The organism is Streptosporangium longisporum (assembly GCF_039534895.1).
GTDB classification, from domain to species: domain Bacteria; phylum Actinomycetota; class Actinomycetes; order Streptosporangiales; family Streptosporangiaceae; genus Streptosporangium; species Streptosporangium longisporum.
The window spans coordinates 401,166-458,170 of record NZ_BAAAWD010000007.1; the positions used below are offsets into that span (position 1 = coordinate 401,166).

At 73.1% G+C, this 57,005-nt stretch carries 49 protein-coding genes and 1 pseudogene (2 of these 50 cut by a window edge); 24 read left to right on the top strand and 26 right to left on the bottom strand.

Going from position 1 to position 57,005, the window contains the following annotated elements; translation table 11 throughout:
- The 5 genes in view from ABD832_RS14720 to ABD832_RS14740 are tightly spaced (at most 48 nt apart) and all read left to right on the top strand, a layout consistent with a single transcriptional unit that may run on beyond the window.
- Positions 1-56, top strand: the end of a protein-coding gene (locus ABD832_RS14720) for an aminotransferase class III-fold pyridoxal phosphate-dependent enzyme (protein ID WP_344894453.1). It extends 1,207 nt beyond the left edge of the window; the window shows 56 of its 1,263 coding nt (coding positions 1,208-1,263); its start codon lies off the left edge, out of view; the stop codon is at positions 54-56.
- Positions 49-1,104, top strand: coding sequence for a Gfo/Idh/MocA family protein (locus ABD832_RS14725; RefSeq protein ID WP_344894456.1), 1,056 nt, complete (start codon positions 49-51; stop codon positions 1,102-1,104). Before ABD832_RS14720 ends, ABD832_RS14725 begins: the two co-directional genes overlap by 8 nt.
- 37 nt (positions 1,105-1,141) lie before the next feature.
- A complete protein-coding gene (locus tag ABD832_RS14730; protein ID WP_344894459.1) occupies positions 1,142-2,902 on the top strand; it encodes an ABC transporter ATP-binding protein in 1,761 nt (586 codons plus the stop codon).
- Positions 2,903-2,950: 48 nt separating this feature from the next.
- Positions 2,951-4,729, top strand: coding sequence for an ABC transporter ATP-binding protein (locus tag ABD832_RS14735; RefSeq protein WP_344894462.1), 1,779 nt, complete (start codon positions 2,951-2,953; stop codon positions 4,727-4,729).
- 18 nt (positions 4,730-4,747) lie between these two features.
- Complete coding sequence (locus ABD832_RS14740; RefSeq protein ID WP_344894465.1) at positions 4,748-5,248, top strand: NUDIX hydrolase; 501 nt, start codon at positions 4,748-4,750, stop codon at positions 5,246-5,248.
- 102 nt (positions 5,249-5,350) lie between these two features.
- Here the strand turns inward: ABD832_RS14740 and ABD832_RS14745 are convergent, their stop codons facing one another.
- Positions 5,351-6,406, bottom strand: a complete 1,056-nt coding sequence (locus ABD832_RS14745) for a hypothetical protein (RefSeq protein ID WP_344894468.1) — start codon at positions 6,404-6,406, stop codon at positions 5,351-5,353.
- Between the two features lie 140 nt (positions 6,407-6,546).
- On the opposite strand from ABD832_RS14745, the gene ABD832_RS14750 reads away from it, so the two are divergent.
- Together ABD832_RS14750 and ABD832_RS14755 are read left to right on the top strand one after the other, a co-directional pair.
- Positions 6,547-7,728, top strand: coding sequence for a sensor histidine kinase (locus tag ABD832_RS14750; RefSeq protein ID WP_344894471.1), 1,182 nt, complete (start codon positions 6,547-6,549; stop codon positions 7,726-7,728).
- On the top strand, positions 7,725-8,360 hold the full coding sequence (locus ABD832_RS14755; RefSeq protein WP_344894474.1) for a response regulator: 636 nt from the start codon (positions 7,725-7,727) through the stop codon (positions 8,358-8,360). Before ABD832_RS14750 ends, ABD832_RS14755 begins: the two co-directional genes overlap by 4 nt.
- Here ABD832_RS14755 and ABD832_RS14760 read toward each other — a convergent pair.
- The 11 genes from ABD832_RS14760 to hisG form a co-directional block, all read right to left on the bottom strand.
- A complete protein-coding gene (locus tag ABD832_RS14760) occupies positions 8,347-9,315 on the bottom strand; it encodes a nucleoside hydrolase (RefSeq protein WP_344894477.1) in 969 nt (322 codons plus the stop codon). The two genes, ABD832_RS14755 and ABD832_RS14760, sit on opposite strands and share 14 nt — an antisense overlap.
- 43 nt (positions 9,316-9,358) lie before the next feature.
- On the bottom strand, positions 9,359-10,084 hold the full coding sequence (locus ABD832_RS14765; protein WP_344894480.1) for a GntR family transcriptional regulator: 726 nt from the start codon (positions 10,082-10,084) through the stop codon (positions 9,359-9,361).
- Positions 10,081-11,022 (bottom strand): PfkB family carbohydrate kinase, encoded by a 942-nt coding sequence (locus ABD832_RS14770; protein ID WP_344894483.1) that lies wholly within the window; start codon positions 11,020-11,022, stop codon positions 10,081-10,083. Before ABD832_RS14770 ends, ABD832_RS14765 begins: the two co-directional genes overlap by 4 nt.
- The gene (locus ABD832_RS14775; RefSeq protein ID WP_344894485.1) at positions 11,019-11,930 is read right to left on the bottom strand and encodes a 6-phosphogluconolactonase; all 912 of its coding nucleotides are present in this window, start codon (positions 11,928-11,930) and stop codon (positions 11,019-11,021) included. Before ABD832_RS14775 ends, ABD832_RS14770 begins: the two co-directional genes overlap by 4 nt.
- Before the next feature lie 144 nt (positions 11,931-12,074).
- Positions 12,075-14,378 carry a N,N-dimethylformamidase beta subunit family domain-containing protein gene (locus ABD832_RS14780; protein ID WP_344894488.1) on the bottom strand — a complete coding sequence of 768 codons (2,304 nt, stop codon included), beginning with the start codon at positions 14,376-14,378 and terminating at the stop codon, positions 12,075-12,077.
- Positions 14,379-14,382: 4 nt separating this feature from the next.
- Positions 14,383-15,711 (bottom strand): ABC transporter permease, encoded by a 1,329-nt coding sequence (locus tag ABD832_RS14785; RefSeq protein WP_344894490.1) that lies wholly within the window; start codon positions 15,709-15,711, stop codon positions 14,383-14,385.
- The gene (locus ABD832_RS14790; protein ID WP_344894493.1) at positions 15,708-16,841 is read right to left on the bottom strand and encodes an ABC transporter permease; all 1,134 of its coding nucleotides are present in this window, start codon (positions 16,839-16,841) and stop codon (positions 15,708-15,710) included. The genes ABD832_RS14785 and ABD832_RS14790 overlap by 4 nt, the downstream gene beginning before the upstream one ends.
- On the bottom strand, positions 16,838-18,430 hold the full coding sequence (locus ABD832_RS14795; protein WP_344894496.1) for an ABC transporter ATP-binding protein: 1,593 nt from the start codon (positions 18,428-18,430) through the stop codon (positions 16,838-16,840). Before ABD832_RS14795 ends, ABD832_RS14790 begins: the two co-directional genes overlap by 4 nt.
- 52 nt (positions 18,431-18,482) lie before the next feature.
- The gene (locus tag ABD832_RS14800; RefSeq protein WP_344894499.1) at positions 18,483-19,532 is read right to left on the bottom strand and encodes a BMP family lipoprotein; all 1,050 of its coding nucleotides are present in this window, start codon (positions 19,530-19,532) and stop codon (positions 18,483-18,485) included.
- Between the two features lie 259 nt (positions 19,533-19,791).
- Positions 19,792-20,583: an HAD family hydrolase gene (locus ABD832_RS14805; protein WP_344894501.1), complete on the bottom strand. Its 792-nt coding sequence runs from the start codon at positions 20,581-20,583 to the stop codon at positions 19,792-19,794.
- A 223-nt stretch (positions 20,584-20,806) separates the two neighbouring features.
- Positions 20,807-21,778, bottom strand: a complete 972-nt coding sequence (hisG, locus tag ABD832_RS14810; protein ID WP_344894504.1) for an ATP phosphoribosyltransferase — start codon at positions 21,776-21,778, stop codon at positions 20,807-20,809.
- 882 nt (positions 21,779-22,660) lie between these two features.
- Between hisG and ABD832_RS14815 the strand changes: the two genes are divergently transcribed.
- The 4 genes from ABD832_RS14815 to ABD832_RS14830 all read left to right on the top strand — a co-directional run bounded on the left by ABD832_RS14815 (position 22,661) and on the right by ABD832_RS14830 (position 26,537).
- Positions 22,661-23,320: a helix-turn-helix transcriptional regulator gene (locus ABD832_RS14815; RefSeq protein WP_344894507.1), complete on the top strand. Its 660-nt coding sequence runs from the start codon at positions 22,661-22,663 to the stop codon at positions 23,318-23,320.
- A gap of 274 nt (positions 23,321-23,594) precedes the next feature.
- Positions 23,595-24,467, top strand: a complete 873-nt coding sequence (locus ABD832_RS14820; RefSeq protein WP_344894511.1) for an isopenicillin N synthase family oxygenase — start codon at positions 23,595-23,597, stop codon at positions 24,465-24,467.
- 289 nt (positions 24,468-24,756) lie between these two features.
- Positions 24,757-25,731, top strand: coding sequence for an SDR family oxidoreductase (locus ABD832_RS14825; protein WP_344894514.1), 975 nt, complete (start codon positions 24,757-24,759; stop codon positions 25,729-25,731).
- Positions 25,732-25,820: 89 nt separating this feature from the next.
- Positions 25,821-26,537, top strand: coding sequence for an alpha/beta fold hydrolase (locus ABD832_RS14830; protein ID WP_344894517.1), 717 nt, complete (start codon positions 25,821-25,823; stop codon positions 26,535-26,537).
- 7 nt (positions 26,538-26,544) lie between these two features.
- Here the strand turns inward: ABD832_RS14830 and ABD832_RS14835 are convergent, their stop codons facing one another.
- The 7 genes and pseudogenes from ABD832_RS14835 to ABD832_RS14865 all read right to left on the bottom strand — a co-directional run bounded on the left by ABD832_RS14835 (position 26,545) and on the right by ABD832_RS14865 (position 34,626).
- Positions 26,545-27,585 carry a sigma-70 family RNA polymerase sigma factor gene (locus ABD832_RS14835; RefSeq protein ID WP_344894519.1) on the bottom strand — a complete coding sequence of 347 codons (1,041 nt, stop codon included), beginning with the start codon at positions 27,583-27,585 and terminating at the stop codon, positions 26,545-26,547.
- Between the two features lie 134 nt (positions 27,586-27,719).
- A complete protein-coding gene (locus ABD832_RS14840) occupies positions 27,720-28,553 on the bottom strand; it encodes a carbohydrate ABC transporter permease (protein WP_344894522.1) in 834 nt (277 codons plus the stop codon).
- A complete protein-coding gene (locus ABD832_RS14845) occupies positions 28,550-29,470 on the bottom strand; it encodes a carbohydrate ABC transporter permease (RefSeq protein WP_344894525.1) in 921 nt (306 codons plus the stop codon). The genes ABD832_RS14840 and ABD832_RS14845 overlap by 4 nt, the downstream gene beginning before the upstream one ends.
- Positions 29,467-30,807: an extracellular solute-binding protein gene (locus ABD832_RS14850; RefSeq protein WP_344894528.1), complete on the bottom strand. Its 1,341-nt coding sequence runs from the start codon at positions 30,805-30,807 to the stop codon at positions 29,467-29,469. The genes ABD832_RS14845 and ABD832_RS14850 overlap by 4 nt, the downstream gene beginning before the upstream one ends.
- Before the next feature lie 188 nt (positions 30,808-30,995).
- Positions 30,996-32,504, bottom strand: coding sequence for an arabinosylfuranosidase ArfA (arfA, locus tag ABD832_RS14855; protein ID WP_344894531.1), 1,509 nt, complete (start codon positions 32,502-32,504; stop codon positions 30,996-30,998).
- A gap of 395 nt (positions 32,505-32,899) precedes the next feature.
- Positions 32,900-33,635: pseudogene (gene erm / locus ABD832_RS14860) on the bottom strand (ErmE/ErmH/ErmO/ErmR family 23S rRNA (adenine(2058)-N(6))-methyltransferase).
- A 316-nt stretch (positions 33,636-33,951) separates the two neighbouring features.
- Positions 33,952-34,626 (bottom strand): GAP family protein, encoded by a 675-nt coding sequence (locus ABD832_RS14865; RefSeq protein WP_344894536.1) that lies wholly within the window; start codon positions 34,624-34,626, stop codon positions 33,952-33,954.
- Between the two features lie 310 nt (positions 34,627-34,936).
- Between ABD832_RS14865 and ABD832_RS14870 the strand changes: the two genes are divergently transcribed.
- Positions 34,937-35,749, top strand: coding sequence for an aldo/keto reductase (locus ABD832_RS14870; RefSeq protein WP_344894539.1), 813 nt, complete (start codon positions 34,937-34,939; stop codon positions 35,747-35,749).
- Positions 35,750-35,785: 36 nt separating this feature from the next.
- Here ABD832_RS14870 and ABD832_RS14875 read toward each other — a convergent pair whose 3' ends face one another.
- Complete coding sequence (locus tag ABD832_RS14875; RefSeq protein ID WP_344894541.1) at positions 35,786-37,087, bottom strand: GH1 family beta-glucosidase; 1,302 nt, start codon at positions 37,085-37,087, stop codon at positions 35,786-35,788.
- An 88-nt stretch (positions 37,088-37,175) separates the two neighbouring features.
- On the opposite strand from ABD832_RS14875, the gene ABD832_RS14880 reads away from it, so the two are divergent.
- Positions 37,176-37,832, top strand: coding sequence for a TetR/AcrR family transcriptional regulator (locus ABD832_RS14880; protein ID WP_344894544.1), 657 nt, complete (start codon positions 37,176-37,178; stop codon positions 37,830-37,832).
- A 30-nt stretch (positions 37,833-37,862) separates the two neighbouring features.
- Here the strand turns inward: ABD832_RS14880 and ABD832_RS14885 are convergent, their stop codons facing one another.
- Positions 37,863-38,801 carry an aldo/keto reductase gene (locus ABD832_RS14885; protein WP_344894547.1) on the bottom strand — a complete coding sequence of 313 codons (939 nt, stop codon included), beginning with the start codon at positions 38,799-38,801 and terminating at the stop codon, positions 37,863-37,865.
- A 267-nt stretch (positions 38,802-39,068) separates the two neighbouring features.
- Here ABD832_RS14885 and ABD832_RS14890 point away from each other — a divergent pair, with 267 nt between their 5' ends.
- Positions 39,069-39,431: a MerR family transcriptional regulator gene (locus tag ABD832_RS14890; protein ID WP_344894550.1), complete on the top strand. Its 363-nt coding sequence runs from the start codon at positions 39,069-39,071 to the stop codon at positions 39,429-39,431.
- Here ABD832_RS14890 and ABD832_RS14895 read toward each other — a convergent pair.
- Both ABD832_RS14895 and ABD832_RS14900 read right to left on the bottom strand, forming a co-directional pair.
- Positions 39,410-39,751, bottom strand: coding sequence for a transcriptional regulator (locus ABD832_RS14895; RefSeq protein WP_344894553.1), 342 nt, complete (start codon positions 39,749-39,751; stop codon positions 39,410-39,412). The genes ABD832_RS14890 and ABD832_RS14895 overlap by 22 nt on opposite strands.
- Complete coding sequence (locus ABD832_RS14900; protein WP_344894556.1) at positions 39,748-40,167, bottom strand: hypothetical protein; 420 nt, start codon at positions 40,165-40,167, stop codon at positions 39,748-39,750. The genes ABD832_RS14895 and ABD832_RS14900 overlap by 4 nt, the downstream gene beginning before the upstream one ends.
- Before the next feature lie 196 nt (positions 40,168-40,363).
- On the opposite strand from ABD832_RS14900, the gene ABD832_RS14905 reads away from it, so the two are divergent.
- Positions 40,364-41,830, top strand: coding sequence for a penicillin-binding transpeptidase domain-containing protein (locus tag ABD832_RS14905; RefSeq protein ID WP_344894559.1), 1,467 nt, complete (start codon positions 40,364-40,366; stop codon positions 41,828-41,830).
- Here ABD832_RS14905 and ABD832_RS14910 read toward each other — a convergent pair.
- The gene (locus ABD832_RS14910; protein ID WP_344894562.1) at positions 41,818-43,881 is read right to left on the bottom strand and encodes an ATP-binding cassette domain-containing protein; all 2,064 of its coding nucleotides are present in this window, start codon (positions 43,879-43,881) and stop codon (positions 41,818-41,820) included. The genes ABD832_RS14905 and ABD832_RS14910 overlap by 13 nt on opposite strands.
- A gap of 179 nt (positions 43,882-44,060) precedes the next feature.
- Here ABD832_RS14910 and ABD832_RS14915 point away from each other — a divergent pair, with 179 nt between their 5' ends.
- The 5 genes from ABD832_RS14915 to ABD832_RS14935 all read left to right on the top strand — a co-directional run bounded on the left by ABD832_RS14915 (position 44,061) and on the right by ABD832_RS14935 (position 51,415).
- The gene (locus ABD832_RS14915; RefSeq protein WP_344894565.1) at positions 44,061-46,538 is read left to right on the top strand and encodes a tetratricopeptide repeat protein; all 2,478 of its coding nucleotides are present in this window, start codon (positions 44,061-44,063) and stop codon (positions 46,536-46,538) included.
- A gap of 468 nt (positions 46,539-47,006) precedes the next feature.
- Entirely contained in the window at positions 47,007-47,783 is a 777-nt protein-coding gene (locus ABD832_RS14920) for an AMP-binding protein (protein ID WP_344894568.1), read from the top strand.
- A 352-nt stretch (positions 47,784-48,135) separates the two neighbouring features.
- On the top strand, positions 48,136-49,422 hold the full coding sequence (locus ABD832_RS14925; protein WP_344894571.1) for an ABC transporter substrate-binding protein: 1,287 nt from the start codon (positions 48,136-48,138) through the stop codon (positions 49,420-49,422).
- Between the two features lie 138 nt (positions 49,423-49,560).
- On the top strand, positions 49,561-50,439 hold the full coding sequence (locus ABD832_RS14930) for a carbohydrate ABC transporter permease (protein ID WP_344894574.1): 879 nt from the start codon (positions 49,561-49,563) through the stop codon (positions 50,437-50,439).
- 46 nt (positions 50,440-50,485) lie between these two features.
- Positions 50,486-51,415 carry a carbohydrate ABC transporter permease gene (locus tag ABD832_RS14935; RefSeq protein ID WP_344894577.1) on the top strand — a complete coding sequence of 310 codons (930 nt, stop codon included), beginning with the start codon at positions 50,486-50,488 and terminating at the stop codon, positions 51,413-51,415.
- 140 nt (positions 51,416-51,555) lie between these two features.
- Here the strand turns inward: ABD832_RS14935 and ABD832_RS14940 are convergent, their stop codons facing one another.
- On the bottom strand, positions 51,556-52,539 hold the full coding sequence (locus ABD832_RS14940) for an ArsR/SmtB family transcription factor (RefSeq protein ID WP_344894580.1): 984 nt from the start codon (positions 52,537-52,539) through the stop codon (positions 51,556-51,558).
- 65 nt (positions 52,540-52,604) lie between these two features.
- On the opposite strand from ABD832_RS14940, the gene ABD832_RS14945 reads away from it, so the two are divergent.
- The 4 genes from ABD832_RS14945 (at position 52,605) to ABD832_RS14960 (ending at position 56,618) form a co-directional block, all read left to right on the top strand.
- Positions 52,605-53,990 (top strand): MFS transporter, encoded by a 1,386-nt coding sequence (locus tag ABD832_RS14945; RefSeq protein WP_344894583.1) that lies wholly within the window; start codon positions 52,605-52,607, stop codon positions 53,988-53,990.
- Positions 53,991-54,266: 276 nt separating this feature from the next.
- The gene (locus ABD832_RS14950; protein WP_344894586.1) at positions 54,267-54,617 is read left to right on the top strand and encodes a YciI family protein; all 351 of its coding nucleotides are present in this window, start codon (positions 54,267-54,269) and stop codon (positions 54,615-54,617) included.
- A 13-nt stretch (positions 54,618-54,630) separates the two neighbouring features.
- Complete coding sequence (locus ABD832_RS14955) at positions 54,631-55,917, top strand: RNA polymerase sigma factor (protein ID WP_344894589.1); 1,287 nt, start codon at positions 54,631-54,633, stop codon at positions 55,915-55,917.
- Positions 55,918-55,985: 68 nt separating this feature from the next.
- Entirely contained in the window at positions 55,986-56,618 is a 633-nt protein-coding gene (locus ABD832_RS14960) for a maleylpyruvate isomerase family mycothiol-dependent enzyme (protein ID WP_344894592.1), read from the top strand.
- 101 nt (positions 56,619-56,719) lie between these two features.
- On the opposite strand, the gene ABD832_RS14965 is transcribed toward ABD832_RS14960, so the two are convergent.
- On the bottom strand, positions 56,720-57,005 hold the 3' end of the coding sequence (locus ABD832_RS14965; RefSeq protein ID WP_344894595.1) for an MBL fold metallo-hydrolase. It continues 350 nt past the right edge of the window; the window shows 286 of its 636 coding nt (coding positions 351-636); its start codon lies off the right edge, out of view — the gene reads right to left on this strand; the stop codon is at positions 56,720-56,722.

Here is a 57,005-nt window from a genome sequence, read left to right on the forward strand (position 1 = left end):
GGGCGCGCCAGGCCTTCGAGCAGTGGAGCACCTCCACCGGAGCCGGCCGTGGCTGAGCCGGTCGTACGCCTCGCCCTGATCGGCTGCGGCAGGCAGATGCAGCAGAACCTCCTGCCCTTCCTGCAGCGCATCCGCGGCCACCGGGTCGTCGCCTGCGTCGACCCCGACCTGTCGATGGCCGCGGAGCTGCAGGCCCTGACCGGCGCGCCGGTCCTGGCCGACTCCGTCGACGGGCTCGACGCCGGGACCGTGGACGCGGCGTTGCTGGCCGTCCCGCCCGAGCCGTCCTACCGGCTCACCCGGCACCTGGTGGAGGCGGGGGTCGACTGCTTCGTGGAGAAGCCGGCCGGGCCGTCCACCCCCGCGTTGCAGGACCTGGACCAGGTGGTGCGCCTGGCCGGCCGCCACGTCCAGGTGGGCTTCAACTTCCGCTACACCGAGACCCTCCAGCGGCTGCACGAGCTGAGCGCGGGCGCCCGCAAGACCCCCTGCTCGGTGACGATCGACTTCTACAGCCGTCACCCGTCGGCCCCGCAGTGGGGCGTGGACACGACCCTGGAGGCGTGGATCCGGCACAACGGGGTGCACGCCCTGGACCTGGCCCGCTGGTTCACGCCCTCACCGGTCGTCCAGGTGATCGCGCACGCCATCCTCGACGGCACCGACCGCTTCCAGGTCAACCTCGTGCTGCGCCACCACGACGGCTCCCTGACGACGTTGCGGATGGGCAATCACGTCAAGCGCTTCATCGTGGGCGTCGCCGTGCAGGGCATGGACGGCAGCCGCTACAGTGCCCCGTCCCTGGAGCGGGTGACCCTGGAGCTGTCCGACGGCGTGCCGTTCGGCCAGGAGCTGCACAGCACGCGCAACCTCGACCACGGCTGGGGGCGCAGCGGGTTCGGGCCCGAGCTGGAGGCCTTCGTCACCGCCTGCCGCGCCAGGGCGGCCGGGCGTCCGGCCAACGGCTCGGCCGCCGCGCAGGACGTGCCGTCGGTCGCCGACGCGCTCGCCGCGTCGGTGCTGTGCGACCGGACGATGGACGAGCTGTACGCCATCGGCGGGAACGGCGCCGGCGTCCTCGCGGATCCGCTCCGGGTCGGCTAGGTGACCACGGGAACCACCGCGACCGGCGGAGGAACCGATGGCTGAGGGGACGCGACCGGAGGGAGAACCCGCCCTCGGCGGGCCGGCCGCGTCCTCGGGCGTGCGGGGGTGGATATTCGGCCACCTGGGACGGCACCGGACGCTGCTGGCGGTGTTCGCCGTCACGGCGGTGGCGGCGAACCTCTGCTCCACCCTCGTCCCCGTGCAGATCGGCGCGGCGTTCGCCGCGGCCACCGGCCCCGATCCCGACCTCGGCGTGGTCGGGGCCGCGGCGGTCGCGATCGGCCTGCTCGCGGCCGGCCGGTTCGTCGCCGACCTGCTGTTCAACGGCTCGATGGAGATCATCGCCCAGCGGGTCAAGCGGGACGCGCGCGACGAGCTGTACCGCGGCCTGCTCGCCAAACGCCTGTCCTTCCACGACCAGCAGCGCATCGGCGACATCCTGGCCCGCGCCATCAACGACGCCAGGCTCGTCGACTACATGCTCAGCCCCGGCGTCTCCACCGCCTTCAACGGCCTGCTGGCCCTGCTGGTCCCGATCCTGTTCATCGCCTCGCTGCACCCCTGGCTGCTGCTGGCCCCCGGCGTGATGATCGTGGTGTTCGGGTACGCGCTGCACCGTCACGTACGGCGGCTGCACCCGCTGACCATGCGCGCCCGGGAGACCTTCGCCGACCTCAACGAGCGTTTCTCCACCACCCTCGGCGGCATCGCCACGGTCAAGGCCTTCACCCAGGAGGACCACGAGCGGCGCGCGTTCACCCGGGCCGCCGCCGCCTACCGGGACGCCTTCGTCAGGAAGGGCAGGGCGCAGGCCGTCTACCTGCCCGCGCTCAGCTTCGCGCTGGCGATGGCGATCGGCGCCCTGCACTCCCTGCACCTGTACGCCCAGGGCGGGCTGACCCTCGCCCAGGTCGTGACCTACCTGGGCTGGCTGGTGCTGTTCGCCCAGCCGGTCACCATGTCCGAGCAGGCCGTGCCGATCATCCAGGAGGGCTTCGTCGCCGCGTCCCGGATGCGGCAGATCACCGAGGGCGACCCGGGCGAGCGGGAGGACACCGCGGGGACGACCGCGACGCTGCGGGGCGCCGTCACCTTCGAGGGCGTCCACCTGCGCCACGAGGGGAGGGACATCCTGCGCGACGTCTCCTTCCACGTGCCCGCGGGCCGCACCCTGGCCGTCGTCGGGCCCACCGGCAGCGGCAAGAGCATGCTCGTCAAGCTGGTCAACCGGATGTACGACGCCACCGAGGGCCGGGTGCTCATCGACGGCCGGGACGTGCGCGAGTGGGAACCGGGCGCGCTCCGCCGCCAGATCGGCCAGGTGGACCAGGAGACCTTCCTGTTCTCCAAGAGCGTGCTGGACAACATCGCGTTCGGCTCGCCGGACGGGGCCGACGACGAGGACGTCGTGCGCGCCGCCAAGCAGGCGTGCGCCGACGAGTTCGTCCGGGCGATGGAGCACGGCTACGACACGGTCCTCAACGAGGGGGGGACCACGCTGTCCGGCGGGCAGCGGCAGCGGCTGGCCATCGCCAGGGCGCTGCTCACCGACCCCCGCATCCTCACCCTCGACGACGCGACCAGCGCGGTCGACGCGCGGACCGAGACGGCCATCACCGAGGCGATCGAGCGCGCGGCCACCGGCCGTACCACCATCCTGGTCTCGCACCGCCCCGGCCAGATCCGGCGCGCCGACGTCATCCTGCTGCTGGACGCCGGGCGGGTCGTCGACCAGGGAACGCACGAAGAGCTGATCGCGCGCTGCGCGCTGTACCAGGAGATCTACAGTGAATGACGTCCGGGCCGCATCGGCCCCACCGGCGCCGGCGGATCGGCGTCCGCGGTGAGCGACCTGTTCGCGGGCCTGCACGCCGACGACTACGACCGCGTCTACGGCAACCGCCGCCTCCTCGGCCGCATCCTGCACTACCTGCGGGAACGGCGCGGCGCCATGCTCGGCTCCGCCGCCCTCGTGGTGGGGTCGGCCCTGCTGACCGCGGCCGTGCCGATCGTCATCTCCCAGGTGATCGACCAGGTCGCGGCCGGGGCCGGGCTGGGACTGCGGCTGAGCCTGTTCGTGGTCGCGGCCGCGGTGGTGGCCTGGGGGATGAACTGGGCACGCCAGGCCATCACCGCCCGCCTGGTCGGCGACGTGGTGTACCGGCTGCAGTGCGACGCCGCCGACGCCGCGCTCGCCAAGGACATCGCGTTCCACGACCGGAACTCGGTCGGCAAGGTGCTCAGCCGGGTCACCGGCGACACCGAGGGCTTCAGCTCGGTCATGACCCTCACCCTGAACCTGCTCAGCCAGCTGTTCCTGGTGCTGCTGCTCGGCGGCGTGGTGTTCTGGATCGACGTCGACCTCGGCCTGATCATCCTGGCGGCGCTGCCGCTGCTGCTCGGCACCGCGCTGGCCTTCCGCAGGATCGCCAGGACGGCCGCGGCCGCCACCCGGCGGGTGATGGCCAGGGTCAACGCCAACGTGCACGAGTCGATGCTGGGCATCTCGGTCGCCAAGGGCTTCGGCCGCGAGAGGACGGTCTACCGCGACTTCGACGGGGTCAACCGGCTGTCGTACGCGGTCTACGTCAGGCAGGGCCTCATCTACACGCTCATCCTGCCGGTCCTGACGCTGCTGGCCGGGCTGGCGACGGCCGTCGTGCTGTACCAGGGCGGGCGTTTCGCGGTGCTCGGCAGGCTCTCGCCGGGCGAGTGGTACTTCGCCCTGCAGGCGCTCGGCATGCTCTGGCAGCCGGTCACCCAGGCGGCGTCCTTCTGGAGCCTGTTCCAGCAGGGCCTGGCCGCGGCCGAACGGGTGTTCGCGCTGATCGACAGCGAGCACGCCGTCGTCCAGCACGGGAACGAGCCGGTGACCGGGCTGCGGGGCGACATCGAGGCGCGCGGCCTGACGTTCGCGTACGGGCCCGGATCGGTCGTGTTCCGCGGCCTGGACCTGCGGATCGCCGCGCGGCAGACCGTGGCCGTCGTCGGGCACACCGGCGGCGGCAAGTCCACCCTGGCCAAGGTGATCGCCCGCGCCTACGACTTCCAGGAGGGCGAGCTGCTCGTCGACGGCCGCGACATCCGCTCGCTCGACCTGCGCTCCTACCGGCGGCGCGTCGGCGTCGTCCCGCAGCACCCGTTCATCTTCGCGGGCACGCTCGCCGAGAACATCGCCTACGGCAGGCCGGACGCCGATCACGCCGACGTCGAACGCGCCGTCGACAGGATCGGGCGCCGGGTGTGGTCGCGCAGCATGCCGATGTCCCTGCACGACCACCTGGCCGCGGGAGGTCAGGGCGTCTCGGTCGGGCAGCGGCAGCTCATCGCGCTGGCCCGGATGTTCCTGCGGGAGCCGGACATCGTCATCCTGGACGAGCCGACGGCCGGTGTCGACCCGCTGACCGAGAGGGGCATCCAGAACGCGCTGTCGCGGCTGTTCACCGACCGGACCGTGCTGGTGATCGCCCACCGGCTCGCCACGATCCGGCGGGCCGACCGCATCCTGGTCATGCGCGAGGGCACGATCGTCGAGGACGGCGGCTTCGACGAGCTGCTGAGCCGCGACGGCCCGTTCTCCGAGCTGTACGCGACCTACTACGCCCACCAGAGGCCGGCATGAACGCGCAGAACGGCGGCTGTGCCCCGCACCCGCCGGAGTTCGAGCGGATCCACCGCGAGGCCACCGGCGCGGGCGTGCGGTGCGTGGTGGGCGCCGTCCTGGTCAACGCGCGCGGCGAGGTGTTCCTGCAGCGCCGCGCCCCCCCACGTCCGGCTCTTCCCCGGCTGCTGGGACATCGTCGGGGGGCACGTCGAGGAGGGCGAGACGCTGTGCGCGGCACTGGCCCGGGAGATCGAGGAGGAGACGGGATGGCGGCTGGTCCGGGTGGACGGCATGGTGGACGTCTTCGACTGGGACGGCGGCGACGGCGAGCGCAGGCGTGAGATCGACGTGCTCGCCACGGTCGAGGGCGACCTGACCCGGCCCGCGATCGAGCGGGAGAAGTTCGTCGAGGCGCGCTGGCTGGACGAGGCCGCGCTGCGCGTCCTGGCGGCGTCCTCCACCGACTCCGGCATGATCGACCTCGCCCTGCGCGCCCTGGCCGGACGGCCGGCCGGCGACCCGGCGCCCCCCTCGTGATCCCGCCCCGGGGGGCTTGCCCCGCCGCCCGTGCGCGCCTTCCAGGGGCGGCCGGTACGGCGTTCCCCGGACGCCGTACCGGCCGCCCCCGTCGAGGCCGGGTCAGACCAGGCCGCAGTGGCGGCACCGGCCCCGCCTGCGCAGGTGGTAGGCCAGCGTCGCCGCGCCGAGGGACAGCGCCCAGACCGGCCAGTACGTCGTCGGGTCGGTCAGCCAGACGGCCGGGTCGCCCCAGTCCGTGTCGCGCACGATCTGGGTGCCCGCCGCCAGCAGTACGGCCGTGACCGCCGAGGCGAGGGTCACCGGAAGGGCGGGCGGGACGCGCCTGCCCGCAAGCCCGACCACCCAGCGGGGCCAGACCTCGCCCCAGCGGTGCACCAGCCCGAGCGTGAGCACACCGCCGGCCGCCGCGAACGTCGCCAGACCCGCCCCCGCCCACACCAGGCCGGATTCGTGTAATTGGCGCAGTTCCTCCTTCGGGAGCAGCAGGGGGACGTTCAGCACCCACGCCCAGCGGACCGCGGCGTACAGCAGCGGGACGACGAAGGCCGTGTAGGCGGCCCGGCGTCCCCACCGGGCCGCCGAGGCGGGGGTCGTCCAGGTGGCGCCTTCGCGCGCCGAACGGCCGCAGCCGCCGCAGGAGTCGCCGGTGCGCCGCTGGAAGGCCAGCGCCGCGCCCGCCCACAGCAGCCCTCCGGCCATGCAGAGGATCAGGTTCAGCACCGGCCAGGGCAGCGCGACACCGAGGTAGTCGCCGTCCGGCCAGCCGAACGGCAGCCCGGCCAGGACGATCGGGGCGTACCCGACCGCCGTCATGACCCGGGCGTCGGGGATGAGGGCGACGAGCGCCAGTGCGACGGACCAGGCCGTCGCGAGCACTGCGGCGCGGGCGGCGCCGCGCGGCCGTGCCCGGGCCATGACCAGCGCGAGCACCGCGCCCGCGAACCCGAGCGCCGCGATCACCGGTGCGGTGCCCGAGGCCGTCACGCCGCCCAGCAGCGACTTCGCCCTGGCGCCGGGCAGATCGCCCTCGCCGAAGGGGAAACCCGCGCCGCCCCACGCCCAGTGGAGCCCGAGCCCGCCGTAGACCAGCGACCACGCGCTCGCCGCGTACGCCGCCCATCGGGCCCATCGGGGGATCGTCTTCCGGTCGTCCATGGTCGTTTCCATGGCTCAAGCGTCGGGCGGCGGAGGGGGGCGTGCCCATCCGCCGTCTGACGGATCTCGTCCGGCGGGCGCCGTGTTCTCTCTGCCTTTCGGTGGATCCGCCGCGGCCGGGTGTTCCGTAGGGTCGGCCCATGGATCAGGTCGCCGCGTTCGTGGCACTCGCCATGATGATCGTGGCGTTCGTGCCACGCGTGCCGCCGGCGTGGCCCGCCGCGGCGGCCGGGGCGATCTCGATCGCGATCACCGTCGCGTATCCGCTGGCCGAGTGGCACGGCGGTACCGTCCCCTGGGTGCTGATCGAGGTGCCGCCCCTGCTCGTGCTGACGCTCATGGCCGCCAGGCGCGCGCCGGCCTCCCGGGCCGTCGTCTCGGCCGGCCTCGCCGGGAGCGCGGTCGCGCTGATGCTCGTGCGCACGCTCTGGCCCGGCGACATCGCGCTCGCCGCCGGGGCCTGCGCGAGCTGGTCCCTGCTCGCGGTCGCGGCGGCGGGCACCGGCCTGTACGCCCGCACGCTGGACGACGGCCGGCGCCGCGCGGTGGCCGCGGCCAGGCGGACGCAGCGGCTCGTGCTCGCCCGAGACCTGCACGACTTCGTCGCCCACGACGTGAGCGGGATCCTCGTGCAGGCGCAGGCCGCCCGGCTCATGCCGCAGGAGCTCCCGCCGCAGGTGGCCGACGCGCTGCGGCGTATCGAGGAGGCGGGGCAGCAGGCCCTGGCCGCCATGGACCGTACCGTCCGGATGCTCCACGAGGCCGGCGAGGCCGGCGAGGCCGGCGAGGCCGGCGAGGCCGGATCGGGCGCGACGGCACCGCCGCCCGGGGTCGAGGGCCTGGCGCGGCTCGCCGGCGGCTACTCCCCGTCGGTACGGGTGGACCTGTCGGTCGATCCCGGGCTGGAGCGGCGGCTCTCCCCGGAGACCTCCGCCACCGTCTACCGGGTCGTGACCGAGGCGCTCACCAACGTACGCCGTCACGCCCCCGCGGCGACCTCCGTCGCGATCACCGTCACCCTCGCGGGAGGGGCGGTCCGCGTGCGCGTCGTCGACGACGGCGGCCACCCGCGGGCGGCCCGTCGCGGGGGCCACGGACCGGCCGGCCTCACCGGGCGGGTCTCGGAGGCGGCCCGCCGCGGAGGCTTTGGCCTGATCGGGCTCACCGAGCGGGTCGAGGTGCTCGGCGGTTCCCTGTCGGCCGGACCCGGACCGGGCGGCTGGCGGGTCGAGGCGCTCGTGCCCGCTCACCCGCCACGGCGGCTCCGGCACGCAGGAGCACGCGTGAGCCGCCCGACCGCCGATCGAGGAGAGCCGGCATGACCACCCGGATCCTGATCGCCGACGACCAGGAGGACGTGCGGATCGGCTTCCGGCTCATGCTCGACTCCCAGCCCGACATGAGCGTGGTGGCAGAGGCCGCCGACGGCCACGGCGCCGTCGACCTGGCCCGGCGTCTGCGGCCCGACGTGGTGCTCGCCGACATCCGCATGCCGAGGCTCGACGGGCTGGAGGTCACCCGGCTGCTGGCCGGGCTGACCCGCGTGATCGTCGTGACGACCTTCGACCTCGACGAGTACGTGCACACCGCGCTGCGCAACGGCGCCTGCGGTTTCCTGCTCAAGCGGTCGGGCCCCGCCCTGCTCGTCGAGGCCGTCCGGGCGGCCATGGCCGGCGACACGCTGATCAGCCCCCAGGTCACCGTCCGCCTGCTGGCCCACCTCCGAACGTCCACCGGGCCGCCCGGACCCGCCGAGCCGCTGACGGAGCGGGAGCTGGAGGTTGCCCGCCTGGTCGCCCACGGCCGCACCAACGCCGAGATCGCCGCCGAGCTGTTCATCGGCTCCGGCACGGTCAAGACCCACGTCGCCAACGTCCAGCGCAAGCTCGCCGTGGCCAACCGGGTCGGCATCGCCGCCTGGGCGTGGAGCTCCGGCACCGTCACCGGCCCGTAGGCGGCCGTCCGTCCGGGGCCAGGGTGTCGAGGAGGTGCCGGTAGAACCGGCCGGCGTCGACCGTCACGGCGCACCTGACGGCGCGTCCCCCGGCGCGCCGCAGGACGCGTCCCTGGCTCACCCCCCGGGTGATCACGTCGCAGTGCACGGTCTCGAACGCGCAGATGCCGGGTTCGGCCAGGTAGGAGGTGGTCAGGCTGTCCCAGCAGCAGTAGGCCAGGCCCGTGGTCTCCAGGGTGCCGAACGTCAGCGCGAGCAGCGACCCGGCCAGGTCGCCGACGGGGTCGCCGTAGGCGCGCCCGAACGCGCGGGCGAGGTCCATGGTCACCGGGACGCGGTCGGTCACGTCCAGCGGGAACATCGTGACCGGCACGGCCGAGTCGAAGACGCGCCTGACGGCGTCGGGGTCCCAGAAGACGTTCCACTCCGCGCTGCCGTCGTGGTCCGGCCGCAGGACGTTGCCGGCGACGTCCAGGGCACCGCCCATGAACACCACCTCCTCGATGCGGGACTCCAGCCCGGGGTGGTGCTCCAGGCACCAGGCGAGGTTGGTCAGCGGGCCGGTGGCGAGCACGGTGACCGGGGCCGGGGTCCGCGCCAGCCAGACGGCGAGCCGTTCGTGCGCCGGGAGCGCGTCCGCGGGGCCGATGTCCGGGTCCTTCCGGTTGAGCACGGGCAGCGCGTCCGCCCGCAGGGCGTCGATGCGCCACTCCAGCGGGAAGGGGTTGCGCCCGGGCAGCGTGCCCACGGCCGTGGGCACGTCCCTGCCGGTCAGGTCGAGGATCTTGCGGGTGACCGACAGGGCGGGCCCGGGCAGGCAGTCGGCCGGGGTCACCGCGACCCCGCGCAGGTCGACGTGGCCGTACCGGGTCAGCAGGAGAAGGGAGAGCAGGTCGTCCGGCGCGCCGTCGTGGTCGAACACGACCCGGCGGGGACGCGGGGGGAGATCAGCCATGGCACCTCACGTTCCGGGCACCGGCGCGTCGCCGCGAGGGGGATCAGTCACGGCGCCTCACCAGGTGGAAGGAGAAGTCGGTCCCCCGGTGGTAGTCCTGCGAGTACAGCAGCGGCCGTCCCGCGCTGTCGTGGTGGGTCTGGGTCAGCAGCAGCCAGGCGCCGTCGGCGTCGGCGCCGCCGATGCGCCCGGCCTGCGCCTCGCCGAGGGTGACGGCCCGGACCTGGGCGACCGCGTAGGCGATGTCGTGCCCGTACTCGGTGAGCAGGCCGAACAGCGACCCGGTCCAGTCCACCTCGTCCAGGGGACGGCCGACCAGGGAGCGGGGGAACAGGTCGATCGAGTACAGCAGCGCGTCGTCCCGGTGCCGGCGCAGGCGCTCCAGCCGCACGACGGTCTCGCCGGGCGGCAGCTGCAGCAGCTCGCGCTGGTGACGGCTCGGCTCGGCCGCGGCGACGTCCAGGACGGTGTTGTCGGCGGTGTGCCCCCGGCTGGCCAGCATCTCCGTCACGCCCTCCAGGCGGGTGAGCGGCCGGTCCAGGCTGGGCTGGGAGGTGAGGTAGCGGCCGTCGCCGTGGCGCGCCTGGATGAGGCCCTCCTGCTCCAGGAGCTTGAGCGCCTCCCTGATGCTGGTGCGGCCCACGTCGAACAGGGCGATGAGCTCGTTCTCCGAGGGCAGCCTGTCCCCGGCGCGCAACCCCTGCTCGACGATCAGGGCGCGGATCCGGTCGCGCACCTGCACCGCCAGGGTGGGCTGTCGTCGTGTCACGTGGGTCTCTCCTGCCCGGACGGGCCGTGGAACGGTGCGACGCCGAGCTCCGAGGCGGACGGGTAGCTGGGAGCGCAGAAGCGACGGGTGACCGAGACCGCCGCCACCCGGCAGCCGAGCCGGACCCCCTGCGCCAGGCTCGCGCCGGCGCGCAGGGCGGCCGCCAGGGCACCGGTGAAGGCGTCACCCGCACCGGTCGTGTCCACGGCGTCCACGACGGGTGCGCCGATCAGCATAGTGCCGTGATCGTCGACGACCTCGGCGCCGTGCTCCCCCCGGGTGACGATCACGGTACGGCCCCTGGTCCGGGAGCGCAGGCCCTGCACCGGCCCGGCGCGCGCGCCGGGCGTCCCCCCGGCCAGGACGGACAGCTCGCCCTCGTTGAGCACCAGCACGTCGGCCCGGCCGAGCAGGTCCCGCCCGGTGCCGCCGAGGAACGCCGCGGCCGGGCTGGGGTTGAGCAGCAGGCGCACGCCGGGCGGGGCCGCGGCCGCCGCCGCGGCCGACGTCTCCACCGGGATCTCGCCCTGCAGCACGAGCACCGAACCGGGTGGCAGGCTCGCGGCCGTGGCGGCGGCCCGGGAGGCCGGGAGCAGGTTCGCCGCCCCCGGCCACGTCATGACGATCTGCCGGCCGCCGCCGTCGACGTAGACGAAGCTGCGCCCGGTCGCGGTGCCGCCGGCCGTGGCGCAGTCGCCGACCTCGACGCCGTCGGCCCGCAGCGCGGCCAGCGCCGCCGGCCCGTCGGCGTCGTCCCCCAGGCAGCCGACGAAGCGGGTGGGGGCTCCCAGCCGGGCGGACGCGACCGCCACGTTCGCCGCCTTGCCGCCGTGCGCGGTGGCGTAGTCGAAGGCGTCGACGCTCTCCCCGGTCGCCGGCAGGCGGTCGCCGAACATGTACAGGTCCAGGGTGTACGCGCCGACGGCGAGCACGGTCATCCGTCGAGGCCCAGCGCGCAGGGCGCGATGCTGCCGGCGTCGACGGTGACGCGCACGTCGGGGTGGCGGTGGGCGAGGGTGACCGGGAGCATCACGTCGGGTTCGGTGGTCAGCAGCAGGACCCGCACGATGTAGCGCTTCCAGGCGCCCCCGTCGGTGATGAGGTGCAGCCTGCGGGCCGAGAGGATCTCCGCCATCCCCAGGGTGACGGCCATGCGCGGGATGGCCTGCGTGTAGCCGCCGGTCACCCGGTGGGAGTGGGCCACGATCGTGTCCTCCAGCAGCGGGACGATCCGCGTGGTGGAGGCGGCGAACTCCTCGACGCCGTAGTCGTGCCAGCGGGTCGCCGGAGGCTCGTTGAAGGCCAGGTGCCCCCGGTAGCCGAAGCCCGCGAAACAGGTGTCGGCCCCTCCCTCGCGACGCAGGCGCTCGGCGTAGGCGTCGGGGTCGAACACGTCGGGGTAGACGACGTTCCCGGGGTGGGGCCGCAGCTCCGGGTCGAGCAGCCGGTAGAGCTTGCGGTCGCAGTAGCCGCGGAAGCTGAAGGGGTGGGACGGGTCCACGGGCCGGCCCTGCCAGTCGAGGAACTCGTCCATGTGGAAGGCGAACACGTCGCCCCAGCCGATGCGCTCCTCGTTGCAGATGCGCGCGAGGATCGGGTACTGCGCCTTGGGGCCCACGGGGAGGATCCAGCGGGTGGGCTCCCCGCGCCGGTTGTTCTCCCGAAGCTCGTCGGCCATCTCCCGGGCCAGCCGGTGGTAGAGGACGGTGGTGTCCGGGTGCACGGTCAGGGGGTGGCGGGCGATCGCGACGAGGTCCTCCACGGGCATGGTCAGGTGCTCGTCGGTCAGGTCGCCGCAGGTGCGGGGATAGGGGTAGGCGTCGCGCGGCGCGGCGGCGGTGGGCATGTCACTCCTTGTCGCGGGGACTCGTCGACCGTGTCGCGGGGGTCGCCGAGGTCACCGAGGTCACGGGGATCGCGGGGATCGCGGGGGTCGCGGGGGTCGCGGGGGTCGCGGGGGTCGTGGGGTCGCAGGGGGCGCGGGGGCTCGTCACGGGGGGTCGGGCAGCAGGAACCGGGACAGGACGTTTCGGGTGATCCTCCTGATGTCGCCGTCGCGGCAGGCCAGGCTGGCGATCCAGTTGATCGATCCCACGGAGAACACCGCGCCGCCGCCGTCGAGCCGGCGCAGGGTCATGTCGGCGCGGACGGTCTCCTCGCCCGGCGAGGAGTCCTCCGACGCGGCCAGGTAGTGGTGGCTGTGCCCGCCCGCGGACGTCGCGAGCACCAGGGTGCCGGGCGGGGTGCCCAGCTCCGGCGCGGCGCGGTCGATCTCGTCCCCGGCGGCGCCGCCGAGCGCGAGCCCGTAGTCGCCCACGGTGTCGGTCTCGACACCTTCGAAGACCCAGGACGCCTCGTCGAGACGGCTGTCGGGCAGGCGCGTGTAGCCGGGGGCCGGGCCCCATCCCTGGGCGGCGAAGCCGACGCCGAGCAGTCCCTGCGGGGGCAGGCCCAGGTGGCGCCAGAGCCCGCCGGGCTGCCCGGTGGAGGTGAGGACGTCCTCGCCCGGCTCGTTGTCCCACCAGTCGCCCGAGCCCCGGCGGCGGACCTCGACGGCGTGCGGGTAGCGGGGATCGACGCCGGTCGCCCAGTAGAACCCGTTCCCGCCGAGGTACATCAGCCGCCCGCCGCCGGACACGTACGCGCTGACGGCGTCGCGCTCGGGCGCGCTCACGTACTCGGGGTGGCTGCCGGTCAGCACGACGCGGTAGCCCGCCAGCAGCGCGGCCCCGCCCGCGTGCACGTCCTCGTCGGCCAGGACGTCGAAGGCGAACCCCTCCGACCGCAGCCAGCGCAGGAGCAGGATGTCGGCGGAGAAGTGCCGGGGCGCCCCCGTCATCCACCAGCGGTAGTCGGCGGTGTGATTCAGCACCGGGCGGAGCCGGGAGGAGTGGTGGACGGCACCGCCCTCCCGCCTGCTGTCGTACAGGGACAGTCCCAGCTCGCGGTGGGCGTTGAGGTGGACGTCCGTGGGGGAGAGCGTGATGGGCCGGGCGGTCACCCGCGAGTAGTCCCCGAAGTACTCGGCCTCGCTGGACTGGCGGTGGTTGGCGTAGGCCAGGTAGGTGAACGTGGGCAGGACCACCGCGATCGGGCGGTCCGCCGTTCCCCGTGCCGTTCCTCCCGGCTCCTTCCGCGAGCTTCTCTCCGCCACCCCCTCCGGTGTTCCTTCCGGCGTTCCCCGTGGCGTCTCCGCGGGGCGGACGATCAGCGGGACGACGAAGGACCGCTCCGGGCCGCGCAGCCGGATGCCGAGCACGGTGGAGGCGGTGTCGCCCGGGACGGTCACCGTGCACGTCTCCGGCCAGCCCGCGTCGTCCAGGTCCTCGGGGGAGAACTGGACGGCGGTGCGGGCGGCCGTCTCCCCGGCGCCCGCCCCCGGGCCGACCAGCCCCATGAGCGGCCGGTTGACGGCGCGCGCGTGCCGGCCGTTCCCGCTGAGGTCGGGGACCAGGGGGGCGCCCGGATCGGCCGAGACGTCCCACAGGGCCACGAGGTCCGCCCCGGTGTGCTCGATCAGGCCGGACGCCGTGGTCAGGCCGAGCAGGGGCCCGCAAGCGGCCGCGGTGAGCGGGCCGCGCGTCAGCAGCGGCAGGGCGACCCGCCCGAGGTAGGGGTCGTCGCCGTCCTGGCCGGCCCCGATCCGGAGGACCCCGGCCGTGGCCGGCGAGGACGGCGGGGGCGGGACCTTCCCGTGCACCCTGACCCCGGTCACGCCACCGTCCTCCACCGGCCCGTCTCGCACCGGCCCGTCCTCTACCGGCCCGTCCCGCGTCGATCCGTCCCGTACCGATCCGTCCCGCGCGGGGTCGTCGCCGACGGTCAGGTGGACGACGGTCCCGGACGGCGTCGTCTCCCAGGCCGCCACCAGCAGGGACCACGACCCCCGCCGGACGGGGCCGGGCAGGCGGGCCCGTACCCGGCCCGCGGGCGTGCCGGCGCTCACCTCGGGCCGGCCCTCCTCGTCCAGGCCGAGGAGCAGCCGCCAGTCCCCGGCGCTCAGGTCCGCCACGACCTGGCGCGGGCCGAGGTGGTGGGGACGGATCCACAGCGCGAGCCCTCCGTCGGCGGGCACCGGTACGGAGTCCGCCTCCAGGTGGGAACCGGTCCTGATCCGCCGCGGCTCGACGGGGACCCGCGTGGCCGGGGTGAGGACGGTCTCGTCCACGAGGTCCACCAGGTCGACGGCCACGGTCCCCGGCGCGCCGGACGCGTACACGCTCACCTGCCGTCCGGGGGGGACCGACCAGCTGTCGGCGTACGCCATCAGGCGGGGTTCCTGCTCCGTTGTCATGCGCTCAGGTCTCTCCTCGCCGGTAGGGGAGGCCGGCGTAGGTCGGCATCCGCAGTCGTTGGGCGACCGTGACCAGCACCAGCAGGGTGACCAGGTACGGCGTGGCGTAGATGAGCTGGGTGGGGATCGCGTCGGTGGTCTGGAAGACCGCGAAGGCGGCCACCCCGGCCAGGGCCAGGGCCGCGGCCGTCCGCGGACGCCGGCGCAGCACGACGAGGGCCGCCGTCCACGCCAGCACGGCGGCGAGCAGCAGCAGCACGTGCACGGCGGTCGCCTGGCGCAGTTGCAGGGCGTCGGCGTACCCGAACAGCAGGGCTCCGCCGGCCGTGCCGCCCGGCCGCCAGTTGCCGAAGATCATGGCCGCGAGCCCGATGAAGCCCCGGCCGCCGGTCTGGCCCTCCCGGTAGACGTTGGAGGAGACGGTGACCAGGTAGGACCCGGCGAGCCCGGCCAGCGCCCCGGACACCAGCACCCCGCAGTACCGCATCCGGTGGACCGGGACCCCGAGCGAGTCCGCCGCGGCGGGATGCTCGCCGGCCGAGCGCAGGCGCAGCCCGAAGGCGGTATACCAGAGCACCACGACGCTGCCCAGCACCAGCGCGACGGCGAGCACGGTGAACCAGGAGACCTCGTGCAGGAGCCCGCGCAGGATGCCCGCGGCGTCGGACACCAGGAACCACCGGGTCCGTTCCAGGTCGCCGAGCAGGTCCGGCGTGCCGGCGCCGCCCGCCAGGAACGGCACGCTGACGGTGTCGATCACTCCTCTTACCGGCGGTGACTGGGTGGCCCCGGCCCCGGGCAGGCCGCTGAAGGCGATGACCGACAGGAAGCGCGCGACCCCCAGCGCCAGGATGTTGATGGCGATGCCGCAGACCGCCTGGTCCACCCCGAACGTCACGGTGGCCACGGCGTGCAGCAGGCCCGCGGCGATACCGCCCAGCGCACCGGCCAGCACCCCGGCCCAGACGCCGTGGGTGTACCCGGCCCAGGCCCCGCACACGGTCCCGATGATCATCATGCCCTCGATGCCGAGGTTGGCGACGCCCGCGCGCTCGCTCCACAGGCCGCTCAGTCCGGCGAGGCCGATGGGGACCGCCAGGCGGAGCGCGGCGTTCACGACGCCGGACCCGGTGAGGGCGTCGGTCCCGGTGAGGACCCGCACCGCCGACGCCGCGACCAGGACGGCGACCACGGCGAGCACCCACCCCCGGCGCCACCAGGGCCGCGGGGCCCGCGAACTCCGCGGGCCGCGCGAGCTCCACCAGGCCCACGAGTCCCGCGGGCTCCGCGGGCTCCGCGAGGTCTGGGAGGTCCGGGAGGTCGTCGCGCTCACGAGGCCTGTCCCACCGGCTCGGAGGCGACGGTCCGGGCGGTCTCCTCGCGTACCAGCCGGGCGGTGCGCCTGCGCTCCACGCGGCGCACCACCTCGTAGGCGACCACGACGCTGATCACGATGACGCCCTGCATGATCGTGACGATCTCCTTGGGGATGCCCTGGATGTCCAGGATCAGTGCGGATCGCTCCAGGAAGCCGAAGAGCAGGGCCGACAGTGCGATGCCGACGGGGGTGTTGCGGCCGAGCAGGGCCACGGCGATGCCGGTGTAGCCCGCACCCGAGGGGAAGTCCAGGCCGTAGCGGTAGGTGTTGCCCAGCAGGTCCGGCAGCCCGGCCAGCCCGGCGAGCCCGCCCGAGACGAGCATCGTGACGATGATCATGCGGCGCGGGTCGATGCCGTGGGCGCGGGCCGCCGCCGGGTTCAGCCCGCTGATCCTCAGGTCGTGGCCGTACAGCGTGCGGGTGAGCGTCCAGTGCACCGCAGCCCCGAACACGACCGCGCCCAGCACGGCCCCGCCCAGGTGCGCGCCCGCCGGGAGCGAGAGCCCGAACGAGGCCAGCAGGCCGTCGAGCACGGGCAGCCGCGCCGACGGGGGCAGCTCGCGGGTCGATCCGGTGACGCTGTCGGCCGCGAACACCTCGGCCAGCAGGTAGGCGATGACGGCCGTGGCGACGTAGTTCAGCAGGAGCGTGGACAGCACCTCCGAGACCCCGCGCCACACCTTCAGCAGGGCGGCGATGCCCGCCCACACCGCGCCGGTGAGCACGGCCACCAGGCAGATGACGGCCAGGTGCAGCGGCGCGGGCAGGTCGAGGCTCGCGCCGGCCGCCGCGGCGAGCAGCGCCGCGATCCGGCACTGGCCCTCCACCCCGATGTTGAAGAGGTTCATGCGGAAGGTGAGGGCCACGGCCAGACCGGCGAAGAAGTAGATGGTCGACCGGTTGACCGCGGAGACCAGCGAGTCCGGCCGGACCCCGAACTCCAGCATCGTCAGGTACGTCGCCCCCGGCGAGGCGCCCACCGTGAGCAGCAGCGCGGTGGAGACCGTGAGCGCGATCAGCAGGGCCAGCGCCGGCGCGGCGAGCGTGCTCAGCGCCCCCCGGCCCGTTGCCCAGGCCGGCCTCACCGGGCCCCCGCCACCGGACCGGCCGGCTCCGGCTCGGTCCCGGTCATCAACCGGCCGAGCCGCTGCGGGGTCAGCTCGGCGGCGGGCACGGCGGCGCTCAGCCGTCCGCGCAGCATGACCTGCACGCGGTCGCACAGGCCGAGAACCTCGTCGAGGTCGGCGCTGACCAGCAGGATCGCCAGGCCGTCGTCCCTGGCGTCGCGCAGCAGCTCCCAGATGACGGCCTGGGCGCCGACGTCCACGCCGCGGGTGGGATGGGCGGCCAGCAGCACCGCGGGCCGGCCGCTGAGCTCCCTGCCGACGACCAGCTTCTGCTGGTTGCCCCCGGACAGCGCGGCGGCCGGCACGTCGACCGAGGGCGCCTTGATGTCGAGCCGGGCGATGAGCTCGCGGGTGAGGTCCCTGGCCGCCTTCCGGTCGACCCGCCACCGGCCGCGGCGGCGCAGGTCCTCGCTGCCGAGCATGACGTTCTCCCACAGCGTGGCGGGCAGCGCCAGCGCCTGGCGGTGGCGGTCCTCCGGGATGCACGCCAGCCCCAGCCGCCGCCGCTGCCGGGTGTCCAGCCGGGTGACGTCCCGCTCCGCGAGGTGCAGCGAGCCCGCGGAGATCTCACGTACCCCCGTGATCGCGTCGATGAGCTCGGACTGCCCGTTGCCCTGGACCCCGGCGACGCCCAGGATCTCCCCGCGGGCCACCTCCAGGGTCGCCTCGGCGACGGGACCGGCCCGCAGGCCGCGCGAGCGCAGGGCCACCGGCCCGCCCCCGGTACGGTCGCGCGTCGCGGGCGCGGGCAGCTCGCCCCCGATGATGAGCCGGGACAGGCGGCGGGGGTCGGCCTCCGAGGTCGCGAAGTCCCCCACCGAGGTGCCGGCCCGGATGACCGTGACGTGGTCGGAGACGGCGAGCACCTCGTCGAGCTTGTGGGAGATGAAGATGACGGCCAGTCCCCGCGCGCGCAGCCCGGCCAGGCTGTCGAACAGGGCCCGTACCTCGTCGGGCACGAGCACCGCGGTGGGCTCGTCGAGGATCAGGACGCGCGCGCCCCGGTAGAGGACCTTGAGGATCTCGACGCGCTGCCGCTGCCCCACCCCCAGGTGCTCGACGGTGACGTCGGGGTCGACGTCGAGGCCGTAGCGCTCGCTCACCTCCTCCAGGGCCCGCCTGCCGGAGCGCCGGTCCAGCAGGCCCCACCGCGAGGTCTCGGCCCCCAGGATCACGTTCTCCAGGACGGTGAGGTTCTCGGCGAGCATGAAGTGCTGGTGGACCATGCCGATGCCGGCCGCGATGGCGTCGGCGGGCGAGCGCAGCCGGACCGGTTCGCCGGAGAGGAGCAGCTCGCCTCCGTCGGGCTGCTCCTCTCCGTACAGGATCCTCATCAGCGTGGACTTGCCGGCCCCGTTCTCGCCCACCACGGCGTGGACCTGACCGGGACGGACGACGAGGTTCATGTCGCGGTTGGCCACGACGCCCGGGTAGCGCTTGCTGATGTGGCGGAGTTCGACGAGCGGGGACCTCCCGGGTTCGGACGGCGAGCGAGGGGACGGCGGGTGAGGGGGCGGGGTGCGGGGGGACGGGGTGTGGGGGGACAACGCGCCTCCGGGGATCGCGCCGGTGACCGGGCCACCGGCGCGGGTGGATCGGTCAGAGGGTGGCGGGTACGTCGATCTCGCCCGCGACGATCTGCTCGCGCAGCTCCTCCAGGCGCGGCCGGATGTCGCTGAGACCGCCGCCGCTGGTGGCGTAGGACACCCCCTTCTCCTTGAGCCCGAACTCGCGCACCCCGTAGACCGGCTTGCCCGCCGCGGCCTCCTGGATGGTGCGCAGCACCGCGACGTCGAGCTCCTTGGTGGCGCTGGTGAGGATCACGTCGGCCAGCTCGGGGTCCACGGTCGCGCGCTGGTCCACGTCGACCCCGATGGCCCGCTTGCCCGCCGCCTTGGCCGCCTGGAAGACGCCGAGCCCGGAGGCGCCCGCGGCGTGGTAGACGATGTCGGCGCCGCCGTCGTACATGCCGCGGGCCGCCTCCTGGGCCTTGTCCGGCGAGGAGAACCCGCTGAAGTCGGGCGGCTGGCTGATGAAGACGCTGGAGATGTCGATCTTGGGGTTGATCTTCTTGGCACCGGCCGCGTACCCGGCGATGAAGCTCTCCTGGGGCGGGGTCTGCACGCCTCCGACGAAGCCGATCCGCCCGGTGGCCGACTTCAGGGCCGCGGCCGCCCCGACCAGGTAGCTCGCCTCCTCCTCCCGGAAGGCCACGTTGGTGACGTTGGGCAGCTTCACCGACGCGTCGTCGATGATGACGAACTGGGTGCGGGGGAAGGCGGGCGCGACCTTCGTCAGCGGCTGGGCGTAGAAGAAGCCGACGGCCAGGACGGGGTTGTGGCCCGTCTCGGCCAGCAGGCGCAGGACCTCCTCCAGGTCCGACCCGGCCGCGTTGGGACTGAGTTCCTTGACCTTCACGCCCAGCTCGGCCTTGGCCCGGTCCAGCCCGGCGCCGACCGAGTCGTTGAAGGACTTGTCGCCGCGGCCGCCCCGGCTGTAGGCCACCCCGACCGTGACGGCCGAGGCGGCGGCGCCGTTCCCCCCGGAGGACGGGTTCGCGGCGGTGCTGTTCCCCGCGGTCGAGCAGGCCGCGAGCGAGCAGATCACCAGGCAGGTGACGAGGAGCCGGACGGCCAGGGGTCGGGGCATGGCGCACCTCTCGGATCGAGCACCCGCGCCTGGCACGGCCCGGGGTCCACCTCTGTGAGCCGGGTGTGGCCGGTGGGGCCTCGGCTCCGGTGAACCCATGATGGACACCGGTCAGACAAGCGTCAATACTCATCAGACAAGTGACGGGAGATGCCGGAGGCGGGCCCGGTCATCCGTGGACGGGTCACCCGCGGCCGGGTCACCCGCGGCCTGCTCACTCGTGGCCTGCTCACCTGCGGCCCGGTCACTCGTGGCCTGCTCACCCGCGGCCGGTCAGCCGCTCCAGCCATCGGGCGACCCCGTCCTCGTCGTTGGACGCCGTCACCTCGTCGGCCGTGGCGAGCACCGCCGGGTGGGCGTTCGCGACGGCCACCGCCGTTCCCGCCCAGGTCAGCATGGGAAGGTCGTTCGGCATGTCGCCGAACGCGATCACGTCGCCGGTGCCGAACCCGAGCCGCCCGGCCATCGCCTCCAGGGCGGCCGCCTTGGTGACACCGGCGCGCATCACCTCGCAGAACACGTCCGCCGAGATGGTGACCTCGCATCCGGTCAGCAGGTGGCGCACGTTCTCGTGGTAGTGGCGGGCGTTCCCCTCCAGCTGCACCATGAGCTTGCCGACGTTGTGCCGGTCGAGCCCGTCCTCCAGGCGGGGCACCCGCCGCGCGCTCCGCGACAGGGGCTCGGGCAGGCCGAAGGAGTCCTCCAGCACCAGCTCCAGCCGGCACTCCGCGCCCAGGCGGACCCCGGGGAACCGGTCGCGCAGGACCTTCAGCGCCTCGGCGACGTGCTCCTCGGCCAGCGGGTGGTAGTCGACCACCTCGTCCCGGACGAAGTCGAAGGTGATGGAGCCGTTCCCGCAGACCGCGACGGGCGTGCCGCCGAGCGCCACGGCCACGTGCCGGGTGTCGCGCACCGGCCGTGCCGTCGCGACCACGAACACGTGCCCGTCCCGCTGCAGGCGGTGCACCGCCACGCGGGTGCGCTCCGACACCAGGCCTGCGGAGTCCAGCAGCGTCCCGTCGAGGTCGCACACGATCATCCGGCGTCTCACGGCGTGCCGTCTCCTTCGTGGCAGGCGCGGCGCGCGCGACGGGGAGTTGACGGCGGGGCGGTGAGCTCCGGCCGCCCCGGGCCATGGTGGTACGGGGCGGCCGGCGGGGAGGTGAGCTCGGGCCGCTCCGGGCCATGGTGGTACGGGCGCGTCATGCGCGTCTCCGTTCGTCTGGTCGTGACCGGGCGGGGGCGTGACGCGGAGCGTCCCGGTCCCCGTGCCGTCATGTGATCACACGAGGGTCCCCGGGGCCGGGTGTTCCGCCCCGCGGGTCGTCCCGCCCGGACGTCGCCACCCTGCCGACCCGCGACTCCACGACGTCGAGGGCACCGGCGGCCAGGACCGCGTCGACGGTCTCGGCCAGGCGCCCCCGGGCCACCAGTCCCTGGACGACGACCAGGCCCCTCTCGCCCTCCTCGCCCCCCGCTCCGGCGTCGTCACCGGTCAGGCCGGTGCCGGCCCGCCAGGAGGGTCCCGGCATCGCCGACGCCACGCGCGGCAGGTCGCGCGCCGGGACGCGCGCCGTCAGCAGCACGCGTGCCGCCCCCGCGTGGACGGAGTCCAGCAGCCGCGCGACCTTCTGGATCGTGACGCGCTTGTCCGTGTCGCGCCAGGCGTTCGGGCCCGCGACGAGATGCGGCGCGCACGTCCTGAGGGTGTCGATGATCCTCAGGTCGTTGTGCCGGAGCGCGGAGTCGCTCCCGGTGACGTCGATGACGGCGTCGGCGAGTTCGGGGATCTTGGCCTCGGTGGCGCCGTAGGAGTGGACGATCTCGGCGGGCAGTCCCAGGCTCCGGAAGAACCGGCGGCCGATGTTCGGGTACTCGGTGGCGACGCGCACCCCGGGCGGCAGATCGCGGGCGTTTTCTGCCGGATGACCGGCCGGGACGGCGAGCACCACCCGCCAGGGACGGTCCGTCCCCGTGGAGGAGGTGAACGCCCTCACGGGCTCGACCTTGGCGCCGGTCTCCTCGATCCACTCGGTGCCGGTCAGGCCGAAGTCGAAGGCCCCGCTCTCGACGACCAGCGGTATCTCGCGCGGCCGGTAGAAGGCGACCTGGATCCGGCCGTCGTAGTGGATGTCCGCCCGGTAGCTGCGGTCGGAGGCTCTGCGCACGTCGAGGCCGGCCGCCGCGAAGAGGTCCAGGGTCCGCCGCTCCAGCGGGGATCCCTTGGGCAGCGCGAGCGAAACCATGCAGTCCTCCCAGGCGTGCGGCGACGGTCCGTACCGGTGACGGGGGTCGGGAAAGGCCGGTCCGGTCCCGGCCGCGAGGGGTCCGGCGCCCCGTGACGACCCCGCGCGACCTCGTGGCGGCCCCGCGACGCCCCCATGGCGGCCACGCGACGCCCCCGTGGTGCCGCATGCCGGGCCTCCCTCGTCGTACCGGGTCCCGGCGAGGCCGTCCGTGACCGCGGACCGCCCGTCACCGTGATCCGGTCTGCGCCCCGGTAAGCGTCCCCGCGCCGCGCGGGCGGCGGCAAGTGAACCATGGAGGTGGCCGATGGTTCACGTCACGACCCGCGACGGCACCCGGCCACGGCACCGGAGAACGACCGTCCGCCGAGCTCGCCGATATGCCCGTGCCGGAAAAGCGGGCCGCGGCCATAGGGAATCGTGATCCGGCCGGTTGACGGACCCCTGACCGTTGGATAACGTGCTTGAACGGTAAATGAAATATATGCACATGCTAATCCGTATTGTTTATGAGGGGCCGTAACCGGAGTCAGGTATCGTCCGCCGACAAGGGCCCGGCGAGGTCCCTGCGGGGGCCGGAAACGTGAAGACGCGCGGCCGTCGCCCGCCATCGGCGCGCGGAGTCCCGCCGTACGGTCCGGTGCGCGTCCCATGCCCTGACAATGCCGGGACCGTTCTTTCCGGCCCGGTATGGAATGCGTTCTTCGCGGATCCAGGAGAAAGGGCCGTGCGATGGATGCCAGCGTGACGGAGGCCGGAGATCCCTTTCCGGGCCCCCCTTCCCGCGGACGGGCCGGAAAGGGCGGCCCGCGGCGCTCCGGGCTCTGTGTCCTCTGGCTCGCCGAGGACGACGTCTCCTATCACGGGCTCCCGTTACTGCTCATGAAGGTGCCGGCCGTGGCCGAGGCCGCGGTCGGGCGGAACGCGGCGGAGGCCGGGGCGCTGCTCGGGGAACGGCGTTTCGACGTGGCGGTGGCATCCCCGGACGCGCTGCCGGAGATCCTGGCCGCGAGCCCCGCCGGAAGGCGCCCGACGATGCTGGCCGTCCTGCGGGAGGAGCGGGCCCGGGCCGTCCCGTTTCTCGCCGACGGCTACCTGACGCCCGGCGAGATCAGCGTCGCGGGGCTGTCCGCCGTCTTCGAGCGGGTGCTCCGCGGTGACCCGGTCGCCCCTCTCACCAGGGCAAATCCGCCCGGCGTGTCCGCGGTTCCCGGCCTTTTCGGCCCGCTCGCCGTGCCCGGCCCGCCCGTTCCGTCCGTTCCGCCCGTTCCGTCCGGGGGGACGCGTGGTCCGGTGAACGGCGGCGAGCGCGGCGCGCCCGGTCCGGGAACGCGCCCGATCGGGAGGCTGACCGAACGCGAGCGCGCCGTGCTGGCCCTCCTGCTGGAGGGGATGAGCAATCACCAGATCGCCCGCGCCATGGGGATATCCATCCACGGCGTCAAGCGTCACGTCTCGAACCTGCTGGTGAAGTTCGGCTGCTCCAACCGGACGGAGGTGGCCCTGGCCGCGGAGCGGCTGGGGAGCGGGCTCGCGCGGTGAGGAACCGTCCCCGAGACCCCGCAGGGGGCACCGGCGACGGCGCGCCGTGTCCGGTTCCGGCCCGCCTCGCGCGGTCATTATCATCCGTAGGTAATTCCGTTCCATGCCGGGAAATGTTTTCTCCGAAATCGATCCGCGACTCCTTGACTGCTCCGTCGAAAGGGCTAGCCTCGAACAAGGATGGCCGACGACAAAAGGAGCGACATTGGACGTCCCCCCGATGGAACTCAGTGGCCGCGTTCCCTCCATAAGACTGAACGAACTCGAGGCGGACATGAACTCCGTCGCCGAGGACATCGGCGCGCAGTTGACCGGTTGGGGCTTCATGGCCGCCGAGGTCCCCGGTATCGGTGAACGCGTCGCGGGCATGATGAACGAATTCGCGTCGGCCTGCGCGTCGACCGAACCGAGCCTGTCCGATTATCGGTACGAATCCGTTCCGCAGTTGTCCGCCGGTGGGACGCACGGATTCTTTCCGTACCATTCGGAGATTCCCCGCCTGGCCAACGGCGTGGCCGACCCCAAGGAGTTCATTCACGTCAGCGGCGCGATGATCTCGGATCAGCCGCCCGGGGCCGCGGACGTCCTGCGGGCCTTCCCGAGGTTCGGGGCCGCCGCCACCGAGGTGTTCGACGTCGCGTTCAGGCTGATCTCGCTCTTCGGCGAGGTCGTCCGCGGCATGATGCCGCCCGGGACGCCGGAGCTGGACCTCTCGCGTGACGCGACCAACCTGCGGGTGATCAACTACAGGGACGTGGGCGACCGCCAGGTGCTGGCGCACGAGCACTCGGGCATCCAGATGCTCGGTCTCCAGCTTCCTCCGTCCGACCAGGGCCTGCAGTACGTCCTGCACGACGGCACCTGGGTCGAGCCGGTCATCGCCGGGACCGACGTGGTCCTGTGCAACATCGGCCGGATGCTCTGGAGCGCGTCCGACGAGCGTTTCCGGCCGTCGACGCACCGCGTGCACACCAAGCCCATGCCCCCCGGCTACCGGCGCCTGTCGTCGGTGCTGTTCGCCTACCCGCCGCACAAGGCCCGGCAGTGGAAGATGGTCGACGGCGAGCTGACGATGCTGGACGCGACGTGGGGGGACTTCATCGAGAACAGGTTCAAGGGCCTGGGCAAGGAGTCGCCGCAGACCTGAGCGCCCCGCGCCACCCGCGGGCCGCCTCGTCCGGAGCCCGTGAGGGCCGTGAACGTCGTGGAGCCCACCTCCCCGGGGAGGTGGGCTCCACGACGTTCTTCGCCCCGGGGCCCGCCGTTCTTCGTCCTGGGCTCACCGTTCTTCGCCTCGGGTCCCACCGTTCTTCGCCCTGCGTCCCGCCGCGGCCAGGGACGACGCGCGGGGGGTGTTGTTTCGGCGGGGGTCTACCGGGGAGGGGGAGAACGGGCCGGTAGCGGCCCGTGAATTCTCTAGTTCGGGGAGTCGTCGGATGAAGGTGAAGGACAAGGTCGTCGTCGTCACCGGCGCGTCGAGCGGTATCGGGCGGGCGACCGCCCTGGCGTTCGCGGCCGAGGGGGCCTCGGTGGTGCTGGCCGCACGGCGCGAGGGCGTGCTCAAGGAGGTCGCCGAGGAGTGCGAGGCCACCGGCGGGCGGGCCCTGGTGGTGCCGACCGACGTGACCGACGAGCAGGCCGTACGGGAACTGGCGCGGCTGGCGGCCGAGCGGTTCGGGCGCATCGACGTCTGGGTGAACTGCGCCGCGGTGACCGTCTTCGGGCCGTTCAGCGACGTGCCGCTGGAGGACTTCCGCCGGGTGATGGACGTCAACGTGATGGGGTACGTGCACGGCGCCAGGGCGGCCCTGCCCTACCTGCGGGCCCAGGGCGCCGGGGTGCTGGTGAACGTGGCGTCGATCGTCGGCGTGGTGGCCCAGCCCTACACGCACGCGTACACGATGTCGAAGTTCGCGGTCCGCGCCCTGGGGGCCAGCCTGCGGCAGGAACTGGCGCTGGAGGGTGCCAAGAAGATCGACGTGTGCACGGTGATGCCCGCGACCATCGACACCCCGCTGTTCGAGCACGCGGCCAACTACACCGGGCGCAAGCCGGTGGCGATGCCGCCGGTGTACACGCCGCAGCGGGTCGCGAAGGCGATCGTCAAGGTGGTGCGGTCCCCGCGCAGGGAGGTCGTCGTCGGCCCGGCCGGGCGCGCCATGGTGCGGCAGGCCAAGAAGGCCCCCGGCCGCACCGAGCGGGCGATGGCCACCCAGGTCGACCGTACCCACCTGTCGCGCAGGAAGCGCGCCGCCGACACGCACGGCAACCTGCACGAGCCGATCCCGGGGCCGGGAGCGGTGACCGGGGGCTGGCACGGCGGGCGCAAGACCGCGGTACGCCGGATCGCCGTGGCGGCGACCCTGGCCGGAGCCGCGGTGGGCGCGCGGCGCCTGCTGACGACGCGTTGACGGGACGGCGGCCGGTCGGCCGGTCACCGGCCGGCCGGTGGCCGTCCCGGCGGCGGCCGGCCGGCTGGCAGGAGCACGAGGTCACGGCCGTGGCGGGCGTCCCGGTGCACGCCGCCGTGCTGGGGCCCGTCTCCGCGCCGGAGATGGTGCTCGTGCACGGTCTGGGCTGCTCGCACCGCTACTTCCTGCCCCTGGCCCGGTGCCTGGCACCGGAGTCGCGGGCGGTCGCCGTCGACCTGCCCGGATTCGGCCGTACGCCCGGCCCGCGTGAGCCGCTGGACATCCGCGGCCTGTCGCGGGCGCTGGCCGGATGGCTGCGCGCCACCGGGCGCGGCGGCACGCCGCTGGTGGCCAACTCGGTCGGCTGCCAGGTCGTCGTCGACATGGCGGTGCACGCCCCCGAGCTGCTGGGACCGGTGATGCTCATCGGCCCCACCATGGACGCCGGCGCGCGTTCCGCGTGGCGGCAGGCGGCGCGGCTGGCGGGGAACACGACGTTCGAACGGCCCGGCCTGGTGCCGGTGCTGGGACGCGACTACCTCGTCTGCGGCCCGCGCCGCTACTTCGCCACGCTGCACGCCGCCCTGGCCGACCCGATCGAGGACAAGCTGGGCCACGTGCACGTCCCCGCCATGGTGGTGCGCGGGGAACGGGACCTCATCGCGCCACGGGAGTGGTCGCGGCGGGTCGCCGATCTGCTCCCCCGGGGAGAGCTGACGGAGGTGCCCGGGGCCGGGCACACCCTCAACTACAGCGCGCCCGCCGAGGTGACCCGGATCATCCGGGCCGCCCCCGCCCTCGGCTGAGACGCCCCTACGGACGGGCGTCCCGGGGGCCGCCGGGCGGGCCGGCGACCTCGGCGGGAAGGCCGAACAGCGGGAAGACGCCCGGGTCGAGGAACGCGACGACCTCGGCGACCTTCGTGCCGCGCAGGGTGAGCACGTCGAGCCCGCCGGCGACGTGGACGGCCCTGTCCTCGTCCCACATGTAGGTGCCGAACGCGATCTGCCCGTTGGCGTACGCCGGCAGGAAGCGCCACCGCCTGGCCAGCGGCCCCTCCAGCAGGAAGGCCCTGATGGCCTCGTGTCCCGCGTACCATTCGGCCAGCGGCGGCATCGCGTACCTGGCGTCGTCGGCCAGCATGGCCACGATGGCGTCGACGTCACCGGCCTCCCACGCGCCGGCGTAGTCCTCGGCCAGCCGCCGGACCCTCTCCTCGCCCAGCGACCGCAGGGTCTCCTGCTGACCGGTGGCGGGGAGCCGGGAGTCCAGGAACGCGCGGGCGCGCTGCATCGCGCTGTTGACCGACGCGACCGTGCTGCCCAGCAGGTCCGCCACCTCGCGCGCGGAGAACCCGAGGACCTCCCGCAGGACCAGCACGGCCCGCTGGCGGCCCGGCAGGTGCTGGAGCGCGGCGACGAAGGCCAGCTCCACCGCCTCGCGCTCCAGGTAGCGGGCCTCCGGGCCCAGCCGCGCGTCGGGGTAGGGCTCGATCCACGCGATCTCGGCGAGCGGCGCGGAGCCGGGGCCGAGGTCGGCGGGCAGCTCGCGGCGGCTCCGCTGCTCGATCAGCGTGAGGCAGCGGTTGGTCGCGATCCGGTACAGCCACGGCCGGATCGAGCCGCGGTCCTCGAACCGCCCCAGGCTCCGCCAGGCGCGTACCAGCGTCTCCTGGAGCGCGTCCTCGGCGTCGTGCACCGCCCCGAGCATCCGGTAGCAGTGCGCCTGCAGCTCGGCGCGGAACGGGTCGACCAGGCGCCCGAAGGCGTCGGGGTCACCCGCCCTCGCCGCCTCCAGCAGCCGCGCGGTGCCGGTCCCACCCGTCGTCCCGCCCGTCGTCCCGATCTCGCTCATCTCGAAGGGAACCCTACGCGAGCGCGGACGGCCACCGGCGCGGGACCCGCCCTTCGCTGGACCCCGCGCCGGTGAGTGACGGTCACCCGTCCCGCGGGAGACCTCGCGCGGGACGGGCGGTCGTCACGAGCCCGTCACTCACCGGCCAGGCCGGTGTGGGCGACACCGCGGACGATCTGACGCTGGAAGAGAACGAAGATCACGAGCAGTGGCAGGCCGGCCAGGACCACCGAGGCCATGATCTGCGCGTACCGGACGCCGAAGGTGCCCTGCACCACGTTGGCCAGCCCCACCGGCAGGGTCATCGTGTTCGGGTCGGTGGAGACCAGGAACGGCCACAGGAAGTTGTTCCAGGTGGTGATGAACGTGAAGATCGACACCGCGGCGAGCACCGGGCGGGAGAGCGGGAGCACGATCGTGAAGAACACCCGCCAGCGCCCCGCCCCGTCCACGAACGCGGCCTGCTCCAGCTCCGGCGGCACCCCCTGGAAGAACTTGTAGAGGATGTAGACGATGACCGGTGCCGCGACCTGAGGCAGGATGACGCCCCACCAGGTGTCGACCAGGCCGAGCGCCACCATCTCGGAGAACAGCGGGGCGATCAGCACCTGCGGGGGCACCATGATCCCCGCGAGGATCGCCGCGAGCAGCACCCGCTGCCCCCGGAACGGGATCCGCGCGAAGCCGTACGCGGCCATCGCCGAGAACAGCACGGTCAGGAACGTCACGGCGACCGCGATGACGGTGGAGTTGATCGCCCACTTCACGATGCCGCCGGTGCCCAGGACCAGGGCGTAGGCGTCCAGGGTCACCTCCTCGCCGAACCAGCTCAGCGGGACCGCGGTGGTGTCGGCCTCGGGTTTGAGCGAGGTGGCGACCGCCCAGGCGATGGGGACGAGCCAGAGCAGGGCCAGCGCCCCGGTGATCACCAGCAGGACGAGCTGTCCCGGGCTGAGGCGTCTGGTCATCGGGGGGACTCCTCGCGCTTGCGGAACAGCCGGAGCTGCACCAGGGAGATGACGACGATCAGGACGAAGAGGATGTAGGACACGGCCGAGGCGTAGCCGATGCGGTAGCCGGTGAAGCCCGTGTCGTAGGCGTACTCGATGATCGGGCGGGTGGAGTCGTCGGGGCCGCCGCCGGTCATCAGGTAGATCTGGTCGAAGACCTTGAGCGAGGCCAGCAGCTGCAGCACCACGATGAGGCCGGTGGTGCGGCGGAGCATCGGCAGCGTGATCGAGCGCAGCTTGTCCCAGGCCGAGGCGCCGTCGATGGAGGCGGCCTCGTACAGGTGCTCGGGGATGCTCTGCAGCGCGGCCAGGTAGAGCAGGAAGTTGAAGCCGACCGTCCACCACACGGTGGTCAGCACGATCGACCACATCGCCACGCCCGGGTCGCCGAGCCACAGCACGTCGGTGCCGAGGGCGTTGTTCAGCAGGCCGAAGCTCGGCTGGTAGATCATGTACATCCACAGCAGCGACACCACCGCCGAGGGCAGCAGGAACGGGGCGAAGAACGACAGCCGCCACAGCCACCGCATGAAGCGCAGGTTGTGCACCAGCAGGGCCAGGGCCAGCCCCAGGACGACCAGCGGGATGGTGCTCAGCACGGTGAAGCGCACCGTGTTCCACAGCGAGTTCCACATCCGGGGGTCGCCGAACGCCTGGGCGTAGTTGGCGAAGCCGACGAACCGGTCGTTGGACCCGGCGATGTTGACGCTGGTCAGGCTCATCCTCAGGCCCAGCAACAGCGGCCAGACCAGGAAGGCCACGTAGACGACCAGGAACGGGGCGACGAACAGCAGACCGTGCTGGGTCCAGCTGCGGCCCGCCCTGGCCGCCGTGACCGGCGCGGCGGTGGCGGGAGCGGTGACGGTGGTCGTCATCGGGGCTCCTCGGGGAAGGGGTTCGGGGTCGTCATCAGGCGGCGCAACGCGTCCTTGGCCACGGCCAGGCCCTGCTCGGGCGTGCGCGTCCCGCTGATCACCGAGGAGAACGCGCCGCCGAACTCGATCCACAGCCGGGAGGCCGACCCGGCGAACCACACCTGCGGGTCGAGGGCCACCTCGGTGATGACCGAGCGGTACTCCGACTGCGGGTTCAGCGCGAGGTACTCCGGTCTCTCCAGCGCCGGCAGGTACGCCGGGACGTGACCGGCGACCGCCCAGTCGGCGCTGTTCTTCACCAGGGAGGCGATGAACCGGTAGGTCGCCCGTTCGACCTCGGGGTCGCGGTCGCGCTGGTGGGGCACCACGAAGACGTGGCAGTCGGCCTGCGCGGAGTCACCGCCGAACACCGACGGGAAGCGCGCCATGCTGAACGGCATCTCGGCCAGCTTGAAGGTGGTGGTCTCCCAGTCGCCGTTCCACAAAAAGGCCGCGATGCCGCTCTGGAAGGCGGCGACCGACGCGGGGTAGTCGAGGGTGGTGTTGCACAGGCCCTCCTCACCCAGCGTGCGCATGAAGGTCAGCGCCTCCAGCGCCTTGGCGTCGTCGATCGTGATCTGTGTGCCGTCCTCCGACAGCAGGGTGCCGCCGCTCTGCGGGTACAGCGACCACCAGACGCGCCAGGGGCCGACGGTGCCGAGGCCGAGCGTGTCGAAGACCAGCGGGGGCTTGCCGCCGAGGGCGTCCTTGGCCTTGCGCAGTGCGGTCAGCAGCTCGTCGGTGCCCCTGGTGGGGAGCAGCTTCCCGTCGTCGCCGAGCAGCCCGGCCTTGCCGCAGATGTCGGTGTTGTAGTACTGGACCATGGGGTGGGCGTCGAACGGCACCGCGTACAGCACGCCGTCGATGTGGGCGCGTTCCCAGATGGGCGGGCTGAAGTCCTCGGGGCGCAGGCCGTTCTCGGCGAGCAGGCCGAGGTTGATCGGGTCGAGGATCTGGCCGGGGCCGATGCCGGGCAGCCGGGCGAGGTGGAAGGTGGCGACGTCGGGGGAGCGGCCTCCCGAACCCGCCATCGCGATCTTGGTGTAGTAGGGCTCGCCCCACTGCAGCACGTTCTCCTCGACGAACAGGTCGGGGTTCTCTCCGGCGAACGCGCCGACCATGCCGTTCATGATCACCCCGTCGCTCGCGCCGAGGAAGTGCCAGTACTTGACCCGGGTCCGGGAGGAGCCCAGGTCCACCGGGATGGAGCAGCCGGAGCCGAGGAGGCCGAGGGCGAGCGCGCCGCCCAGCAGGTTTCTCCGGCTGATGGGTGAGGGGGTCGGTGGAATGTCGTCCATTGCTGTCTCCAGGGGGACGGGGCCGCGCCTTCCCGACGGCGCGGCCGGACGGAGCTGCTTCTGCGTGCGCCGGCGGCCGGGGAGGTGACGGCGCGCCGGGACGGACCTGCTTCTGTGCGGGTGTGCCGGCGGCCGGTGGGAAGTGACGGCGTGCCGGGACGGGTACGGGCGGGTGAGGCGGGACGGGGCTACGGGCGGATGAGGCGGACCGCGTTCCACGAGACGGGCGGCAGGGTGATCTCCAGCTTCCCGTCGCCGAGGCGGGCGTCGGGGTTGGCGCGGGGGACCACCGTGCCGGGGACGCCGGCGGTGTTGCGGGCGTAGGGGTCGGGGCCGGCCAGCACGGTGGCCTCGGCGAGGCGTACCGGGCCGAGGGCGCGCAGGTCGGCCGTGAGGGTGAGCGGCCGGTCGGTCGAGCGGTTGACGGCGAACAGCGCGGTGTCGCCGGTCTCCTCGTCGTGGGTGGCGACGGCGTCGAGCGCGGTCACCTCGCCGAACCGGGCGGTCTCGTGCGAGGGGGAGTCGAACGGGACCCGCAGCACGTGGCCGGCCGCGTACCGGGAGGTCAGGGCGAAGGGGTGGAAGGTGGTCTGCCGCCAGGCCCTGCCGCCCGGCTCGGTCATGATCGGCGCGATCACGTTGACCAGCTGGGCCAGGCACGCGGAGGTCACCCGGTCGCTGTGCCGCAGCAGCGAGATGAGCAGGCCGCCGACGGTCACCGCGTCGGCCAGGTGGTAGTGGTCCTCCAGCAGCGGCGGGGCGACCGGCCAGTCCCGGGGCGGCTCGGCGTTCTGGAAGCGCGACAGGTACCAGACGTTCCACTCGTCGAAGGAGATGTCGATCCTCTTGGCGCTCTTGAGCCTGGCTCCCACGCTGTCGGCCGTCGCCGTCACCGCGTCGACGAAGCGGTCCATGTCCGTCGCCGAGGCCAGGAAGCTCGCCAGGTCGCCGTCGTGCTCCTCGTAGTAGGCGTGGCAGGAGATGAAGTCGACCACGTCGTAGGTCTCCTCCAGCACGGCCGCCTCCCAGGCGCCGAAGGTCGGCATGGAGGAGCCGGAGCTGCCGCAGGCGACGAGCTCCAGGTCCGGGTCGATCATCCGCATCGCCCGGCCGGTCGCGGCGGCCAGCCGCCCGTACTCGCGGGCGTTCTTGTGACCGATCTGCCAGGGGCCGTCCATCTCGTTGCCCAGGCACCACATCCGGATGTCGTGCGGCTCCTTGGCGCCGTTGGCGACCCGCAGGTCCGACAGGTGGGTGCCGGAGGGGAGGTTGCAGTACTCCAGCAGGTCCATCGCCTCGGCGACGCCCCGGGTGCCGAGGTTGACGGCCATCATCGGCTCGACACCGGCCTTGCGGGCCCAGGTGACGAACTCGTCCAGGCCGAACGCGTTGGTCTCGGTGCTGTGCCAGGCCGGGTCGATCCGGCGGGGGCGGCGCTCGCGCGGGCCGACGCCGTCCTCCCAGCGGTAGCCGGACACGAAGTTCCCGCCGGGGTAGCGGGCCGTGGTGACGCCCAGCTCGCGGGTGAGCTCCAGGACGTCGCGCCGGAAGCCGTCCTCGTCGGCGGTGGGGTGGTCCGGCTCGTAGACGCCGGTGTAGACGCAGCGGCCGAGGTGCTCGACGAACGTCCCGAACGTGCGCCGGCTGACGGGGGCCACCCTGAAGGCGGGATCGATGGTGAGGTACGCGGACGGCACGAAGATCTCCTCTTGTGCGGTGGACGCGGGCCGGGCGGTACGGAACCGTCCGGTTCACGGGTCGGCGGGGAGCGAAGGTCGCGGGTCGGCGGGGAGGGGAGGTCGCGGGGTGTCGGGGAGCGGAGGTCGCGGGGTGTCGACGGGGGCCGCGAGTTGTTAGCGTTAACATAACGAAAGGTCGGCGACGGCTTTGAGCGAGTGTCAACGCTCCGGTGACGGTGAGTCAAGAGTGACGCGTGCCGGGACCCGCCCGCCGCCGCCCCTGCCGGCCGACGCCGCCGGCGACGTCCCAGCTCAACGAGGGCGACGCCCGCCTCCCGCCGCAATAAAATCGTTTTGAAAAGGCTGCCGGGGCGGGGGCGACCCCCGCCCCGGCAGCCTCGTGGCCCGGACGCTCAGCAGATCAGCTCGAAGAGCGTCAGCCACCGGTCGGGGTGGACGAACGCCACCACCGTGTCACGGTCCACCCCCGCCCGCGCGAAGGCCGCGTCGACCCTGCGGGACGGGTACCGCCCGCGCAGTGAGGCGTGCAGCGAGCCGCCCCGCCCGGTGAAGCCCTCCTCGACGAACGCCCGCCAGGCGTCGTGCCGCCCGGACGGCAGCAGCGGGGACCGGCCGGGCCGTGATCCGCAGGATCGCCGAGTCGACGGCGGGCACCGGGCGGAAGCTCGCCCGGCCGACGCGACCGGCCAGCTCCCAGGAGTGGTCCGGCCAGGTCAGCACGGTCAGCCTGCTCCAGCGGCCGAAGTCGCCGGAGCGCTTGCGCGCGTACTCCCGCTGGGTGAGCAGGGTCGCCGAGGTGAGCGCGGGGGCGCGCAGGCACCAGCCGACGATCGCCGAGGTGATCGAGTACGGGATGTTCCCGGCGACCGCGAACGGCTCGCGCGGGGCCCGCGCGGTCAGGAAGTCGGCCCTGACCACCTCGATCCGGTCGTGACCGCGGGCACGCGCGGCGAGCCTGTCCGCGTGCGCCGGGTCGATCTCGTACGCCACCACCCTGGCGCAGGTGTCGGCCAGCGCGAAGGTGAGGGCTCCCCGGCCGGCCCCCGGCTCCAGGAGCAGCTCGTGCGAGCCCGCGGTCACGGCCATCAGGCGTACGGCGTGCGGATCGACGAGGAAGTTCTGTGACAGGGCACGCCTGGTCCTGCCACGGTCGGCTTCCCCCTTTCCCTGGGATGATGAACGGTTTTCGGTGCGCGGAGAAGTGCGCCACGGCTTTCGCCCTTTCGGGTCCGAGGTGAGAGGTCTCGGAAGGCCCGGGGCGCGCATCGGGGACGCGTGGCGGAACGGAGAAGGGGTGACGCGTCCCTAGCGGGCCAGGGGCCGGGCACCGCGGGGACGGATCACGTGGCCGTACGTCATGACGGCGTAGTAGAGGCACATGGCGATAGACGATACGAATCGTCTCGTCAATGCGCAACCGGTTTTCCGCGCGGGTCCGCGCGGGTCAGAGGAGGAACAGGTGGGCCGCGGCGTCGCGGGCGACGAAGAACCCGACGATGCCCAGGGTCCAGCCGATCGTGGAGGCCGAGTGCCTGCGCATCCAGTCGCGCAGCCGCCGCAGCGCGGGCTCCAGCCGCCGCCGGGCGACCGACCAGAGGGCGAACAGCACGAGCGCGGGCAGGATCATGACGATCACGTAGCCCGCCAGCAGCGGCACCCACTGCGCGGCGGGCAGCTGTGCGGAGGTCATGAAGCCGATCGCGCCGAGGTAGGGCAGCATCGTCGCGACCTCCAGCAGGGCGGCGGTCAGCCCGAGCAGGACCATCGCCCCCGGGCCGCCCAGGCGGGGCTCCCGGCGGTCCGGGCGGTCCCGCCGCCGCTTGGAGTCGAACCGGAAGCTGAGCGCGAACAGCCCCACGCCGACGACGAGCTGCACCCAGTAGGCGGGACGGCTGCGCAGGGCCTCGTCGAAGGTGTCGAGGGCGGCGGCCAGCCCGAGCATCAGGGCCACGCCGACCCCGAAGTAGAACAGCGCGACCGTGGTCAGGTAGACCGCCATGCGGCCCACCGGCGACCGGTCAGAGGAGACCAGCAGGTACACGGGGACGCCCAGGGTCCCGAAGCTCATGCTGTCCAGGAGGGCCAGCGCGGCGAGGGTGAGCATCAGGGTGATGGTCAACGTGGTCCTTCGTCGGTGGAGGCGGATACGGGGACGGGGACGGGACGGGGATCGGCCGGAGCTCGCCCACCGTCCCTTCGATCCTCCGCCCCCGACCCGCGCGTGACCTCCTGCGTGACGTCGAGGTGGCCGTACACCTTTGGGACTACGGCCCGCCGAGGCGTACCGGCGCGAGGACGGGTATGGACCTGTTCCGGCGTCCGCCGTGGTGACGTGGCCCGATGACGGGCGCCGGCCGGCGGCACGCCCGTCCACGGCGGCCGCACCGGCGGTCCCGGGTCGTTCGCGACCGATGAGGAGAGAACCAGAGATGACGATCACTTTGAACAACGGGGTGTCCATGCCCCGGCTCGGTTTCGGCGTGTTCCAGATCCCCCCGGCCGAGACCGCGAAGGCGGTGGGCACCGCCCTGGAGACGGGGTACCGCAGCATCGACACCGCCAAGGTGTACGGCAACGAGCGGGAGGTGGGCGAGGCGCTGGCCTCCGCCGGCCTGCCCCGCGACGAGGTGTTCGTCACCACCAAGCTGTGGAACGACGACCAGGGCTACGACTCCACCCTGGCCGCCTTCGACGCGAGCATGGAGCGGCTGGGCCTGGACCGGCTCGACCTCTACCTCATCCACTGGCCCACCCCGGCCAGGGACAGGTACCTGGACACCTGGAGGGCACTGGAGAAGCTGCACGCCGACGGCCGGATCCGCGCCGTCGGGGTGTCCAACTTCCAGCCCGCCCACCTGACGCGCGTCATCGACGAGACCGGCCTCGTCCCCGCGGTCAACCAGATCGAGCTCCACCCCGCCCTGCAGCAGGCCGGGCTGCGCGCGTTCCACGCCCGGCACGGGATCGTCACCGAGGCGTGGAGCCCGCTGGCGCAGGGGGACGTGCTGGACGACCCGGTGATCACCGACATCGCCGGCCGGTACGGCAAGACCCCCGCCCAGGTCGTGCTGCGCTGGCACCTGGACCTGGGGAACGTCGTGATCCCCAAGTCGGTCACCCCGTCGAGGATCAGGGAGAACTTCGACCTCTCCGACTTCTCCCTCACCGAGGAGGACATGACGCGGATCGCCGGGCTGGAGAAGGGCACCCGCATCGGCCCGGATCCCGACGAGTTCAACTGAGCCGGCCGCCCCACCGGCGGCGGGGGGCCCCAAGGGTCACGGCCGCGCGATGCGCTCGCGCAGCCAGTGGTAGGAGGCCTTCGGGGTCCGCGCCCCGGTGGGGAAGTCGACGTGGACGAGCCCGAAACGCTGGCTGTAGCCCTCGGCCCACTCGAAGTTGTCCAGCAGGGACCAGACGTAGTAGCCGCGCACGTCCACCCCCTCGGCCCGCGCCCGCTGCATGGCCTCGATGTGGCCGTCGAGGAACTCGATCCTGGCCCGGTCGTCGACCGTCCCGTCCGGGCCGGGCTCGTCGGGCTGGGAGCAGCCGTTCTCGGTGACGTACACGGGCGGCAGGGCGTCGCCGTACCGGTCCCGGAGGCCGACGAGAAGCTCGCGCAGGCCGTCGGGGACGACGGGCCAGCCGAAGCCGGTGACGGGATGGCCGGTGACGCCCGCGTCGTGGAAGGGGAGCCCCTCGTCGACGGGGGCGGCGATCCGGGTGGGGTTGTAGTAGTTGATACCGATGCCGTCGAGCGGGGCGGAGATGAGCTCCAGATCGCCGTCGCGCACCCCGTCCATGTCCGTCCCGTACGCGGACAGGTCGGGGTAGGCGCCCAGCAGCACCGGGTCGTTGAACAGGCGGTTGTGCAGCGTGTCGTAGGCGTCCGCGGCGGCCAGGTCGGCCGGGTCGCCGGAGGCGGGCCGGACCGGGGTGCAGTTGTTGGTGATCAGCACCTTCTCCGCGCCGCGCGCCCGCAGCTCCCGCACGGCCAGGCCGTGCCCGAGCAGCTGGTGGTGGGCGGCGGGCAGCGCGTCCAGGACCAGGGTCCTGCCCGGGGCGTGGGTGCCCAGCGCGTACCCGTAGACCATGTGGACGAAGGGCTCGTTCAGGGTGATCCAGATGGGGATCCGGTCGGCGAGCCGGTCGGCCACGGCCGCGGCGTACTCGGCGAAGCGGTGGGCGGTGTCGCGGTTCAGCCACCCGCCCTCGTCCTCCAGCCGCTGGGGCAGGTCCCAGTGGAACAGCGTGGCCGCGGGGACGATGTCCCGCTCGACGAGCGCGTCGGTCAGCCGGTCGTAGAAGTCCAGCCCCGCCTGGTTGACCGCGCCCCTGCCGTCGGGCTGGACGCGCGGCCAGGCGATGGAGAACCGGTAGGAGTTCACCCCGAGGCCGGACATCAGCGCGACGTCCTCCCGCCAGCGGTGGTAGTGGTCGCAGGCCACGTCACCGGTGTCACCGTCCCGGATCCGGCCGGGCTCGTGGGAGAAGGTGTCCCAGATCGAAGGGCCCCGGCCGTCCTCGGCGACGGCGCCCTCGATCTGGTAGGACGCGGTCGCCGTACCCCACAGGAACATCTCGGCCTCCAGCCCGCCTGAGTCCGGATCATGGTAACCCCCCGCCCGTTCGTGGGGGACGATCCCTTCCGTGAGGGATGATGGGGGGATGACGAACGTCTCCGGGGGAACGCTTCGCCGCCGTCCTGCCCAGCGCCGCAGCCTGGAGAGGGTGGAACGCATGCTGGACGAGTGCGCGCGTCTGCTCGACGAGGTCGGCTACGAGATGATGACCACCAAGGAGGTCGCCCGCCGCGCCGAGGTGCCGATCGGGACCTTCTACCAGTTCTTCCCGGACAAGCAGGGGCTGGTCCGGGCGCTGGCGATGCGCAACCTGGAGGCGTTCCTCGGCCGGATCACGGCCAGGCTCGCGCAGGCGCACCTGTCCGACTGGACGGAGATGGTCGACCTCGCCGTCGACGAGTTCGTCGCGATGAAGCGGTCCACCCCGGGCTTCGCGGTCGTCGACTTCGGGAAGGTGCTCGCCGGTCCGTCCGGTTCGGTGGTCAAGGGCACCGACCGGATGCTCGACGCCGCGATGGAGAACAACGCCATCGTGGCCGACCGGCTCCGCGGGATCACCGTCGAGCTGATGGGCGCCCCGATCGGCCCCGGCCTGGACCGGGCCCTCTTCGTCGCGGTCGAGGCCGCCGACGCGGTGCTCAAGCTCGCCTTCCGCTCCCACCCGGACGGCGACCCCGACCTGATCGGCGAGTGCAAGAACCTGGTCCGGCGCTACCTGGCGGTCCACCTGCCCACCGGGTGACACGCGGGGACGGCGTCGGCGGGCGGACCGTCAGCGGACGGACTCCAGGCGGTCGCGGTGCCCGGCGTCCAGGGTGAGGTCCAGGGCGCCCAGGGCCTCCTCCAGCTGCGCCAGGGAGCTCACGCCGACGATCGGGACCGTCCTGACGTCACCGCCGATCAGCCAGGCCAGCACCACCTGGTTGACGCTCGCCCCCAGCTCACCGGCGATCTCCCGCAGCACGGCGAGCCCGCGGGTGGTGCCCGGGTGGTCGTAGATGTCCTGGATCGGCCGGTCCTCGCGGGTGTAGGCGCCGAACATGAGGGTGTTGTACGCCCACAGCGTCAGGTCCGGCTCCGAGCGCAGGTAGTCGAGCATGTCGTCCTGGACCAGGACGTGTCCCCCCTCGGGGAGCCTCGTCCCGGGCCGGGGCCGCAGGTAGGTGTGGCGGAGCTGCACGTGGGTGTAGGGCGGCAGGTCCATGGCCCGGGAGAGGGTGCGGGCGCGCTCCAGGCGCCAGGCGGGGACGTTGCTCGCGCCGATCTCGCGCACCGCGCCGGCCCGTACCAGCTCGCCGAAGGCGCCCAGCGTCTCCTCCAGCGGGACGGAGCGGTCCTCGACGTGTGCCCAGTACACGTCGACGTGGTCGGTGCCGAGCCGCCGCAGGCTGCCCTCGGCGGCGGCGGCGATCGCCTTGGCGGACAGGCCCTCGGCGAAGTCCAGGGTACGGTCGCCCGGGACGGTCGGGCGGGCGCCGCACTTGGTGCTCAGCACCATCCGGTCACGGTTGCCGCGGGCGGCCAGCCAGCGGCCGACGGCCAGCTCGCTCTCGTCGCCGGTGGCGCCCTCGATCCAGAACGGGTAGTTGTTCGCGGTGTCCAGCATGGTGCCACCGGCCTCGGCGAACCGGTCGAGGATGGCGAACGTGGTCTCGTCGTCGACGGCGGTGCCGAACGGGATGGTGCCCAGGGCGAGGGGGATGTGGGTCATGGGTCCCACCCTGCAGGCTGGAGTTCACTCCAGGTCAAGCGCGGCCGCGGAGGGCCCCGTGTCCGGGCGTCCGGGCGTTCGTCACTGCCGCGGGGGTCGGTAGGGTCGTGGGCAGGTTCGTGTCCCCCCGGACCTTCCCGGACGGACGGGACGGGGCTCCGGGCCGCCGCGCCGGTCCGTGGCCTTGTCGGTCGTGCCGATCCGCCTGCGGCGGCGGGGCGGCGGGGGGACTCTCGGTGAGGTGGTCATGTGATGAGGTCCGCGGACGTGAGCGTTTACACACCGGGACAGGTGGTCGAGGAGACCGGCTTCAGCCTTGACACGCTCCGCTACTACGAGCGGATCGGGCTGCTCGAACCGATCGGCCGCAACGCGGCCGGGCAGCGCAGGTTCACCCAGCAGGACGTCGGCTGGCTCGGCATGCTCCGCTGCCTGCGCGGCACCGGCATGCCGATCGCGGAGATGCTCCGTTTCGCGGAGCTGACCAGGGCGGGCGACCACACGTTCCGCGAGCGGATCGCGCTGCTGGAGGCCCACGACCGGCGGGTGGAGGAGCAGGTCGACAACCTGCGCGAGCAGCAGGTGGCGATCCGGAACAAGATCCGGTACTACCACTCGGTGGCCGGCTGACCGCGTCCGGCGGGCTCACGCTCCGGCACGCCGTCGGCGATCGCCCGCAGCGCCGCGCAGTGCGCGGTGAACGCGGCCTTGCCCTCCTTGCTGAGGGCGAGCCAGGTCCGCGGGCGCTTGCCGACGTATCCCTTGGTGACCTGGACGTAACCGGCGTTCTCCAGCGTGGCGACCTGCCTGGACAGGGCCGAGTCGGTCACCTCGACGATGTCGCGGACGTAGCCGAACTCGGCCTTCTCTGCGGCGGCGAGCAGGGCCACGATCGCGAACCGGACCGGCGAGTGGATGACGTCGTCGAGCTGGTGGCGCGGATGACTCACCGGCGCGCCTCCAGGTAGGCGCCGACCAGGGAGGGCAGCGAGGTCAGGACCGCCCCCGGCACCCACCAGGCGGGCTCGTTCCGGAACCAGGCCGACCCGGCCAGCAGGACGACGCCGTACAGCGCGAAGGTCGTCCCGATCATCACGGTGTGCCGGACGCCGAACCCGCGGCGGATCACCGGCTGGCGTACGGCGTGGACCGTGATGACCGCTATGAGTGCCAGCCACAGGCCCGTGGCGACCATCTTCGGGGGCACGCTCGTGGTGAACCCGAGGACGAGGACCAGCGCGCAGATCGAGGTCCCGAAGACGACCAGGTAGTGGACGTACCACCGGGAGCGGTCCCGCACGACGGTCTCCAGTTCCTCGGCGCGGGCCAGCGCCTCCGCCGGGCTCATGTGATCGTGCTGTGTCATGGGATCGCCTTCCTGTTCGGGCAGTACCTTCACAGTAGGGCATCACTTTCCACGTTGCTAAGTAGTTTCCCGCGTCTTTTTCCCGCGTGGTTCGCGTGACGGGGCCGCAAGCCGTACGGCGGCTTTGCCCCGGCTCGGGGCGCCCTTTTCGGTCAGGCTGTTAAACCGGTATCGGAGCCGGGGTCCGGGAGGGGTCATGATCGCACCGCGGGCACGCCGGATCAACATTCCGCTGCGGCATGTCGCCCTCATGTGCGGTGCCATGCTGTTCGCCCTCCTGGCCAACGTGACCTACCTGCAGGCGCTGGACTCCGAACGGCTCAACGAGGACCCCCGCAACCGCCGGACGCTGATCGCCCGCTTCGAGAGCCCCCGGGGCAGGATCCTGCTCCGCGACGGCACGGTCGTCGCGGCCAGCCGCAGGTCCAGGAGCGTCACCTACCGCTACCGGCGGGTCTACCCCGGCGGCCCGCTGTATGCGCCGGTCACCGGGCACTTCTCGCTGCACGGCACCGGCGGGCTGGAACTGGCCGAGGACGCCCTGCTGTCCGGGAACGACCCCCGGGTACGGGTGCGCGGGCTGATCGGCGGGACCCGCGACGGCGCCACCCTCAGGCTCACCCTCGACCGCGGCGCCCAGCGGGCCGCCTACGACGGCCTGCGCGCCACCGGCCTGCCCGGCGCCGTCGTCGCGATCGACCCGCGCACCGGCGCGATCCTGGCGATGGTCTCCCTGCCCTCCTACGACCCGAACCTGTACGCGAGCTTCAACCCGGCCAGGCTCGACCGGGCGGACAAGAGGCTGCGGGGCGATCCCGCCGACCCGCTGGTCAACCGGGCCGTCCAGCGGAGCCACCCGGCCGGGTCCACCTTCAAGATCGTCACCAGCGCCGCGGCGCTCGCCTCCGGCCGGTACGGCCCCGGCGTCGCCGTCAGCGTCCCGGCCTCGCTCCGCCTCCCCGGCACCGGCACCTACCTGCGCGACCGGCGCGGCGCCGCCTGCGCCGGAGGGGAGGCGGCCCTGCTCCAGGCGTTCCGCTCCTCCTGCGACACCCCCTTCGCCAAGCTCGGCATCGAGCTCGGCCCCGACGCGCTGCGCGAGCGGGCCGAGGCGTTCGGGTTCGACACCGACGACCTGCGGATCCCCATGCCGGTGGTCAGGAGCGTCTACCCGCCGGCGACGGACGACGCGCGGACCGCGATGTCGGCGCTGGGCGGGGCCGGTGTCCGGGTCACCCCGCTGATGATGGCGATGATCGCGGCGACGGTGGCCAACGACGGCCTGCTGATGCGCCCCCACCTGGTGGCGGACGTCCGCCTCGCCGACGACACCGTGATCGAGCGGGCCGAGCCGTCGCCCTACCGCAGGGTGTTCGGCGCCGAGGAGGCCGAACGGCTCACCGGGATGATGGTCGCCGTCACCGAGCCGGGAGGGACGGGCGTCGCCGCGGCCCTCCCCGGGGTGAAGGTCGCCGCCGAGACCGGTTCGGCCGGGAACGTCCCCCTGGCCGAGGACCACGCGCTCTTCACCGGGTTCGCGCCGGCCGCCGCCCCCCGGGTCGCGGTGGGCGTCCTGGTCGAGGGCGGCGGGGAGGGCGGGCGGGTGGCGGCCCCCGTCGCCAGGGCCGTCATCGAGGCCGTACTGGTCGGTCAGGCCGAGTAGGCGGAGGCCTGGAGCCCGTACAGGTCGGCGTAGAGGCCGTCGAGGCCGATGAGCTCGTCGTGGGTGCCGTGCTCGATGACCCTGCCGTGGTCCAGCACGTAGATCCGGTCGGCGTAGCGGACGCTCGCCAGCCGGTGGGTGATCAGCAGGACGGTGCGCCCGTCGGCGTGCTCCCGGATGCGTTCGAACAGGGCGTGCTCGGCGCGGGCGTCCAGCGCCGCGGTGGGCTCGTCGCAGATCAGCAGCGGGGCGTCCCGGTGGAAGCCGCGGGCCACCGCGATCCTCTGCCACTGGCCTCCGGACAGCTCGTGGCCGTCCTTGAAGCGCCGGTCGAGCAGGGTGCCGTAGCCGTGCGGCAGCTCGGCCACGACCTGGTCGGCGCCGGCGACCTCGGCCGCCGCGACGAGCGCGGCCTCCCCCTTGTCGGTGCCCATGGTGATGTTGTGGCGGGCCCTCAGCGGCCAGCGGGTGTGGTCCTGGGCGATGACCGCGATACGGCGCCTCAGCGCGTCGGGATCGACGGCGGACAGGTCGGTGTCGTCCCACAGGACCCGGCCGGAGTCCGGCTCGTACAGCCCGGACAGGATCTTGGCCAGCGTGGTCTTGCCCGACCCGTTCTCCCCGACCAGCGCGATCACCTCGCCCCGCTCGACGCGCACGCTCACCCCCCGCAGCGCCGGGGAGGCCGAGCCGGGATAGGTGAAGACGACGTCCTCGGCGACGATCCGGGCGAAGGCCTCCGGCGCCGGTGCCGGTCGCCCGGACGGCATCCTCCCCTCCGCCTCGGCGCAGAAGTCCAGGAAGTCGGTGAAGTACAGGCCCTCCTCGTACAGGCGGTTCGTGGCGAACATCAGGTTGGCCAGGTACGTCTGGCCCGAGCGGATCGCCAGCACCGCGGTGCCCGCCACCGCCAGCGGGACCGCGCCCATCGCCAGCAGCACCCCCAGCGCCACGTACACCAGGGCGGTGCCGATCCCGCCCAGCGCCTCGCCCACGATCCTGGCGACCGTCTGCCGCCGCGCCAGGGTGAGCATGACGGTCTGCTCGGCCGTGGCGACCACGTCGTACATCCGCATCAGGAAGTCGCGCATGGTGAACGAGCGCACCTCGGCGGCCGGGTCCCGCTGCGCCAGCAGATCCGAGATGATCCACTTACGGCGGCCGACCGGGATCAGCGTGTACATGGTCGTGTAGCGCATCCGCGCCGAGCGGATCGCCGCCCAGGCGTCGGGCAGCACCGCCAGCGCCAGCAGCGGCAGCAATACGGGGTGGAGCACCCCCAGCACGCCGGCGGCGGCGACGATGCCGATCCCCGCGGTCAGCACGTTGACGGTCGTGCTCACCACCACGTCGGCCATGGAGACCCCGCGCGTCCGGGCCCGCTGGAGCGCGTCGTGGAAGTCGGGGTCGTCGAAGGCCGCGAGCTCGACCTTGCTGGTCAGCCCGTACAGGCGCTCCTCGGCGAGCCGGCCGACCTGGGGTTCCAGCCGTGACTGGGCCCAGCCCGCACCCGCCTGCATGAGGGTGCGCAGGGCCGCGGCCACCCCCACCATGATCAGGCCGGGCAGCGCGGCCCGCACCCGCTCGGGGGTCGGACCGGCCTCGAACAGCGCCGACAGCACCTCGGTGGTGGCGAGCAGCCCGAACGCGGTGAACACACCGGCCAGCAGGCTCAGCGAGATCGCGACGGCGGTGTCGCGGCGGCTGGCCAGCCACGCCAGCCCGACGGCCTGCGAGACCAGGGCCGGGAGCCTGCGGGCGATGGTCAGGAACCCGACCTTCGCCATCGTGTCGGCGTGCGCGTACCACTCGGAGAGGTTCAGCTCGCCGAACTCGGAGGAGTCGTCCGCGGCCGGGCCCGGGGCCCGGGGCGGACCCGGGTCACCGGCAGAGCCGGACGTGCCGGCCGGGCCGGGATCATCGGCCGGACCCGGGGCATCGGCCGGGCCGCGAACATTGGCCGGGCCCGGGGCGTCGGCCGGGCCGGACGTGCCGGGAGGGGGCGGGGAGCCCGACGGGTCGGGGGAGCGGGGGGCGGGGGAGTCGGCCATGGAAGCAGTGTGAGCGGCCGTCCCGGCGATGGCCATCCGATGGCCATCCGATGGCCGCTGACGGTCAGCACCGGGCCCGGCGCCCGCGCGCCGCCCGGAAAAAGGACTAAGACCGGGCATGGTTCGGTAATTGATGTCACACTTTCTGTGACGGTTCTACCCGACCTCCCTAAGAGCCGATGACCCAGGACACCGCGCACGCCTCCCTCACCGGTGGCAACCTGCCCCTCGAACCGAACGGCTTCGTGGGGCGTGAGACCGACGTGGAAGAACTCGTCGACCTGCTGGGCGTCGCCCGGGTGGTGACGCTCTGCGGGACGGGCGGCATCGGCAAGAGCAGGCTGGCGATCCGGGTGGCCTCCCAGGTGGCGGCGGAGTTCCCCGGGGGCGTCTGGCTGGTCGAGCTGGCCGACGCGGTGCCCGGCGACCAGATCGAGACCAGGGTGGCCGCCGTGCTCGGGGTCAAGGCCGAGCCGTCCCGCGCGCTGGCCGAGACCCTGATCGACGCGCTCGGCGACCGGCGGCTGCTGCTGGTCATGGACAACTGCGAATCGCTCATCGAGGAGTCCGCCAGGTTCTGCCGCGCGGTCCTGACCGTCTGCCCCGAGGTGCGCGTGCTCACGACCAGCCGGGAACCGCTGCGGGTGGCCGGGGAGACCGTGTGGCGCGTGCCGCCGCTCAGCCTGCCCCGGGGCGGCGGTCACGACCCGGCCGACAGCGAGGCGGTGCGGCTCTTCGTCGACCGCGCCACCGCGGCCTCCCGCGAGTTCGCCGTCACCGAGCAGAACGAGGCCGACATCGCCGACCTCTGCGAGGCGCTCGACGGGATGCCGCTGGCCATCGAGCTCGCCGCCGCCCTGTGCCGGGTGCTGACCGTGGGGCAGATCAACGCCCGGATCAGGGACCGGTTCCGGCTGCTGTCGGCGGGCGACCGGACGGCCCCGGCCAGGCAGCAGACGCTCAGGGCGACCGTCGACTGGAGCTACCAGCAGCTGGACGAGCCCGAACGGATCCTGCTCAGGCGGCTTGCGGTCTTCACCGGCGGGTGGACGCTCGACATGGCCGAGCGGGTCTGCGCGCGCGACGCCCTGCGCGCCGAGGACGTGCTGAGGGTGCTCTGCGTCCTGGTCGACAAGTCGCTGGTGCTGGCCGAGACGGCGGTCGCGGGCGAGACGCGCTACCGCATGCTGGAGACGATCCGCGAGTACGCGGCCGAGCAGCTGGCCGCCTCCGGGGAGGAGCCCGGGTTCCGCAGGCTGCACCGCGACCACATGATCGAGGTCGCCGCCCGGATGCACCGCACGATCGTCCGGCGGCCCCGTCCCACCTGGGCGGAGATCTGCCCGATGCTGGTCATGATGGACGAGCTCCAGGCCAACGTGTGGGCGGCGGTGCGCTGGTCGGCCGAGGCCGACGGCGACCCGGAGAGCGCGCTGCGCCTGCTCGTCCTGCTGCGCTGGCCGCTCATCGCCGGGGGCAGGTTCACCCCGGCCGACAAGTGGCTCGACCGCCTGCTGGAGGCCGCCCCCGAGGAGCTGTCGCCCCAGGTGCGCGGCGACGCCCTGGCGCTGCGCGGGCAGGTGGCCTTCGGGCAGGGCGACCCCGACGCGGCCCAGGTCGCCTGCACCGCCGCGGCCGGGCTGTGCCGGCAGGCGGGCCTGCACGGGCCGCTCGGCGGCGCGCTGGCCGTGCTGGCCTGGGTGGCCATCTACCAGCGCCGCCCCGACCGGGCCAGGACCCTGCTGGACGAGGCGCTGGAGGCCGTGCGCGCGGTCGACGACCCCTGGCACGAGACGGTCGTCCGGTCGATGGAGGGCACGCTCGCCCTCTCCGAGGGCAGGGCGAAGGAGTCGCAGCGCTCCTTCGAGGCCGCGCTGGCGATCGCGCACGAGCTCGACAACCACTGGGCCGCTCCGGTCGCGCTGATCGGCCTGGCCCAGGTCGCCTGGCTCCGCGGGGACCTGGCCGAGGCCCGTGCCCGCTACGAGCGCGCCCTCGACATGCTCCAGGACATCACCGCCCACTGGCAGGTCGTCACGTGCCTGTCCGGGCTGGGCCGGATCGCCCTCGCCCAGGGAGACCTCGCCACCGCGCGGGTCAGGCTGATCGAGAGCCTGCGGCTGTGCATCGGGACCGGCCAGCGGCTCGGCGTGGCCCGCCGGATCGAGACGCTCGCCCAGCTCGCCCTCGCCGAGGAGGACGACCGCCGCGCGGTGCGCCTGGCCGGGGCCTCCGCCGCGATCAGGAGCGCGATGAGCGGCGCCGTGCTCCCGCCCGGGTTCGGGGCGAGGATGGAGGAGCTGCTCCAGCCCGCCCGGATGCGCCTCGGCGAGGGCCAGGTCGCCCAGTTGTGGGCGCAGGGCCAGGAGATGTCCCAGGAGCAGGCGGTCCGCTACGCGCTGCAGGTCGAGGAGCCGCACGAGACGCCCCCGCTGCTCGGCGCCTCCCCGGCGGTCACCCCGCTGACCACGCTCACCTGCCGGGAGTGGGAGATCGCCGAGCTCGTCGCCAGGGGCCTGAGCAACAAGGCCATCGCCGACGACCTGGTGATCAGTCCCGCCACCGCCGCCCGGCACGTCGCCAACATCCTGGCCAAGCTCGGCTTCTCCTCCCGGACGCAGGTCGCCACCTGGGTGGTCGAGCAGAACCGTTCCTAGCCCGCGGGCTACACATGTGCGACGCGGAAGATACATCCCGGGATACGCACTCCGGAGCATGTGGCGGACCCGTCGCGCGCCGTACGTTTTCCTGGTGTTCGACCGATGACGTCCAGCCTTCCGCACCGCGCCGGCCGAAACCCCGGTACGGGACGGAGGTCCACACCATCCCGGACGTCTCGGTCGGGCACGTCGCGGACGTCGCGTGCCCTTGTCGACGGCCGGGGTCTCCTCGGAGGGGTGGGGACCAGGTCATGGGGCATGTGACAGCGGGCTCGGGTCGCGCAGGGCCCGGGCCCGCCCGGCGTTCCCGCCCACGGTCACGGCACCGTCCGGGACGCGCCGGGGGCCCGCGGGCCGGACGTCCCGCGGACCGGCGGACGGGCGGGCGCGGAGGGGCCGGATACACAGCCATCTACATACATCTGCCGATGCCCGCGCGGACGGCCCGCCCCTAGCGTCGGCGGAATGAGACCGACCTCTCCGTCCACCAGCTGCACCCTCACCGAGGCGGTGTTCGGCTACGCGCACGGGCGAGGCGATCGGCCCGCGCTGATCGACCTCGACGCCGGCATGGTGTACGGCCACCGCCGCCTGGCCGCGGAGGTGATGCGGGGAGCCTCGGGTCTGGTGCGGCGGGGGGCCAGGCGGCGTCAGGTCGCCGGGATCCACGTGGACAGCGCGGTGGCCCAGACGCTGGCGGTGCACACGGTCATCGCGGCCGGAGGGGTGGCGGCGCCGATCACCTCGGGGTGCGAGGAGATGGCCGACCTGCTGGCCGAGTGGGACGCGCGGTTGCTCATCACCACCCCGCGGCTGGCGGGCGCGTCGCTGCGCGCGGTGGAGGACTCCCGGGTCCGGCAGGTGATCGCGTTCGGCCAGGCCCGCGACACCGTCGACTTCGCCGACCTGCTGCTGCTCGAACCCATGCCGCTGCCCTTCCTCGACCCGGTGGTGCAGCCCGCGCTGCTGGTCGAGGACGGGGGCGTGCTGACCCACCAGGATCTGATCACCCGGATGAACGCGCTCGACCGGGGAGCCGACCTCGGCAAGTCCGACGTGCTGCTGATCACCTGGCCCCTGCGGTGCAGCATGGCCCTGACGATCCTGATCGGGCTGGCGCTGATGCGCGGCGCGCTGGTCGTGGTGGCCCCGGGGCTGATGTCCCGGGAGCTGTCGGCGACCATCCAGGACTTCGGCGTCACCGTCGTGGCGCTCCCCGACGGGGCCGTCCAGCGCGTCTGAGGCGGGCCGCGCCCCCGCCGTCCGGCGGGTCCGGGACGAGGCGCGCGGTACCGGGCACGTCACGTGCGCGGGACCGGCGCGCACGGTCGCCGCGTACCGGCGCGCACGAACGCGCACGAGCCGCGCGCCGGAGCGTACCGGCGCACGGGAGCGCGTACCGGCGCACGGGAGGCTCGCCGTCATCCGCGGACACCGGTGGTTCTCACATGTCGGGATGCGGAGCTGTTATCCCCGCAATCTTGACGGCGCTCGGTGCGGAGTGGCTTGATTGCACGTGTCGACGACGCTGACAACGTTGTCATGTTCTCGGGGGAACACCTGTGCAACCTCGACCCCGAAGGGACGGAGAGCTGTGCGACGACAGTTGATGGCGGCCGTCGCGGCCACCATGGCGGGCCTGCTCGCCCTGACCGCCTGTGGTGGTGACGGCGGTACCCCGCAGAGCCCGCAGGCCGACGCGAAGAAGAAGGTCGAGGTCTTCTCCTGGTGGACCGGCCCCGGCGAGGCCGACGGGCTGAAGGCCATGAGGGAGATCTTCCAGAAGCAGAACGCCGGGCTGGAGTTCTTCGACGCGGCCGTGGCGGGCGGCTCCGGGGACAAGGCGCGGGCCCTGCTGACCACCAAGCTGCAGGCCCAGACCCCGCCCGACACCTTCCAGGGTCACGCGGGCGCCGAGCTGCAGGGCTACATCAAGGCCGGTCAGCTCGAACCGCTGAACTTCCTCTACGACGAGCTCAAGCTCAAGGAGGCGTTCCCGCAGCAGCTCGTCGACCAGATCAGCGTCCAGGGCCAGATCTACTCGGTCCCGGTCAACGTCCACCGCTCCAACGTGATGTGGTTCAGCCCCGCCGTCCTGAAGGAGGCGGGCGTCGCCGAGGTGCCGAAGACGATCCCGGACTTCGTCGCGGCGCTGGAGAAGGTCAAGCAGAAGGGCAAGATCCCGCTCTCGATCGGCTCGGAGTGGACGATGGTCCACCTGCTGGAGAGCGTGCTGCTCGGCTCGCTGGGCACCGACGCGTACAACAAGCTGTGGACCGCGGGGTCGGACTGGTCCGGCCCGGCGATGACCAAGGCGCTGAACGACTTCAAGACGATCCTGTCCTACGCCGGCGACCCGGCCGACGACTGGCAGCCCGCGGCCAAGCAGGTCGCCGACGGCCAGGCCGCCTTCAACATCATGGGCGACTGGGCGTACGGCTACTTCCACAACCCGCCGGACGGCGGCCTGGGCAAGACGTCCAAGACCGACTTCGACTGGGCGCCCTCGCCCGGCACCGCGGGCACGTTCATGTGGCTGTCGGACAGCTTCACCCTGCCCAAGGGCGCGCCCAACCGCGACGGCGCCGTGGCCTGGCTGAAGGTGGCCGCCGGCAAGGAGGGCCAGGACGCCTTCAACCCGAAGAAGGGCTCCATCCCGGCCCGCAAGGACGCCGACACCGCCCTCTACACCGACTACCTCGCGGACGCGCTCAAGGACTGGGGTTCCGACGAGCTCGCCGGTTCCATCCAGCACGGCGTGGTCGTGAACGACGCCTGGCGCGTCTCGATCAACGAGGCGGTCGGCGTGTTCCACGGCGACAAGGACGTGGCCGCGTTCCAGACGGCGCTGGCCGAGGCCGCAAAGAACTCCGGACAGTGATCTTTCGGTACGGCCCGCGGTGACGTGGGCCGTACCTCGCGGAAGGGGTGCCTGCCGGTGACACCGACGACGCGGGCGACGCCGAAGACGCCGACGACACGGACGACACGGACGACACGCGTGGGGACGATGTCGCGGATGCGCAGGTGGCTTCCCGGCCTGCTGCTGGTCACGCCGTCGATCGTCGCGATCGCGGTCTTCGTGTACGGCATGCTCGGCTGGAACTTCCGGCTGGCCATGACCGACAAGCACGACGAGGTGTCCGAGGGGAACTTCGTGGGCCTGGAGAACTTCGTCACGCTCTGGGACCAGAAGCGCTGGGGGATCTCGGTCGAGCACGCCGTCGTCTTCACGGTGGTCTTCGTGTTCGGGGCGCTGGTGCTCGGCTGGCTGCTGGCGTTCCTGATGGAGAAGGGGATCAGGGGTGAGGGGACCTTCCGGGCGGTCTACCTGTTCCCGATGGCGGTCTCCTTCGTCGCGACCGGGGTGGTCTGGCGCTGGCTGATGAACTCCTCCCAGGGCGAGCGGGCGGTCGGACTGAACCGGTTGTTCGACACCCTGGGCCTGGAGTTCCTGCAGTGGCAGTGGTTCCGGGACCAGGACTGGGGGATGGCGGCCATGGCCATCCCGGCGATCTGGCAGATGTCCGGATATGTCATGGCATTGTTCTTGGCGGGGTTCCGCGGGGTCCCCGAGGACCTCAGGGAGGCGGCCCGGGTCGACGGCTGTGGCGAGTGGCAGGTCTACCGGCACATCGTGCTGCCGCTGCTCCGCCCGGTCACCCTGTCCGCGCTGATCATCCTGGGGCACATCTCGCTCAAGGTCTTCGACCTGATCGTCGCGGTCTCCGGCAAGCAGATCATCACCGACGTGCCCGCGGTGTTCATGTGGGTCGCGGTCTTCGACTCCCACGACCCGGCCAAGGGCGCCACCATCGCGTCCTACATCGTGCTCGCGGTCAGCGTCTTCGTCATCCCGTACCTGGTCTGGACGCTCCGCAGGGAGAGGCGCTCGTGACCCTCCCGCCGGCACCGAGAACGGTCCCCCACCCCGGAGGCACCCGATGACGACCACCGTGACCGGCCCCGGTGTCACCCCCGCGCGGGGCGGCGCGGGCGACCCCGGGGACCGGGCCAGGCGGCGGGCACGGCTGTCGCGCGGCGTCAGGCTGGCGCTGCTGGTCGCCTTCCTGCTCGTCTTCCTGATCCCGATCTACGTGCTGCTGGTCACCAGCTTCAAGCCGCTGACCGAGGCCGACCCGGGCCGGGCATGGGCACTGCCCGAGGTGTGGACGGCCGAGCCGTGGCGGGTGGCCTGGGAGAAGCTCGCCCCCGGCATCTGGAACAGCGTGCTGCTCGCGGTCCCCGGCTCGCTGATCTCGGCGATTCTGGGCTCGATGAACGGCTACGTGCTGTCGAAGTGGCGCTTCCCCGGCTCCGACGTGCTGTTCACCCTGTTCCTGTTCGGCATGTTCATCCCGTACCAGGGCGTCATGATCCCGCTGGTCCAGCTCCTGGTGAAGCTGAACGAGGTCACGCTGGCGGTCACCGGGGTGCCGGGGGTCTTCTACGGCGCGATCCCGGGCCTGCTGCTGGCCCACGTGGTCTACGGCATCCCGATCTGCACGCTGATCTTCCGCAACTACTACGTCACCATCCCGGACGAGCTGATCGAGGCGTCCAGGGTGGACGGGGCGGGGATGCTGCGGACCTACTGGTCGGTGGTGCTGCCGGTCTCCGGCCCGGCCTTCGCGGTCGTGATCATCTGGCAGTTCACCTCGATGTGGAACGACTTCCTGTTCGCCGTCTTCCTCACCGGCCCGCAGAGCTGGCCCACCACGGTCATGCTCAACAACATCGCCGGTGCCCAGACCGTCCCCTACAGCCAGCAGATGGCCGCCGCCCTGCTCGCCTCCATCCCCACAATGATCATCTACATCCTCCTCGGCCGCTTCTTCATGCGCGGCCTCATGGCCGGAGCCCTCAAGGGCTGACCCCGCACCGAAACCCGCCGGCGTGCCGGCCGGGGGTCCGGTCCCGGTGGGAAGCGGACCCTTGGCACCCGTACGTCCCGTCGGCGGTCACCCCCTCGTGGATCGCGTACGCGCCGGGCGCGGCCGCCCCGGACGGGTGATCACGTCGCCTGGCCGGGGTTGACCAGCGCGTCGCCCAGTGCGGTGCGGTGGTACAGGACGCCGCGGCCGGTGCGGCTGCCGGTGACCAGGCCCGCCCGGCGCAGGGCGGCGATGTGGCCGCCCACGGTTCCCAGGCTCAGCCCCAGCAGGGCGACCAGCGCCGTGGTCGTCGCGGGGGCGGCCAGTTCGAGCAGCACCCGGGTCCTGGTGCCGCCGATCAGCCCGGCCAGGCCGTCCGGTGTCTCGGGCGGGATGCCGGTGCCCCGGGCCGGGTAGCTGATCGCGTACGGCCAGTGGGTCTCCAGGTAGGAGCCCACCCCGACGGGGATCACGCTCGGGATGAAGAGCAGGCCGCGCCCGTCGAGCCGGTAGCTCTCGTCCGCGCTCTCGGAGAGCACCTCGATGACACCGTCGGGATGCCACCGGACCCGGGGGCTGAGGTCGTCGAGCGCGGCTGCCCAGCCGTAGGTCGCCAGGCGGCCGGACCGCTGGATCACGTCCCGCTCCATGATCGCGTGGAAGCGTGGCCAGGCCGGGGCGACGATCTCGTCCCAGGTCGCCTGGAGCGCGTCGGCGAACAGCCGTACCACGTCGGGGGAGAACAGCAGGTCCACGACGTGCCGCGGAGGACGCGGCATCCCCTCCAGGTTCCTGGCGATCTCGGTGTGCGCCCGCGCCACCGGGGTGGCGCGCACCACCGCGAGCTCCGCCTCGAAGGGAGTGTTCACCCCGGTCGGCGGCGGTGCGGGGAAGTCGGCGTTGTACTCCCGCTCGCGGAACAACGCCACCATGGGGGCCAGCCCCGGCTGGGTGACCAGCAGTCTCTCGTACGGTTCCCGCACCCGGTCCACCCACGCCCGCCACGGCCCGACCTCCCGCCTGCCGGACAGGATCCAGAGCGCGTGCTTGGTCACGATGAGCGGGGAGATGGCGAACCTGCTGGCCATGATGTCCTGCGGGGTGACCTCGATACGGAAGACCATGGTTGACCTTTCGGATATATCCGAAAGATTAGCCAGCCGGACGAGGGCCTTCCACCATCGTGTCCATGACGGTGGAAGAACGTGACACGCAGGCGGTGGACGAACGCGGCGCGACCTACACGGAGGTCTTCGCGAGCCGGGAGTTCCGCATCCTCTTCGGAGGCTTCACCCTGCTGGTCGCGGGAGACCAGATCAAGATGCTGGCCCTGTCGGCGCTGGTCTACGCGCGGACCGGCTCGCCGGGGCTGTCGGCGGCGACGTACATGCTGGGATTCCTGCCCTACATCGTCGGCGGGACGTTCCTGCTCTCGCTGGCCGACCGGATCCGGCCACGTGCCCTGATGGTCGCCGGTGAGTGGGTCAGGGCCGTGACCTGCCTGCTGCTCGCCTTCACCGGGATGCCCGTCTGGGCGATGCTGGCCCTGGTCCTGGTCACCGGCCTGTTCTCCCCGGTCTTCGGGGCGGCGCGGACGGCCCTGCTGCCGGACCTGCTGCCCGGTGACGCGTTCGTGCTGGGCAGGTCCGTGCTGAACGTGACGGCCGCCGGAGCCCAGATCGGCGGCCTGGCCGCGGGCGGCGCCGTCCTCGCCGTCACCGGTCCGGCCGGGGCACTGGCCGTCACCGCCGCGCTGTCCGTCGTGGCCGCCGTGGTGCTGCGCTACGGCATGCCCGACTTCCCCGCCCGGAACGCCGGTCCCGCCGGAAGGCGTACGCGCGAGGACGGCCCGCCCGCCGGGGAGACCGAGGGCGACCCGCCCGGGGGAGAGCCGGGGGATGACGGACGGGTGGAGGCGTACCCGGAAGGTCGTCGGCACGCGGGGACGCCCACGGAGGGCGACGAGCAGGCGGGCATGCCCGCGAGGGGCGGCGCCGTGCGGGAGACGCTGCGGGTCAACCGGCTCCTGCTGGCGGACGCGCGGGTACGCGGCCTGCTCCTCGCGCAGTGGCTGCCGGTCTCGATCGTGGCAGGTGCCGAGGCGATGCTCATCCCCTACCTGGGGAACGAGGCCGGGTTCGCGCTCGCCGCCGCCTCGGTGGGCATGGCGCTCGGGAGTCTCGCCGTCGGCCGGCTGGTCTCGCCCGCGGGCAGGGAGCGCCTCGCGTTCCCCCTCGCGGTGGTGACGGGCCTTCCCCTCCTGGTGTTCGCCCTCCGGCCGGGGCTGGTGGGAGCCGCCCTGCTCGTGCTGCTCACCACGGCGGCGCTGTCCGCCTTCGAGCTGGGGTTGCAGCGGTGGTTCGTGGAGGCGGTGCCGGAGGCGATCAGGGGGCAGTCCTTCGGCCTGGCGTCGGCGGGGATGATGACCGGCCAGGCCCTGGGGGCCGCCCTGGTCGGCGTGGCCGCCGAGCTGACCTCTCCGCCGACGGCCGTCGTCATCGCGGGAGCGGCCGCCTGCGCCTGCTCGCTCGCCCTGCACCGATCACTCAGGGCCGTCGGGCGACGGCCCGCGTGACACCGCCTCACCCGGAGACGGGACGCGGGCCGGTGATCGCCCGATCCGGCGAGCACGCTCCCACGTCGTGCGCGGCGCTCCCGGAGGGGCACCGCCCGCAGACGCGGCGCTCCCGGAGGGGCGCCGTCCGCAGACCGCGTAACCTTCCTTGACCCGGTCGCCGGGTGGGTCCGGGAGGAAATCTCCCGGGTGCTGTCGATGCGGCCGGGTCCCATTCGTCGTCATGGTGTGCGGCGGCCCGCCGCGAGAAGACCGCAGGATCCGGAGGAACCGGCCATGAAGTACATGCTGCTGATCAACAGTGGTGCGACCGACGCGGAGGGCGGGGCCGCGGAGTGCACCGTCGAGGACTGGACGGCCTACGACAAGGCCGTCCAGGACGCGGGGATCTACGTCTCGGGGGAGTCGCTGGCGGACCTGGTCACCGCCACGACGGTCCGAGTGGGGGCCGACGGCGAGCGGACCGTGACCGACGGGCCGTTCGCCGAGACCCGCGAGGTGCTCGGCGGCTTCTACGTCATCGACGTGCCGGACCTCGACGCCGCGCTCGACTGGGCGGCCCGCTGTCCCGGCGCGGGCGGCAACGGATCGGTCGTGGTACGGCCGGTCGCCGACTTCGGGGCCTGACGGGGTGACGGGGATGACGGAGCGGACGACCGGCACCGGTACGGACGAGGCCGTGGAGTCGGTGTTCCGCGAGGAACACGGCCGGCTGCTCGCCTCCCTCGTCCACCGTTTCGGTGACCTCGACCTGGCCGAGGAGGTCGCCGCCGAGGCGATCGAGGCCGCGCTGGTGCACTGGCCGGAGCGGGGCGTCCCGGACAGGCCCGGCGCCTGGCTGCTGACGACGGCCCGGCGCAAGGCCGTCGACCGGCTGCGGCGTGACCAGGCGTACGCGGCCCGGCTCGCCGTCCTGCAGGTGGAGGCCGACCGGACGCCCCCGGCCCCGCCCGCGGGCGAGGACGCCGACCTCCCGGACGAGCGGCTGCAGCTGTTCTTCACCTGTGCCCACCCCGCGCTGCCGGCCGAGGTCCGCGGCGCGCTGACGCTGCGCTGCCTGGCGGGACTGACCACGCCCCAGGTCGCGCGGGCCTTCCTCGTCCCCCCGGCGACGATGGCGCAGCGGATCGTACGGGCGAAGAAGAAGATCCGCGAGGCCCGGATCCCCTTCAGGGTGCCGGGCGCCGGCGAACTGCCCGCCCGCCTGCCGGGTGTGCTCCAGGTCCTTTACTCGATCTTCACCGAGGGGTACGCGGCCAGCGTCGGTCCCCGGTTGCAGCGGCTCGACCTGGCCGAGGAGGCCCTCCGGCTGGCGCGGATCCTGCGCCGGCTGCTGCCCGCCGAGCGGGAGGTCGCAGGGCTGCTCGGGCTCATGCTGCTGGTCCACGCGCGGCGCGACGCCCGCACCGGGCCGGACGGCGGCCTCGTGCTGCTCGAGGACCAGGACCGCGGCCTCTGGGACCGGACGATGATCGAGGAAGGGCTGGCCCTGGTGCCCTTCGCGCTGACCGGCGGCCCGCCCGGCCCGTACGGCGTGCAGGCCGCGATCGCCGCCCTGCACGACGAGGCGGCGGACCTGTGGACCACGGACTGGCCGCAGATCGTGGCGCTCTACGGGGTGCTGCTCATCCTCGCGCCGTCCCCGGTCGTCGCCCTGAACCACGCCGCCGCGGTGGCGATGCGCGACGGCCCGGAGGCCGGGCTGGCACTGCTGGAGAACCTGGCCGGCGAGGAGCGGTTGCGCGGTCACCACCCCTACCCGATGGCACGGGCGGACCTGCTGCAACGGCTCGGCCGGTTTCCCGAGGCCGCCGCGGCCTACCGGGAGGCGCTCGCCCTGGCCGGTACCGAACCCGAACGCGCCCACCTGCGGCGCAGGCTGAGCGCGGTCGAACCGGCCAGCCCGGACACCGGGACCGGCGCGTGACGGCACGCGTCGCCTCGCCCGCTCTTCGACCCCGTACCCGTAGTACCCGAACGAGGAGAACGACAGACATGGACCGCGACCAGGTTCTCGCATGGGTGAAGGCCGAACGGCTCAGCTTCGCCGACCTTCTCGACGACCTCGACGACCACGAATGGGCGGTTCCCTCCCTCTGTACCGGCTGGACGGTGCGTGACGTGGCCGCGCACCTGACGCTGTCCACCCGCGCCACCCTCCTCGGGACGATCAGGAGCGCGATCCGGGCACGCGGCGACTTCGACCGCATGGAGGACACCAAGGCACGGGAGAGGGCGCTCGCCTTCGAGCCCGCGGAGCTCATCGCGCAGATCCGCGAGACGGCCGGCTCGGCCCGCCGCGCCCCCCTGTCCAGCCCGGTGGACCCGCTCGTCGACGCGCTGGTCCACGGGCAGGACATCGCACGGCCCCTCGGACGCGTACGGGAGATGCCCCTGCGGCCCGCGGTCACGGCGATCGAGCACGTCATGGCCAGCATGTTCTACGGTGCCCGCAAGCGCCTCGCGGGCACGAGGCTGGTGGCCACGGACCTGGAGTGGTCCGCGGGCGAGGGGCCCGACGAGGTACGGGGGAAGGTGTGCGACCTGCTCCTCCTGGCGACCGGCCGCCCGGCCGGGCTCGCCGGGGTCTCGGGACCGGGGGCCGAACGGATCGCGGCGGCACTGTAGGACCGAGCGGATCCAGGCGGCGCGGTGGGACCGAGCGGATCGCGGCGGTGTGGGACCGAATGGATCGCCGCGGCGCTGTGGGGCCGAACCGATCCCGGCGGTCAGATCTCGACGCTCTCGCCGGGCACCAGTCGCCGGACGTCGGCGTCCAGGCGTTCGGCCTCGGCGGCGAGCACGCTCTCCAGCACCTGGACCCCCCACTCGTTGATCAGCCCGTCATGGATCGCGTACGCGCGCCGGGGGGCGATCGCCCGCAGATAGGCGATCATGTCCGGCACGGTCATCCAGGGAGCCTGGCCGGGCAGCAGCAGCGTCGGCACCTCGATCGCGGTCAGCGCGTCACCGGGATGGAGGACCTCGCCGTCGAGGACGAACCCGATGTTGTCG

Bases quoted from the DNA above. Each gene is read 5' to 3' on its own strand.
- ABD832_RS14730 (WP_344894459.1), top strand. From the start codon at position 1,142: ATGGCTGAGGGGACGCGACCGGAGGGAGAACCCGCCCTCGGCGGGCCG.
- ABD832_RS14745 (WP_344894468.1), bottom strand. From the start codon at position 6,406: ATGGACGACCGGAAGACGATCCCCCGATGGGCCCGATGGGCGGCGTAC.
- ABD832_RS14750 (WP_344894471.1), top strand. From the start codon at position 6,547: ATGGATCAGGTCGCCGCGTTCGTGGCACTCGCCATGATGATCGTGGCG.
- ABD832_RS14755 (WP_344894474.1), top strand. From the start codon at position 7,725: ATGACCACCCGGATCCTGATCGCCGACGACCAGGAGGACGTGCGGATC.
- ABD832_RS14760 (WP_344894477.1), bottom strand. From the start codon at position 9,315: ATGGCTGATCTCCCCCCGCGTCCCCGCCGGGTCGTGTTCGACCACGAC.
- ABD832_RS14770 (WP_344894483.1), bottom strand. From the start codon at position 11,022: ATGACCGTGCTCGCCGTCGGCGCGTACACCCTGGACCTGTACATGTTC.
- ABD832_RS14775 (WP_344894485.1), bottom strand. From the start codon at position 11,930: ATGCCCACCGCCGCCGCGCCGCGCGACGCCTACCCCTATCCCCGCACC.
- ABD832_RS14780 (WP_344894488.1), bottom strand. From the start codon at position 14,378: ATGACAACGGAGCAGGAACCCCGCCTGATGGCGTACGCCGACAGCTGG.
- ABD832_RS14800 (WP_344894499.1), bottom strand. From the start codon at position 19,532: ATGCCCCGACCCCTGGCCGTCCGGCTCCTCGTCACCTGCCTGGTGATC.
- hisG (WP_344894504.1), bottom strand. From the start codon at position 21,778: ATGGTTTCGCTCGCGCTGCCCAAGGGATCCCCGCTGGAGCGGCGGACC.
- ABD832_RS14815 (WP_344894507.1), top strand. From the start codon at position 22,661: ATGAAGGTGCCGGCCGTGGCCGAGGCCGCGGTCGGGCGGAACGCGGCG.
- ABD832_RS14820 (WP_344894511.1), top strand. From the start codon at position 23,595: ATGAACTCCGTCGCCGAGGACATCGGCGCGCAGTTGACCGGTTGGGGC.
- ABD832_RS14825 (WP_344894514.1), top strand. From the start codon at position 24,757: ATGAAGGTGAAGGACAAGGTCGTCGTCGTCACCGGCGCGTCGAGCGGT.
- ABD832_RS14835 (WP_344894519.1), bottom strand. From the start codon at position 27,585: ATGAGCGAGATCGGGACGACGGGCGGGACGACGGGTGGGACCGGCACC.
- ABD832_RS14840 (WP_344894522.1), bottom strand. From the start codon at position 28,553: ATGACCAGACGCCTCAGCCCGGGACAGCTCGTCCTGCTGGTGATCACC.
- ABD832_RS14845 (WP_344894525.1), bottom strand. From the start codon at position 29,470: ATGACGACCACCGTCACCGCTCCCGCCACCGCCGCGCCGGTCACGGCG.
- ABD832_RS14850 (WP_344894528.1), bottom strand. From the start codon at position 30,807: ATGGACGACATTCCACCGACCCCCTCACCCATCAGCCGGAGAAACCTG.
- ABD832_RS14870 (WP_344894539.1), top strand. From the start codon at position 34,937: ATGACGATCACTTTGAACAACGGGGTGTCCATGCCCCGGCTCGGTTTC.
- ABD832_RS14875 (WP_344894541.1), bottom strand. From the start codon at position 37,087: ATGTTCCTGTGGGGTACGGCGACCGCGTCCTACCAGATCGAGGGCGCC.
- ABD832_RS14880 (WP_344894544.1), top strand. From the start codon at position 37,176: ATGACGAACGTCTCCGGGGGAACGCTTCGCCGCCGTCCTGCCCAGCGC.
- ABD832_RS14885 (WP_344894547.1), bottom strand. From the start codon at position 38,801: ATGACCCACATCCCCCTCGCCCTGGGCACCATCCCGTTCGGCACCGCC.
- ABD832_RS14900 (WP_344894556.1), bottom strand. From the start codon at position 40,167: ATGACACAGCACGATCACATGAGCCCGGCGGAGGCGCTGGCCCGCGCC.
- ABD832_RS14905 (WP_344894559.1), top strand. From the start codon at position 40,364: ATGATCGCACCGCGGGCACGCCGGATCAACATTCCGCTGCGGCATGTC.
- ABD832_RS14910 (WP_344894562.1), bottom strand. From the start codon at position 43,881: ATGGCCGACTCCCCCGCCCCCCGCTCCCCCGACCCGTCGGGCTCCCCG.
- ABD832_RS14915 (WP_344894565.1), top strand. From the start codon at position 44,061: ATGACCCAGGACACCGCGCACGCCTCCCTCACCGGTGGCAACCTGCCC.
- ABD832_RS14920 (WP_344894568.1), top strand. From the start codon at position 47,007: ATGAGACCGACCTCTCCGTCCACCAGCTGCACCCTCACCGAGGCGGTG.
- ABD832_RS14930 (WP_344894574.1), top strand. From the start codon at position 49,561: ATGCGCAGGTGGCTTCCCGGCCTGCTGCTGGTCACGCCGTCGATCGTC.
- ABD832_RS14935 (WP_344894577.1), top strand. From the start codon at position 50,486: ATGACGACCACCGTGACCGGCCCCGGTGTCACCCCCGCGCGGGGCGGC.
- ABD832_RS14940 (WP_344894580.1), bottom strand. From the start codon at position 52,539: ATGGTCTTCCGTATCGAGGTCACCCCGCAGGACATCATGGCCAGCAGG.
- ABD832_RS14945 (WP_344894583.1), top strand. From the start codon at position 52,605: ATGACGGTGGAAGAACGTGACACGCAGGCGGTGGACGAACGCGGCGCG.
- ABD832_RS14950 (WP_344894586.1), top strand. From the start codon at position 54,267: ATGAAGTACATGCTGCTGATCAACAGTGGTGCGACCGACGCGGAGGGC.
- ABD832_RS14955 (WP_344894589.1), top strand. From the start codon at position 54,631: ATGACGGAGCGGACGACCGGCACCGGTACGGACGAGGCCGTGGAGTCG.
- ABD832_RS14960 (WP_344894592.1), top strand. From the start codon at position 55,986: ATGGACCGCGACCAGGTTCTCGCATGGGTGAAGGCCGAACGGCTCAGC.